This window comes from Streptomyces thermocarboxydovorans, assembly GCF_039524635.1.
In the GTDB taxonomy this organism is placed as follows: Bacteria; Actinomycetota; Actinomycetes; order Streptomycetales; family Streptomycetaceae; genus Streptomyces; species Streptomyces thermocarboxydovorans.
Window position 1 is genome coordinate 1 of record NZ_BAAAGU010000003.1, and the last position, 55,919, is coordinate 55,919.

At 68.1% G+C, this 55,919-nt stretch carries 61 protein-coding genes and 3 tRNA genes (1 of these 64 running past the window's edge); 56 read left to right on the forward strand and 8 right to left on the reverse strand.

Annotated elements, in window-relative coordinates; translation table 11 throughout:
• Positions 1 to 114 precede the first annotated feature (114 nt).
• Positions 115 to 453 (reverse strand): DUF6233 domain-containing protein, encoded by a 339-nt coding sequence (locus ABD198_RS01740; protein WP_343997499.1) that lies wholly within the window; start codon positions 451 to 453, stop codon positions 115 to 117.
• A gap of 45 nt (positions 454 to 498) precedes the next feature.
• Here ABD198_RS01740 and ABD198_RS01745 point away from each other — a divergent pair, with 45 nt between their 5' ends.
• Positions 499 to 720, forward strand: a complete 222-nt coding sequence (locus tag ABD198_RS01745; RefSeq protein WP_343997500.1) for a LexA family protein — start codon at positions 499 to 501, stop codon at positions 718 to 720.
• Positions 721 to 826: 106 nt separating this feature from the next.
• On the opposite strand, the gene ABD198_RS01750 is transcribed toward ABD198_RS01745, so the two are convergent.
• Entirely contained in the window at positions 827 to 6,214 is a 5,388-nt protein-coding gene (locus ABD198_RS01750; RefSeq protein ID WP_343997501.1) for a hypothetical protein, read from the reverse strand.
• A gap of 112 nt (positions 6,215 to 6,326) precedes the next feature.
• Positions 6,327 to 6,632, reverse strand: a complete 306-nt coding sequence (locus tag ABD198_RS01755) for a trypco2 family protein (protein WP_343997502.1) — start codon at positions 6,630 to 6,632, stop codon at positions 6,327 to 6,329.
• 241 nt (positions 6,633 to 6,873) lie between these two features.
• On the opposite strand from ABD198_RS01755, the gene ABD198_RS01760 reads away from it, so the two are divergent.
• Positions 6,874 to 7,089 (forward strand): hypothetical protein, encoded by a 216-nt coding sequence (locus ABD198_RS01760; RefSeq protein WP_343997503.1) that lies wholly within the window; start codon positions 6,874 to 6,876, stop codon positions 7,087 to 7,089.
• Between the two features lie 199 nt (positions 7,090 to 7,288).
• Here the strand turns inward: ABD198_RS01760 and ABD198_RS01765 are convergent, their stop codons facing one another.
• From ABD198_RS01765 to ABD198_RS01775, 3 genes are all read right to left on the reverse strand, one after another.
• Positions 7,289 to 7,963, reverse strand: a complete 675-nt coding sequence (locus ABD198_RS01765) for a DUF5701 family protein (protein WP_343997504.1) — start codon at positions 7,961 to 7,963, stop codon at positions 7,289 to 7,291.
• A gap of 378 nt (positions 7,964 to 8,341) precedes the next feature.
• The gene (locus ABD198_RS01770; protein WP_343997505.1) at positions 8,342 to 8,998 is read right to left on the reverse strand and encodes an SDR family oxidoreductase; all 657 of its coding nucleotides are present in this window, start codon (positions 8,996 to 8,998) and stop codon (positions 8,342 to 8,344) included.
• Positions 8,999 to 9,196: 198 nt separating this feature from the next.
• The gene (locus ABD198_RS01775) at positions 9,197 to 10,480 is read right to left on the reverse strand and encodes an amidohydrolase family protein (RefSeq protein WP_343997506.1); all 1,284 of its coding nucleotides are present in this window, start codon (positions 10,478 to 10,480) and stop codon (positions 9,197 to 9,199) included.
• A gap of 284 nt (positions 10,481 to 10,764) precedes the next feature.
• Here ABD198_RS01775 and ABD198_RS01780 point away from each other — a divergent pair.
• The 9 genes from ABD198_RS01780 to ABD198_RS01820 all read left to right on the forward strand — a co-directional run bounded on the left by ABD198_RS01780 (position 10,765) and on the right by ABD198_RS01820 (position 16,405).
• Positions 10,765 to 10,837 (forward strand) — tRNA-Thr (locus tag ABD198_RS01780).
• A gap of 34 nt (positions 10,838 to 10,871) precedes the next feature.
• A tRNA-Met gene (locus ABD198_RS01785) sits at positions 10,872 to 10,944 on the forward strand.
• 91 nt (positions 10,945 to 11,035) lie between these two features.
• Entirely contained in the window at positions 11,036 to 11,200 is a 165-nt protein-coding gene (gene rpmG, locus ABD198_RS01790) for a 50S ribosomal protein L33 (RefSeq protein WP_003948671.1), read from the forward strand.
• 212 nt (positions 11,201 to 11,412) lie between these two features.
• Positions 11,413 to 11,865 (forward strand): FAS1-like dehydratase domain-containing protein, encoded by a 453-nt coding sequence (locus ABD198_RS01795; protein ID WP_343997507.1) that lies wholly within the window; start codon positions 11,413 to 11,415, stop codon positions 11,863 to 11,865.
• A gap of 8 nt (positions 11,866 to 11,873) precedes the next feature.
• Positions 11,874 to 12,302, forward strand: coding sequence for a MaoC family dehydratase (locus ABD198_RS01800; protein WP_343997598.1), 429 nt, complete (start codon positions 11,874 to 11,876; stop codon positions 12,300 to 12,302).
• Positions 12,303 to 12,538: 236 nt separating this feature from the next.
• A complete protein-coding gene (locus tag ABD198_RS01805; RefSeq protein WP_343997508.1) occupies positions 12,539 to 13,009 on the forward strand; it encodes a hemerythrin domain-containing protein in 471 nt (156 codons plus the stop codon).
• A gap of 86 nt (positions 13,010 to 13,095) precedes the next feature.
• On the forward strand, positions 13,096 to 13,665 hold the full coding sequence (locus ABD198_RS01810) for a TetR/AcrR family transcriptional regulator (protein WP_343997509.1): 570 nt from the start codon (positions 13,096 to 13,098) through the stop codon (positions 13,663 to 13,665).
• A gap of 86 nt (positions 13,666 to 13,751) precedes the next feature.
• Positions 13,752 to 15,200: a DHA2 family efflux MFS transporter permease subunit gene (locus ABD198_RS01815; RefSeq protein WP_425580396.1), complete on the forward strand. Its 1,449-nt coding sequence runs from the start codon at positions 13,752 to 13,754 to the stop codon at positions 15,198 to 15,200.
• Between the two features lie 149 nt (positions 15,201 to 15,349).
• A complete protein-coding gene (locus ABD198_RS01820; RefSeq protein ID WP_343997510.1) occupies positions 15,350 to 16,405 on the forward strand; it encodes a UDP-N-acetylmuramate dehydrogenase in 1,056 nt (351 codons plus the stop codon).
• Positions 16,406 to 16,462: 57 nt separating this feature from the next.
• Here ABD198_RS01820 and ABD198_RS01825 read toward each other — a convergent pair whose 3' ends face one another.
• Entirely contained in the window at positions 16,463 to 17,503 is a 1,041-nt protein-coding gene (locus tag ABD198_RS01825; protein WP_343997511.1) for an adenosine deaminase, read from the reverse strand.
• Between the two features lie 188 nt (positions 17,504 to 17,691).
• Positions 17,692 to 18,918, reverse strand: a complete 1,227-nt coding sequence (locus ABD198_RS01830; RefSeq protein WP_343997512.1) for a pyridoxal phosphate-dependent aminotransferase — start codon at positions 18,916 to 18,918, stop codon at positions 17,692 to 17,694.
• 283 nt (positions 18,919 to 19,201) lie between these two features.
• Between ABD198_RS01830 and ABD198_RS01835 the strand changes: the two genes are divergently transcribed.
• The 45 genes from ABD198_RS01835 to rpsM all read left to right on the forward strand — a co-directional run.
• A tRNA-Trp gene (locus ABD198_RS01835) sits at positions 19,202 to 19,274 on the forward strand.
• A 108-nt stretch (positions 19,275 to 19,382) separates the two neighbouring features.
• Positions 19,383 to 19,670, forward strand: coding sequence for a preprotein translocase subunit SecE (secE, locus tag ABD198_RS01840; protein ID WP_167991094.1), 288 nt, complete (start codon positions 19,383 to 19,385; stop codon positions 19,668 to 19,670).
• An 80-nt stretch (positions 19,671 to 19,750) separates the two neighbouring features.
• Positions 19,751 to 20,611 (forward strand): transcription termination/antitermination protein NusG, encoded by an 861-nt coding sequence (gene nusG, locus ABD198_RS01845; RefSeq protein ID WP_343997513.1) that lies wholly within the window; start codon positions 19,751 to 19,753, stop codon positions 20,609 to 20,611.
• A gap of 181 nt (positions 20,612 to 20,792) precedes the next feature.
• Complete coding sequence (rplK, locus tag ABD198_RS01850) at positions 20,793 to 21,227, forward strand: 50S ribosomal protein L11 (protein WP_028420794.1); 435 nt, start codon at positions 20,793 to 20,795, stop codon at positions 21,225 to 21,227.
• An 85-nt stretch (positions 21,228 to 21,312) separates the two neighbouring features.
• Entirely contained in the window at positions 21,313 to 22,038 is a 726-nt protein-coding gene (rplA, locus tag ABD198_RS01855; protein WP_167991098.1) for a 50S ribosomal protein L1, read from the forward strand.
• Between the two features lie 274 nt (positions 22,039 to 22,312).
• On the forward strand, positions 22,313 to 23,284 hold the full coding sequence (locus tag ABD198_RS01860; RefSeq protein ID WP_343997514.1) for an SCO4651 family lipoprotein: 972 nt from the start codon (positions 22,313 to 22,315) through the stop codon (positions 23,282 to 23,284).
• A 303-nt stretch (positions 23,285 to 23,587) separates the two neighbouring features.
• On the forward strand, positions 23,588 to 24,118 hold the full coding sequence (gene rplJ / locus ABD198_RS01865) for a 50S ribosomal protein L10 (RefSeq protein WP_167991102.1): 531 nt from the start codon (positions 23,588 to 23,590) through the stop codon (positions 24,116 to 24,118).
• Positions 24,119 to 24,233: 115 nt separating this feature from the next.
• Positions 24,234 to 24,626 carry a 50S ribosomal protein L7/L12 gene (gene rplL, locus ABD198_RS01870; RefSeq protein WP_167991104.1) on the forward strand — a complete coding sequence of 131 codons (393 nt, stop codon included), beginning with the start codon at positions 24,234 to 24,236 and terminating at the stop codon, positions 24,624 to 24,626.
• Between the two features lie 561 nt (positions 24,627 to 25,187).
• Positions 25,188 to 28,673, forward strand: a complete 3,486-nt coding sequence (gene rpoB / locus ABD198_RS01875) for a DNA-directed RNA polymerase subunit beta (protein ID WP_343997515.1) — start codon at positions 25,188 to 25,190, stop codon at positions 28,671 to 28,673.
• 94 nt (positions 28,674 to 28,767) lie between these two features.
• Complete coding sequence (locus ABD198_RS01880; protein WP_343997516.1) at positions 28,768 to 32,667, forward strand: DNA-directed RNA polymerase subunit beta'; 3,900 nt, start codon at positions 28,768 to 28,770, stop codon at positions 32,665 to 32,667.
• Between the two features lie 145 nt (positions 32,668 to 32,812).
• On the forward strand, positions 32,813 to 33,370 hold the full coding sequence (locus ABD198_RS01885; protein ID WP_343997517.1) for a DUF1707 and DUF4190 domain-containing protein: 558 nt from the start codon (positions 32,813 to 32,815) through the stop codon (positions 33,368 to 33,370).
• Positions 33,371 to 33,773: 403 nt separating this feature from the next.
• Positions 33,774 to 34,145 (forward strand): 30S ribosomal protein S12, encoded by a 372-nt coding sequence (rpsL, locus tag ABD198_RS01890; protein ID WP_003948652.1) that lies wholly within the window; start codon positions 33,774 to 33,776, stop codon positions 34,143 to 34,145.
• A 2-nt stretch (positions 34,146 to 34,147) separates the two neighbouring features.
• Positions 34,148 to 34,618 (forward strand): 30S ribosomal protein S7, encoded by a 471-nt coding sequence (gene rpsG, locus ABD198_RS01895; protein ID WP_167991111.1) that lies wholly within the window; start codon positions 34,148 to 34,150, stop codon positions 34,616 to 34,618.
• 39 nt (positions 34,619 to 34,657) lie between these two features.
• The gene (gene fusA / locus ABD198_RS01900; RefSeq protein ID WP_343997518.1) at positions 34,658 to 36,784 is read left to right on the forward strand and encodes an elongation factor G; all 2,127 of its coding nucleotides are present in this window, start codon (positions 34,658 to 34,660) and stop codon (positions 36,782 to 36,784) included.
• Positions 36,785 to 36,938: 154 nt separating this feature from the next.
• Positions 36,939 to 38,132 carry an elongation factor Tu gene (gene tuf / locus ABD198_RS01905; protein WP_343997519.1) on the forward strand — a complete coding sequence of 398 codons (1,194 nt, stop codon included), beginning with the start codon at positions 36,939 to 36,941 and terminating at the stop codon, positions 38,130 to 38,132.
• A 187-nt stretch (positions 38,133 to 38,319) separates the two neighbouring features.
• Entirely contained in the window at positions 38,320 to 39,204 is an 885-nt protein-coding gene (locus ABD198_RS01910) for an RpnC/YadD family protein (protein WP_343997520.1), read from the forward strand.
• Positions 39,205 to 39,535: 331 nt separating this feature from the next.
• Positions 39,536 to 40,900 carry an NADP-specific glutamate dehydrogenase gene (gene gdhA / locus ABD198_RS01915; RefSeq protein WP_343997521.1) on the forward strand — a complete coding sequence of 455 codons (1,365 nt, stop codon included), beginning with the start codon at positions 39,536 to 39,538 and terminating at the stop codon, positions 40,898 to 40,900.
• A 213-nt stretch (positions 40,901 to 41,113) separates the two neighbouring features.
• Positions 41,114 to 41,443, forward strand: coding sequence for a cupin domain-containing protein (locus ABD198_RS01920; RefSeq protein WP_343997522.1), 330 nt, complete (start codon positions 41,114 to 41,116; stop codon positions 41,441 to 41,443).
• Positions 41,444 to 41,907: 464 nt separating this feature from the next.
• Positions 41,908 to 42,216 carry a 30S ribosomal protein S10 gene (gene rpsJ / locus ABD198_RS01925; protein ID WP_003948644.1) on the forward strand — a complete coding sequence of 103 codons (309 nt, stop codon included), beginning with the start codon at positions 41,908 to 41,910 and terminating at the stop codon, positions 42,214 to 42,216.
• 18 nt (positions 42,217 to 42,234) lie between these two features.
• Entirely contained in the window at positions 42,235 to 42,879 is a 645-nt protein-coding gene (gene rplC, locus ABD198_RS01930) for a 50S ribosomal protein L3 (protein ID WP_343997523.1), read from the forward strand.
• Positions 42,880 to 42,887: 8 nt separating this feature from the next.
• A complete protein-coding gene (gene rplD, locus ABD198_RS01935) occupies positions 42,888 to 43,547 on the forward strand; it encodes a 50S ribosomal protein L4 (protein WP_343997524.1) in 660 nt (219 codons plus the stop codon).
• Positions 43,547 to 43,966 (forward strand): 50S ribosomal protein L23, encoded by a 420-nt coding sequence (gene rplW / locus ABD198_RS01940; RefSeq protein WP_343997525.1) that lies wholly within the window; start codon positions 43,547 to 43,549, stop codon positions 43,964 to 43,966. The genes rplD and rplW overlap by 1 nt, the downstream gene beginning before the upstream one ends.
• 49 nt (positions 43,967 to 44,015) lie before the next feature.
• Entirely contained in the window at positions 44,016 to 44,852 is an 837-nt protein-coding gene (gene rplB, locus ABD198_RS01945) for a 50S ribosomal protein L2 (RefSeq protein WP_167991126.1), read from the forward strand.
• A 12-nt stretch (positions 44,853 to 44,864) separates the two neighbouring features.
• On the forward strand, positions 44,865 to 45,146 hold the full coding sequence (rpsS, locus tag ABD198_RS01950) for a 30S ribosomal protein S19 (protein ID WP_125496514.1): 282 nt from the start codon (positions 44,865 to 44,867) through the stop codon (positions 45,144 to 45,146).
• 42 nt (positions 45,147 to 45,188) lie between these two features.
• Positions 45,189 to 45,536 carry a 50S ribosomal protein L22 gene (rplV, locus tag ABD198_RS01955; protein WP_343997526.1) on the forward strand — a complete coding sequence of 116 codons (348 nt, stop codon included), beginning with the start codon at positions 45,189 to 45,191 and terminating at the stop codon, positions 45,534 to 45,536.
• On the forward strand, positions 45,536 to 46,357 hold the full coding sequence (gene rpsC / locus ABD198_RS01960; RefSeq protein ID WP_343997528.1) for a 30S ribosomal protein S3: 822 nt from the start codon (positions 45,536 to 45,538) through the stop codon (positions 46,355 to 46,357). Before rplV ends, rpsC begins: the two co-directional genes overlap by 1 nt.
• Positions 46,358 to 46,362: 5 nt before the next feature.
• Complete coding sequence (gene rplP / locus ABD198_RS01965) at positions 46,363 to 46,782, forward strand: 50S ribosomal protein L16 (RefSeq protein ID WP_125496511.1); 420 nt, start codon at positions 46,363 to 46,365, stop codon at positions 46,780 to 46,782.
• Positions 46,782 to 47,006: a 50S ribosomal protein L29 gene (gene rpmC, locus ABD198_RS01970; RefSeq protein ID WP_007494763.1), complete on the forward strand. Its 225-nt coding sequence runs from the start codon at positions 46,782 to 46,784 to the stop codon at positions 47,004 to 47,006. The genes rplP and rpmC overlap by 1 nt, the downstream gene beginning before the upstream one ends.
• A complete protein-coding gene (gene rpsQ / locus ABD198_RS01975; RefSeq protein WP_039656223.1) occupies positions 47,006 to 47,290 on the forward strand; it encodes a 30S ribosomal protein S17 in 285 nt (94 codons plus the stop codon). Before rpmC ends, rpsQ begins: the two co-directional genes overlap by 1 nt.
• Before the next feature lie 128 nt (positions 47,291 to 47,418).
• Positions 47,419 to 47,787 (forward strand): 50S ribosomal protein L14, encoded by a 369-nt coding sequence (gene rplN, locus ABD198_RS01980; RefSeq protein ID WP_003998823.1) that lies wholly within the window; start codon positions 47,419 to 47,421, stop codon positions 47,785 to 47,787.
• A 2-nt stretch (positions 47,788 to 47,789) separates the two neighbouring features.
• Positions 47,790 to 48,113, forward strand: coding sequence for a 50S ribosomal protein L24 (gene rplX, locus ABD198_RS01985; protein ID WP_167991129.1), 324 nt, complete (start codon positions 47,790 to 47,792; stop codon positions 48,111 to 48,113).
• Positions 48,113 to 48,670 carry a 50S ribosomal protein L5 gene (rplE, locus tag ABD198_RS01990; protein ID WP_343997529.1) on the forward strand — a complete coding sequence of 186 codons (558 nt, stop codon included), beginning with the start codon at positions 48,113 to 48,115 and terminating at the stop codon, positions 48,668 to 48,670. Before rplX ends, rplE begins: the two co-directional genes overlap by 1 nt.
• A gap of 5 nt (positions 48,671 to 48,675) precedes the next feature.
• Entirely contained in the window at positions 48,676 to 48,861 is a 186-nt protein-coding gene (locus ABD198_RS01995) for a type Z 30S ribosomal protein S14 (RefSeq protein WP_003956452.1), read from the forward strand.
• 211 nt (positions 48,862 to 49,072) lie between these two features.
• Positions 49,073 to 49,471 (forward strand): 30S ribosomal protein S8, encoded by a 399-nt coding sequence (gene rpsH, locus ABD198_RS02000; RefSeq protein ID WP_167991133.1) that lies wholly within the window; start codon positions 49,073 to 49,075, stop codon positions 49,469 to 49,471.
• A gap of 24 nt (positions 49,472 to 49,495) precedes the next feature.
• Entirely contained in the window at positions 49,496 to 50,035 is a 540-nt protein-coding gene (gene rplF / locus ABD198_RS02005; RefSeq protein ID WP_167991134.1) for a 50S ribosomal protein L6, read from the forward strand.
• Between the two features lie 3 nt (positions 50,036 to 50,038).
• On the forward strand, positions 50,039 to 50,422 hold the full coding sequence (rplR, locus tag ABD198_RS02010) for a 50S ribosomal protein L18 (RefSeq protein WP_343997531.1): 384 nt from the start codon (positions 50,039 to 50,041) through the stop codon (positions 50,420 to 50,422).
• Positions 50,423 to 50,458: 36 nt separating this feature from the next.
• A complete protein-coding gene (gene rpsE, locus ABD198_RS02015) occupies positions 50,459 to 51,064 on the forward strand; it encodes a 30S ribosomal protein S5 (protein WP_014674381.1) in 606 nt (201 codons plus the stop codon).
• Positions 51,065 to 51,066: 2 nt separating this feature from the next.
• Complete coding sequence (rpmD, locus tag ABD198_RS02020) at positions 51,067 to 51,249, forward strand: 50S ribosomal protein L30 (protein WP_004984515.1); 183 nt, start codon at positions 51,067 to 51,069, stop codon at positions 51,247 to 51,249.
• A gap of 2 nt (positions 51,250 to 51,251) precedes the next feature.
• Positions 51,252 to 51,707: a 50S ribosomal protein L15 gene (gene rplO / locus ABD198_RS02025; RefSeq protein ID WP_167991139.1), complete on the forward strand. Its 456-nt coding sequence runs from the start codon at positions 51,252 to 51,254 to the stop codon at positions 51,705 to 51,707.
• 243 nt (positions 51,708 to 51,950) lie between these two features.
• A complete protein-coding gene (secY, locus tag ABD198_RS02030; RefSeq protein ID WP_343997532.1) occupies positions 51,951 to 53,264 on the forward strand; it encodes a preprotein translocase subunit SecY in 1,314 nt (437 codons plus the stop codon).
• Entirely contained in the window at positions 53,264 to 53,926 is a 663-nt protein-coding gene (locus ABD198_RS02035) for an adenylate kinase (protein ID WP_343997533.1), read from the forward strand. Before secY ends, ABD198_RS02035 begins: the two co-directional genes overlap by 1 nt.
• A gap of 180 nt (positions 53,927 to 54,106) precedes the next feature.
• Complete coding sequence (gene map, locus ABD198_RS02040; RefSeq protein WP_167991145.1) at positions 54,107 to 54,943, forward strand: type I methionyl aminopeptidase; 837 nt, start codon at positions 54,107 to 54,109, stop codon at positions 54,941 to 54,943.
• 151 nt (positions 54,944 to 55,094) lie between these two features.
• Positions 55,095 to 55,316, forward strand: a complete 222-nt coding sequence (gene infA / locus ABD198_RS02045) for a translation initiation factor IF-1 (protein ID WP_003948620.1) — start codon at positions 55,095 to 55,097, stop codon at positions 55,314 to 55,316.
• A gap of 62 nt (positions 55,317 to 55,378) precedes the next feature.
• Positions 55,379 to 55,492 (forward strand): 50S ribosomal protein L36, encoded by a 114-nt coding sequence (gene rpmJ / locus ABD198_RS02050; protein ID WP_003974245.1) that lies wholly within the window; start codon positions 55,379 to 55,381, stop codon positions 55,490 to 55,492.
• Positions 55,493 to 55,679: 187 nt separating this feature from the next.
• Positions 55,680 to 55,919: the 5' portion of a 30S ribosomal protein S13 gene (gene rpsM / locus ABD198_RS02055; protein ID WP_167991146.1), read on the forward strand. Its footprint extends 141 nt past the window's final position; 240 of the gene's 381 nt are visible here — the first part of the coding sequence; it begins with the start codon at positions 55,680 to 55,682; its stop codon lies beyond the right edge, outside the window.

Consider the following 55,919-nt stretch of genomic DNA (forward strand, 5'->3'; position numbering starts at 1 on the left):
GCCGATGCTCCGCATCGGCGCCCTCCTCCGCCTTGCAGCTGCACGCACCAGACCCCGCTCACCGGTGCTGACAAGGCACCGGCGATTCCCGCGGGCTGATCCAAACGAAAGGCCCTAGCCGTCGATGAAGCCGAGTTCGTTGTCCGGCCGGCATGCCCCGCATGCCTTGACTCCGTCGGCGAGGGCGCGCAGTGCGGCGTCGCGGCTGATGCCCTTCGACCGCTTGCCGGCGTTCCAGCATCCGCCCACGTGGACCTGGACCGGTGGGGCACTGCGGTTGAGGCCGGGTTCCAGGAGCCAGTCCGGTGCCGGTGGGCGGGTCTGGATGCCGTGCTGCCGTTCGGCCTCCCGCTGCTCGGCGTGGGCGATGGCGCGCCGTACCTCGTCGAGGAGGAGCTGGAGGTAGGTCTCCAGAGTGCGGAGTCTGAGCAGGTCAGGCGGGAGGGTGGTCACGCCTCCAGCTTGCCTCAAAAATCGAACAAGGTTTCTACTGGGGGCATGGTCAGGCGCAAGGTTCAGCACCTCACCGAGACGCAGGAGCGGATCCTCCGCGAGATCCGCCTGGCCATCATCGACCGGGGCGACGCTCCCACGATCGCCGAGCTCGCGGACACGGTCGGTCTGCGCTGGTCCTCGGTGCACTATCAGCTGCGCGAGCTGGAGGCCAAGGGGGCGATCATCCGGGAGCCGGGCCGGCCTCGTGGGATACGGCTCGCGTGATCATGCTCGATCCCAGACCGGCAGACACCGGGCCACACCGGTTCCGTCGACCTGCTCAGGTATCTCATATGCCCCGGACAGGTCACCACGGAGGGGAATCGGCCGCTCACCGTGGTAGAGCCAGCGCAGCCGCTCGCTCTGCTTCCTGCGGTGTGAGGTCGGTACGGGAAAGCAAGGACTCCAGGACGAAGCGGCGACCGTAGACTGCGGCATGGAGTTCCACCCACTCCAGCGCCATGGACACGGCCCGCCGCACCACTTCGTTTCCGAGGTCGCGGCGAGCAAGCAAAGGCGCCATGACGAAGCTTGCGTCCGAGGCGGCGCCATGGCGTTCCAGCCAGGCCAACGCCACCGGAACCGTCCGCCGCACGTCTTCGTCGCCGAGATCGGGGCGGGCGAGCAACCGTCCCAGGACGAAACTGGCCTCGGCGGTTTCGGCATACCTCTCCAGCCAGCTCTGCGCCTGGTCCATCGCCTGCCGTGCTTCCCTGGCCTCCAGGTCGGAGCGAGAGAGCAACGCGCGCAGGACGAAGCAGGCATCGGCGGTCTCCGTGTACTTCTTCAGCCAGGTCTGCGCACCGTCTATCGCCGGCCGCGCTTCCTCGCCCGCGAGGTCGGAGCGAAGAAGCAGCGGCCACAGGACGAAGCGCGCCTCAGCGGATCCGGAGTCCGCCTTCAGCCAGGTCACTGCCCGGGACACGGCCCGCCGCACCTTCTCGACCTCGAGGCCACCCTGGGGGAGCAGTGCGCGCAGGACGACCCGCGCCTCGGTGGTTTCGGCGTACTTGTCCAGCCAGGTCACAGCCGCGGAGATCGCGCGCTGCTCATGCCCTGCCTGGAGGTCGGAGCGGGACAGCAGCGCCTGGAGGACGTAACGAGCCCTGACGGTTTCGATGTTCTGGTCCAGCCAGGCCAAGGTGAGGGAGACCGTCCGCCGCACGTCGTCGGTCCCGAGGCCGGAGCGGGCGAGCAACGGAGCCAGGACGAAGCTGGCTCCGGCGGTCGCAGCGTACTTCTCCAGCCAGTTCAGCGCACGGGCAACCGTCCGCCGCGCCGCCTCTGCCCCGAGGCCGGAACGAGAGAGTAGCCGGTCCAGCACGAAGCGAGCCTGAGCAGTTCCCGCGTTCTCGTCCAGCCAGTTCAGCGCCACGGCAACTGCCCGCTGCGCATTCCTCTCCTCGAGGTCGGAGCGAGTGATCAGTGCGCGCAGGACGAAGCTGGGGTCGGCGGTTTCACCATGGGTCTCCAGCCAGGTCAGGGCCGCGGCGACTGCCTGCTGCACCTCCTCGGCGCCGAGGTCGGAACGGCTGACGAGCCCTTCCAGGACCCAGCTGGCCTCCGGGGCTCTGGGGTGCGTCTCGAGCCAGGTGAGCGTTCTGGTGATCGCCTGCCGGAGTTCTGGGGCGTCCAGACGGCGGTGAGCAAGCAGCGCTCCGATGACGGGGCCGTCCTCCGCGGATGCGGTGTCCTCCTCGAGCCGGGTGAGTGCCACGGCAACCGCCCGCCGTGCGTCTTCGGCCGTGAGGTCGGAGCGAGGGAGCAGTGCGCGCAGGACGTAGCCGGCCTCTCGGGTTCTGGCGTATGTCTCGAGCCAGTTGAGTGCTGCGGAGATTGTCTGCTGGGCCTCTTGGGTCTCCAGATCGGAGCGGGATGACAATGCTGCCAGGACGAAGCTGGCCTCAGCAGTCTCCACGTTCTCGTTCAGCCAGGTCAGCGCCACGGCAACTGCCCGCCGTGCGTCTTCGGCCGCAAGGTCGGAGCGAGCGAGCAGTTCGCGCAGGACGAAGCTGGCCTCAGCAGTCTCCACGTTCTCGTTCAGCCAGGTCAGCGCCACGGCAACTGCCCGCCGTGCGTCTTCGGCCGCAAGGTCGGAGCGAGCGAGCAGTTCCCCGAGGACGAAGCTCGCCTGAGTGGTCCTGACGTATCTGTCGAGCCACGGCAGTGCCGCGGAGGCCGCCCGCTGCACTTCGTCGTCCCGTAGGTCGGAGCGGGAAAGCAACGGAGCCAGGACGAAACCGGCTTCGGCAATGTCGCTGTGACCCTCCAGCCAGGTGAGCGCCACGGCAACTGCCCGCCGTGCGTCTTCGGCCGTGAGGTCGGAGCGAGTGAGCAATTCCGCGAGGACGAAGCTCGCCTGAGTGGTCCTGACGTATCTGTCGAGCCACGGCAGTGCCGCGGAGGCCGCCCGCTGCACTTCGTCGTCCCGTAGGTCGGAGCGGGAAAGCAACGGAGCCAGGACGAAACCGGCTTCGGCAATGTCGCTGTGACCCTCCAGCCAGGTCAGTGCCCTGGACACCGTTCGCCGTGCTTCCTCGGCCGTGAGGTCGGAGCGGCCGAGCAGCCCGCGCAGGATGAAGTCGACCTCCGCGGTTTCGGCGTACATCTCCAGCCAGGTCAGTGCCCTGGACACCGTTCGCCGTGCTTCCTCGGCCGTGAGGTCGGAGCGGCCGAGCAGCCCGCGCAGGACGAAGTCGGCCTCCGCGGCGCTGGTGTGCCTCTCCAGCCAGCTCAGTGCGGCGGCAACTGCCCGCTGCGCGTCCTGGGCCTCGAGGTCGGGGCGCGCCAGGATGGCCCGCAGGGCGAAGCCGGCTTCGGCAACCTCGGTGTTGTCCTCCAGCCAGGTCAGTGCCGCGGCTACGGCTCTCCGCGCGTCGTGCGCCTCGAGGTCGGGGCGGGCCAGGAGGGCCCGCAGGGCGAAGCCGGACTCGGCCGGTTCGGTGTTGTCCTCCAGCCAGGTGAGTGCCGCCGTGACTGCTCGCTGCACGTCACCGGTCTCGAGGTCGGAGCGAGAGAGCAACGCGCGCAGGACAAAGCCGACCTGGACGCCGGCAGCACTCTCCTCCAGCCATGACAGCGCTGCGGCCACTGCTCGCTGCGCCCCCTCGGCTTCCAGTCCGGGGTGAGCGAGCAGCGGTCCCAGGATGAAGCGGGCGTCGGCGGTTTCGGTGTGGTCGTTCAGCCACCTCAATGCCGCGGCTACGGCTTTCCGTGCGTCCTGGCTCTGGAGGTCGGGGCGAGCAAGGAGCGCGCGCAGAACGAAGCCGGCCTCGGCGGTCTCGGCGTACGTGGCCAGCCAGGTCAACGCCCCGGACACCGCATCTCGCACCTCCTCGGCCGTCAGGTCGGGGCGCGAAAGCACCCGCTCCAGCACGAAGCGAGCCTCGGTGGTCCCGGTGTTGTCCTCCAGCCAGGTCAGTGCTGCGGCGACCGCTCGTCGTACGTCCTTGCCCTCGAGGCCGGGGCGCGCCAGGAGCGCGCGCAGGACGAAGTCGGACTCGGTCGAGCCGAGGTGGCGATCCAGCCAGCGAAGCGTCCACCGCACAGACCGCTCCAGAGTGTCAGGGGGGAGGTCGGTGCGGTGGAGCAGGGAACTGAGAACGTAGCTGGCCTCCCGCCGCCGGCCGTGGGTGCCGAGCCAGTCGAGGGCGACCGGTACCAGGAGCAGGGCACCCGCCGAAGGAAGGTGGCGCAAGCCCCGGTAGAGCAGATGGCGAGCGTTGACGCCCGTGCCGAACCGTGCCAGCCAGGGACCGACGATCTCTTCCCAGCAGAGGACGGAGGCGGTGTGCCAGGGAGGACCGGAGCAGACGGCGCCAAGGGCGTAGCTGCCCACATCGGCGTCGTAGCGCATGACGCGGCCGATGGCCGACGCGTTCTCGGCGAACCAGTCGTTCAAGGCAGTGGACAGCGCATCGGCACGGTCGACGAGCGACAGATCATTGATGAGCCGGCCGAGGTTCACGGCGTAGCGGCCGATGGTGCGCGGGTGGGTGAGACAGCCCGCCAGCAGGGCGCGGATTCCGGAGAGGTCCGGGGAGGCGTTGCGTTCGGGCAGGACAACAGACTCGATGAGCTGGTCGGACACCACGTCGTGCGCCACCGTCACGACATCGTCCTCGACTTCGAACCACTCGAGCGAGACAAGCGTCGCAACGATGTCCTCGGCCTCCGGCGCTTCACCAGGCGCTTCGGCAAGGGCGGCGCGAGCGGCCGCTGTCACCTCCGATCGCGGCTGGGGGCAGGCGGCCGCAGCCGCGGCCGCGGCCACCAGACCGTACGAGGCGCGGGCGGGTGTGAAGGTGTCGGTGCGGCCGCGGACCGTCAACCCGTCCTCGGCAAGCCTCCGTTCCAGCCATCCCGGCAGTTCTCCACTGGATCGCAGGCCCGCGGTGAGGGGTACGGAAAGACCGGCCTCGACCCGGCGTTCGATCTCGCGTGCGATCAGGAGAGCGATAATGGGCCGGTTCCCGCACATCTCCATCATGGGGTCCTCGCCCAGCTGGTGTACTGCTCTGGGCGCCAGCTTCGTCAGCGCAGTGAGGGCGACTTCGCGCCTGAACTCGTCGTCCTGCCGCAGCTCCACCTCGTCGAACAGTTCGTGCAGCGGCGCACGGTCCACCTTCTGCAACCACCCGGGCCGAACGGACGCGAGCAGCGCCATCGGAATGCCCTTGCGGTGGGCGGCGGGTATGAGACGGTGCCGCAGTGCCGGCAGATCGAGTTGTGACTCGTTGAGGTAGTCGATCACCACCAGGACGGGGCCGGGCTCGGCCAGGACATGCTCGGCCAGTTCGTCGGTGAGGCTGTGATTCTCACCGGGCAGGACGTGCAGCACGCGCCAGCCGGCCTGCAGCGCCAGCCGCCCCACTTCGAGGCCCGTGCGCGTCTTGCCGGTACCGGCTGCCCCCACCAGCAGGACGCCCCGGTCGGCGGACCCGACCAGCTTCTCGAACAGTTTTTGCGGATCGGCCCGGTGGTCCTTGCCGGGTGAGACAAAGCGCAGATGATCAGGGATGAGATTCTTCTTGAACTCCCCCAGCCCTTCGACAAGGTCCTCCTGTGACACCACGGCCGGCAGGGAGTGCCCCGGTTCGTTGCCGGGAGGTTCTACGGGCACTGGCTGCGGCCGTACGCCGTCGAGCGTGACAGTACGTACGAATTCGGGGTCGTCCAGTGCGGCGGCGATGGGCTCACCCTCGGCGCTCCCGGTACCCGCTGCGGGAAGCCGGTGCGCCTGCACGCCGATCAGCAGCGTGTTGTCCTGGGCGAAGAGCGCCGTACCCGAGATGCCCTTCCAGGGATCTTGCCCATCAGGTCCTCTGTCGACGGGCGGGGAGGTGGTGAAGATCAGGTCCAGGAGCCCGGACTTCATGTTGGAGCCCAACTGGACGTACCCCTTGACCTCCCTGCTGTCCCGCCGACGGAGCCCTCGTACCAGGTCGGACTCGGGCCGCGTCGCATACGCCGGAAACCCGATCCCGTTGAACAGCACGCTGCCCGGGCCTTCCGGCAGCCGGCCCAGGGCGATCGGCGGCACGACCTCGAGCGTCCGGTCAGCGGCCGTCTCCGCGTCCTCCGGGGAGGACAGCCGTAGCAGCGCCAGATCCCTGTCGGCGGCGCGCCACGCCGGTGAGGCGGGGTGCTCTGTGTCGTTGCCGCCGAGCCGGACGGTGCAGTCCAGGGTTTCCTCTGGGGGCCCGAGCAGATGCCTCACGGTCAGGACGAGGTGGGTGCTGATGCGGTAACCGGACCCGTACTCCGTGCGGTTCCCTCGTCTGACGACTACTTCGGCTACTCGTGCTTTGTCGAACGGCCGCATGGCGCGGTCAGCCCGCGGAGAGCAGATCCGAGACGTCGTCGCCGGTCAGCACGGGATCGCCATCGCGGGTTTCGGCGTCCAGACTGAGCCTGATCGTGTGCGTGTGTGCCGACTTGGCGCTCCCACCACTGCCGAGTGAGACCACCCAGAACCGCACCCCGGCCTGGGCCTCTGCCGACTTCTCCACCGCCACCTGAAGCTCCAGGTCGATGGAATTGATGCGGAAACGTACGTCCTTGCCGGCGGCGTCGAGCCGGGCCCTGTCGATCTCAGAACGCAGTGACGCGAGCAACTCGGCCAGCTCGATGTTCATGCAGTCCCCCCGGCGAAGCGGATGTTTCGGTTCAACACCTTTCCTGCAAACTACAACTGACAGGGCACCAGGCGCTATGACCTTGCCGCAGTCGGCCGGCTGTCGGCCTCGGCTCGTCGGCATCCGGCATGACGCCGCACCCGGCATTCACTCATATGGGGGTCGGCAGTGGTCCGGGGCGGCTGCGACGTGTGGCTACGTGATGTGGCGTCGTGATGCGCGGCACGCGCACACTGGCCGCATGTCGTCGTCCCGTCGCAGGATCTGCCCCGAGTGCCGTCGCGAGATCGCCGTCGTCGCGGGGCGGTTCGCGCGTCACGATCCGCCCGGCGCGCGGCAGAACGGGGAACTGACCTCGTGCCCCGGGTCCCGACGGCGGGCCCTGCCCGGCCCTGAGCAGCCGGGCCTCGACGGGTACCTCGTGCCGGAGTTCCCGGGGCAGCTGCCGTTGTTCTAACGGCCGGGACGGGCTGGGGCCTGTCGTTTGGATCAGCCCGCGGACGCGGGGTCTGGCACGCACATCTGCGGCGTTGTCACCGGTTGCCGATGCTCCGCATCGGCGCCCTCCTCCGCCTTGCAGCTGCACGCACCAGACCCCGCTCACCGGTGCTGACAAGGCACCGGCGATTCCCGCAGGCTGATCCAAACGAAAGGCCCTAGCCGGCCAGGCGGTCCGTCGCCGAGGCGAAGCCCAGCCAGGTGTGGCGGTTGCCCGCCCAGCACCAGCCGACCTTGGGGGCGTTGCGGCGCTCGCGGCCGTCCCGGCCCGTGCCGTTGCTGATCCATATCGCCGGGGTGCGGGAGTCCAGCGTGCCGTTGGCCTTGCGGAGGCGGGAGCCGATGGTCATGAAGCAGTGGTTGCGCTCCAGGGCCTCCGGCTGCTGGAGCACCCAGTGGATGCCCTCGGTGAGCACCAGCGGCGTACGGGACTCCTTGGTGAGCGCGGGCAGTGCCTCGTCCGGACTCCAGTTGGCCATGTGGTCGCCGCGGTCGATGCCGGTGACGAGGTAGAGCGGGCCCTCGGGGAGCGTCACCGAGCCGAGCGGGGTGAACTCGTCGACGTCGGGCATGTCGGCGACGACGAATCCCGGCTTGCCCTCGCGGCGCAGCAGCGGGGCCAGCGCCGAGGCGGGGGCCGCCTCCGGGTGCACGGCGAGGAGCGTGCCGGACGCGTCCGCGGGGGCTTCGGCCGCCTTGGCGAACGACCGGAGCTGGTCGGCGGGCAGCCCCGCGATCTCGTGCACCCCCAGCTCGATCAGCTTCTCGGCCTGCGCGGTCAGCGCCGGAAGCTCGGGGACGAAGGCGGAGGTGACGGGTGTGGTCTCGGGCACGACGCTCCTAGCCAGGTCGGGGAGCCGACGACGATCAGCGGTCGCCGGTCGGGGGGACAACGGGCCGCGTTCTACGGAACGTTCCCCTCCGCCGTGCCTGGCGCGGGCGCGAGTGCCGGGGCGTGCGCGAATGCCACGCGGCGCGTGAGTGCCACGCAGTGTGTGAGTGCTACGCCGTGCGCCGTGACGCGCCGTGCGTGAGCCACGCCGTGCGCCAGTGACGCACCGTGCTCCGGTCCCGCGCCGTGCGCGAATGCCGCGCCATGCACGGCTGCCCCGGCCTCTGCGAGCACCGCCGTCGGTAGGCACCCCGGCCTCTGCGAGCACCGCCGTCGGGTCGGTAGGCGCCCCGGCGTCCGCGAGTACCGCCGCGCCCCCTCACCCGCCCGCGACCGACTTCACCGCCACCGAAACGGGCACCTTCCCGCTGATCAGCTCCAGGGTCAGCCCGGCCGTCGCCGGTGTGTCCAGCAGCTCCGCCAGGACGGCGGCCACGTCGTCGCGCGGGATCGAACCGCGACCGGTGTGCGCCTCCAGGCGGACCAGGCCGGTTCCGGGGTCGTTCGTCAGCCGGCCCGGGCGCAGGATCGTCCAGTCCAGCCCGTCCAGGTTGCGGATGTACTCGTCGGCCTCGCCCTTGGCGCGCAGGTAGACGTCGAAGACCTCGTCACCCTGGTGCGAGGGGTCGGCGCCCATGGACGAGACGATCAGGAACCGCCGTACGCCCGCCCGCACCGCCGCGTCGGCGAACAGGATGGCCGCCGCCTTGTCCACCGTCTCCTTGCGGGCCGCACCGCTGCCCGGACCCGCCCCGGCCGCGAACACCGCGGCGTCCGCGCCGGCCAGCCGCTCCGCGACCTCCTCCACCGACGCCGACTCCAGGTCCAGTACGACCGGTTCGGCGCCCAGCTGCCGCAGGTCGTCCGCCTGTTCGGGCTTGCGGATCAAGCCCACCGCCTCGTCCCCGCGCGCCGCGAGCAGCCGCTCCAGCCGCAGCGCGATCTGACCATGACCACCAGCGATGACAATGCGCATGCTTCCGACGGTACGCCCGGCCACCGGGAATCGCCGCGCGACAGTGAGTCCGCAGCGTCCCGACACAGAGCCCACAGAGGGTCCCGACACAGAGCCCACAGAGGGTCCCGATACAGAGCCCACAGAGGCCACAGAGCCCACAGAGGCCACAGCGGCACCCGGCCCAGCCCCGGCGGGACCGACGCCCGCGGACACCCCCTAGGACTCTTCGCCCCGCCCCTGCCGCGGCAGCCCCGCATCCGCCGTTCCCGCCGTACCGCAGTACTCCCGTACCGCGCTGGTGCGGGCCACCACCCGCCCCCCGTGCACCACGATCCTGCTGTACGCCAGGGACAGCACCCCGGCCAGCCCGTCCCCGCGCACCGCCAGCAGCTCGGCCGGGAAGCCGGCCTCCACGCGCACCTCGGGCAGCTCCAGGACCGCACGGGCCGAGGTGCTCACCGCGTCGTAGGCGTCCTGGGGGGAGAGGCCGTGGCGGGAGGCGAGCAGGTACGCCGCCTCCAGGGGGTCGCCGCGGCCGACCGGGTTGGACACGTCCCGCAGGGCACCGCTCCCGGCGGCCACCCGCACCCCGGCCGCGCGCAGCAGCCGTACCGGGGCGGTGCCCCGGCGTTCCGCACCGCCGCAGCCGCCCTGCGGCAGGCAGACCACCGAGACCCCGGCCGCGGCCAGCTGGTCCGCCGCCCGCGCCGCGACCTCGGCGGGCAGCTTGGCCAGCCCGCCGCAGGGACCGAGGGTCACCCCGGGGCGCAGTCCGCCCGCCATCGCCGCGATCCGGGCGAGCCGGGCGGGGTCGGAGGCGTCGGTGTGCAGGTCGACGGGGCAGCCGTGCTCGGAGGCGAGCTCCAGCACCGCCTCGACATAGCCGGTGGGGTCGGGGTCGAGATCCGGACAGCCGCCGACCACCGAGGCGCCCATCTTCACCGCGTCCCGCAGCACCGCGAGCCCGTCCGCCCCGGCGACGCCGGTCAGCAGCCGGGGCACGGCCACCGTCGACAGTTCGGCCAGCCCGCACAGCGAGCGCCGGGCCTGCAGTACGGCGGTGAGCGCGCCGAGTCCGGCCAGGTCCCCCACCCGCACCTGGGCCCGCAGCGCGGTCGCCCCGTGCCCGAGCTGCAGCAGCGCCGCCTCCGTGGCCCGGCGCTGGACGTCCCCGGGGTCGTAGGACGGGGGGCCCGCGGTGTCGGCGGACAGCGCGGTGTCGGCGTGGGCGTGCGGCTCCGCGGGCGCCGGCAGCAGCAGGTAGCCGGTGAGGTCGATCCGGCTGCCGCAGACGCGTGCGGCGGGCGCCGCGAGGCTGCCCGCCGTGCCGACCGCCTCGATGCGCCCGCCGCCCAGCCGTACGTCCACGGTCCGCCCGTCGGTGAGCCGCGCCCCGCACAGCAGCAGCGGCGGCGCCGCCCCGGCGACGCCCCACGACGGCGAGGACCCCGAGAAGGGCGAGGACGAGTGGTGCGGCGGCTGCGGCTGGCTTTCGGGCATCGCACTCCCGGGCAGTGACGAGATCACACGCGAGACAAGATCACGCAGAGTGAGACGAGCCTAGGATGACGGCCCGCCCGGGGACGGGAGGAGCGCAATAGTCGTACCGGTGTGGTCGGCCGCGACGGGAACATACGGCGGGAGGCGAGTGTCACTCAACGGGAGGGCGAGTGGCACCCGACGGCCACCCAACGGTCACCCAAGGACCACCCAACGGGAAGTGCAACGGGACCGGAAACGGATTTGGGCGAACGGCGGAGGACCGTGTAATGTCTTCATCGCTCGCCCCAATAGCTCAGTCGGCAGAGCGTCTCCATGGTAAGGAGAAGGTCAACGGTTCGATTCCGTTTTGGGGCTCTGGTGCACGCGTCGCTCGCGGCGCAGGCACCGCAGCGGTGTAGCTCAGTCGGTAGAGCAAGCGGCTCATAATCGCTGTGTCACCGGTTCAAGTCCGGTCACCGCTACTCTCAGTAGCCGATTGCCGGGTCGGTCCGACGATCGGCTACTCTTTATGTGCGTCAATCTCTAGTCCACCGTTCGTCAAGGAGCACTCACGTGGCTGCCACCGACGTCCGCCCGAAGATCACGCTGGCCTGCGTGGAGTGCAAGGAGCGGAACTACATCACCAAGAAGAACCGGCGTAACAACCCGGACCGTCTTGAGATGAAGAAGCACTGCCCGCGTTGCAACGCGCACACCGCGCACCGCGAGACGCGATAAATCAGGCTCGTTCGCGAGGCCGTCCCCGAAGCACTGGGGGCGGCCTCGCGTCGTTTGGCACCCGTCCGGCACCCGTCACACGACACCCCCTCACGTGCCACATGGCACCCCCCTCACGTGCCACCCCATGTGCCACACGTGGCACGCTTCACGCGGGCCCCTCACGCATCGGCTACGACACCATCGACACCAGACACAGGAGGCACGCGCGCATGGCGCTCGACCAGTCCTTCGTGGGGCGGAGCTACCCGCCCACCGCCCCCTACGAGGTGGGCCGGGAGAAGATCCGTGAGTTCGCCGAGGCGGTGGGCGACACCAACCCGGTCTACACGGACGCGGAGGCCGCCAAGGCGCTCGGCTACCCGGATGTGATCGCCCCGCCGACCTTCGTCTTCGCGGTCACCTTCAAGGCCGCCGGACAGGTCATCGAGGACCCCCAGCTCGGCCTGGACTACAGCCGGGTGGTGCACGGCGACCAGAAGTTCGTCTACTCCCGCCCCGTGCGCGCCGGCGACCGGCTGACGGTCACCTCCACCATCGAGGGAATCAAGTCCCTGGCCGGCAACGACATACTGGACGTCCGCGGCGAGGTGCACGACGAGGCCGGCGAGCATGTCGTGACCGCCTGGATCAAGCTGGTGGCCCGCGCGGCCGAGGAGGCGTGAGCAACACCATGACCGCAAAGATCTCCTACGCCGATGTCGAGGTCGGCACCGAGCTGCCCGCGCAGTCCTTCCCGGTGACCCGCGCCACGCTGGTGCAGTACGCGGGCGCCTCCGGCGACTTCAACCCGATCCACTGGAACGAGAAGTTCGCCAAGGAGGTCGGGCTGCCCGACGTCATCGCGCATGGCATGTTCACCATGGCCGAGGCGATCCGGGTGGTGACCGACTGGACCGGCGACCCGGGCGCGGTCGTCGAGTACGGCGTCCGCTTCACCAAGCCGGTCGTCGTCCCCAACGACGACAAGGGCGCCGTCATCGAGGTCAGCGGCAAGGTCGGCGCCAAGCTCGAGGACAACAAGGTCCGCGTGGACCTCACCGTGACCAGCGCCGGCCAGAAGGTGCTGGGCATGTCGCGGGCGGTCGTGCGGCTGGCGTGAGCCGCAGCCGATCGACAGCCGATCACAAGCTCCAGGGGCGCCCGCGGCAGCGGGGCGCCCCTCGCCGTTCCCGACGGCCGGCCCCTTGATCCACAACTCCGGAAACGACTGACGCCCGTGCCGCGCCCGTCGTAGGCTTCCGGCAGCGTCGCGTGCCGGTGGCAGACCGTGTCAGGCATGGAGGCGCCGGTCCGAAGGAGAGCCGACGATGCACTCGTCGCACCCTTCGCTCACGCATGACTGAGCGCGAGACGACCAGGCTGGTCGCCTGGAGCCAGGAACTGAGCCGGGTGCACACCCGGCTGCGGGAGGCGCTGGACGTCACCCGCACCGCCCTCGCCGCCGGCACCCCCGGCGAGACGGCCACCCGTGATCTGCTGCTCTACTGCCACGGCTTCTGCATGGCCCTCGACGGCCACCACCAGGGCGAGGACCGCACCCTTTTCCCGGCCATCGCGGCCGCGCACCCGGAACTCCGCCCGGTGCTGCGCGCGCTGGAGCAGGACCATTCGATGATCGCCCACCTGCTCGGCGGCCTGCGCACCGCGGTGGACCGCGCGGCACCGCCCGAGGAGCTGGAACGCCACCTCGAAGGCATCGCCGCGATCATGGAGAGCCACTTCCGCTACGAGGAGCGGCAACTGCTCACGGTGCTCGAGACCCTGGAGCTGAAGGCCGCCCCCGAGGAGGTCCTCGGCCCCCTCTGATCCCCTGATTCCTCCGAACGCGGCCGCCCCGCCACCGACCCATAACCCCTTGACGCAGTTAGTGATTGAGTACTAACTTTCTATTCATGGTCAGGATGAGCGCGGATGAGCGGCGCGAGAGCGTGATCCGTGCGGCGACCGCCGAGTTCGCCCGTGGCGGCTACTACGGCACGTCGACCGAGGCGATCGCCAAGCGGGTCGGCGTCTCGCAGCCGTACCTCTTCCGGCTCTTCCCGGGCAAGAAGGCGATCTTCCTCGCCGCGGCCGAGCGCTGCATCGAGGACACCATCCGTACGTTCGGCGAGGCCGCCGAAGGGCTGGAGGGCGAGGAGGCCCTGCATGCCATGGCCGACGCCTATACGCGCGTCATCGCGGAGCAGCCCGAGCGGCTGATGATGCAGATGCAGACGTATCTGGCCGTGGCCGCCGCCGAGCAGGAGGGTGACCACGAGTTCGGTGAGGCGGTGCGGGCAGGCTGGATGCGGCTGTGGGACACCGTTCATCTGCCGCTGGGGGCCGACATCGGCGAGACGACGACCTTCATGGCGTACGGAATGCTCATCAACTGCCTGGTCGCCATGGGCTTCCCGCCCGAGCACCGGGTCTGGGAAGGCGTCTACGAGTCGGCTCGGACGAAGGGCCGCCTGGAACACTGACGCGCCCGCGGGAAGGCGGACTCCGCCTTTTCATGGGCGCGGAAGTTAGTAATCAATAACTAACAGCGACACTCCCTGGGGGAGAGATGTCAGCGATCTCACAGCAGAGCCCACGCCGAGTGGTCTGGGCGCTCGTCATCACCAGCGTCGCCGGATTCATGGCGGCCCTCGACAATCTCGTCGTCACCACCGCCCTGCCCTCCATCCGCGAGGACCTCGGCGGCGAACTGCACGACCTGGAATGGACCGTGAGCGCCTACACGCTCACCTTCGCCGTACTCCTGATGCTCGGTGCGGCCCTCGGCGACCGCTTCGGGCGCCGCCGGATGTTCATCGCCGGCCTCTCCGTCTTCACCCTGGCCTCGGCGGCCGCGGCCATGGCCCCCGGCATCGACACCCTGATCGCCGCCCGCGCGGTGCAGGGCGCCGGAGCCGCGGTCATGATGCCGCTCACCCTCACCCTGCTGACCGCCGCCGTGCCCGAGGCCCGGCGGGGCATGGCGTACGGCATCTGGGGCGCGGTCAACGGACTGGCCGTCGCTTCCGGGCCGCTGGTCGGCGGCAGCCTCACCGAGCACATCGCCTGGCAGTGGATCTTCTGGCTCAACGTCCCGCTGGGCCTCGCCCTGATCCCGCTCGCCCGGCTGCGCCTCACCGAGTCCCACGGCACCGGAGCACCGCTCGACATACCCGGCACCCTGCTGGCCAGCGGCGGCCTCTTCGGCATCGTCTACGGGCTGGTTCGCGGGCCGGTCGACGGGTGGACCGGCGGCACGGTGCTCACCGGCCTGGTCGCCGGAGGGGCGCTGCTAGTCGCCTTCGTCCTCTACAGCATCCGCGCCAGGAACCCCATGCTGCCGATGCGGCTGTTCCGCTCCCGGGCCTTCTCCGGCATCAACGCGGCGAGCCTGCTGATGTTCCTCGGCATGTTCGGCTCGATCTTCCTGCTCAGCCAGTACCTCCAAGGCGTGCTCGGCTACTCGCCCACCGAGGCGGGGCTGCGCATGCTGCCCTGGACGGGCATGCCCATGCTGGTCGCGCCCATCGCCGGGATCCTCTCCGACCGCATCGGCGGGCGGCCGGTCGTCGCCACCGGCCTGCTCCTCCAGGCGCTCGGGCTCGCGTACTTCGCGGTGATCGTCACCACCGACGTCTCCTACGCCACGCAGCTGCCCGCGCTGATCATCAGCGGGGTCGGGATGGCGCTGTTCTTCGCGCCGGCCTCGAACATCGTGATGTCCAGCGTGCTGCCGAAGGAGCAGGGCATCGCCTCCGGGGCCAACAACGCGCTGCGTGAGGTGGGCGGGGCGCTCGGCATCGCCGTGATGGCGTCGATCTTCTCCGCCCAGGGCGGCTACGAGACGCCGCAGGCCTTTGTCGACGGGCTGCGGCCGGCGCTGGTGGTGGGGGCGGCGGCGGTCGGCCTCGCGGCGGTGGCGGCGCTGGTCGTGCCGGGGCGCAAAACAGGGCGCCCGAGTGAACCCCCGGCCTCCGGCCGTCCGGCCGAGCAGGTTCTGGAATCCACGACCGCCTGAACGGGCGGAACCGAAAGGAGCATGGTCATGCCTAAGTTGCTCCGCAGGCATCCCCACGCGAACCCCCACCCGCAGGCACAGTCCACACGCACCCCCACCGGCCCGGCCCCGTAGTTCTCAGCGGCCAGCGCCCCCGTACGCTTGGCGGCGTGCAGGAACTCTTTGATGCCCCGCTCGCCCCGCTGACCACCTTCCGGCTGGGCGGGCCCGCCGCCCGCCTGGTCACCGCGACGACCGACGACGAGGTGATCTCCGTCGTCCGCGAGGCCGACGACACCGACACGCCGCTCCTCATCATCGGCGGCGGCTCCAACCTCGTCATCGGCGACAAGGGCTTCGACGGCACCGCCCTGGTCATCGCCACCAAGGGCTTCACCCTCGACGGCACCCGCCTCGAGCTCGCCGCCGGCGAGGTCTGGACCGACGCCGTCGCCCGCACCGTTGAGGCCGGCCTCGCCGGCATCGAGTGCCTGTCCGGCATCCCCGGCTCGGCCGGAGCCACCCCCATCCAGAACGTCGGCGCCTACGGCCAGGAGGTCTCCTCCACCATCACCGAGGTGATCGCCTACGACCGCCGCACCCGCGAGACGGTCACCCTCTCCAACGCCGACTGCGCCTTCTCCTACCGCCACAGCCGCTTCAAGGCCGACCCCACCCGCTACGTCGTCCTGCGCGTCCGCTTCGACCTCGAGGACGCCGGCGGCCTCTCCGGCCCGATCCGCTACGCCGAGACCGCCCGCGCCCTCGGCGTGGAACCCGGCGACCGCGTTCCCCTCGCCACGGCCCGCGAGACCGTGCTCAAGCTGCGCGCCGGCAAGGGCATGGTCCTCGACCCCGAGGACCACGACACCTGGTCGGCCGGCTCCTTCTTCACCAACCCGATCCTCACCGACGACGAGTTCCAGGCCTTCCGCACCCGAGTGAAGCAGCACCTCGGCCCCGACGCCGAACCCCCCGCCTACCCGGCCGGCCACGGGTACACCAAGACCTCCGCCGCCTGGCTCATCGACAAGGCCGGCTTCACCAAGGGCTACGGCGAGGGCCCCGCCCGCATCTCCACCAAGCACACCCTCGCCCTGACCAACCGCGGCAACGCCACCACCGAGGACCTGCTGGCCCTCGCCCGCGAGGTGGTCACCGGCGTCCGCGACACCTTCGGGATCACCCTGGTCAACGAGCCGGTGACCGTCGGCGTCAGCCTCTGAACCCTGGGCGTCAGCCTCTGGAAAGACCCCCCCCTCCTCTAGAAAGACCCCGCAAGCTCAGGCGACCGGCGTGTTGAGCCAGTCGTCGATCCCGGACAGCAGCTTCGCCTTCACGTCCTCCGGAGCCACCGACCCCCGCACCGACTGCCGCGCCAGCTCCGCCAGCTCCGCGTCCGAGAACCCGTGGTGCCGCCGCGCGATCTCGTACTGCGCCGCCAGCCGCGAACCGAACAGCAGCGGATCATCGGCGCCCAGCGCCAGCGGCACCCCCGCGTCGAACAGCGTCCGCAGCGGAACGTCCTGCGGCTTCTCGTACACCCCCAGCGCCACGTTCGACGCCGGGCACACCTCGCAGGTCACCTGCCGGTCCGCCAGCCGCTGCAGCAGCCGCGGGTCCTCCGCCGCCCGCACCCCGTGACCGATCCGGTCGGCCTCCAGGTCGTCCAGGCAGTCCCGCACCGACGCGGGCCCGGTCAGCTCGCCCCCGTGCGGCGCCGACAGCAGCCCGCCCTCCCGCGCGATGGCGAACGCCCGGTCGAAGTCGCGGGCCATGCCGCGCCGCTCGTCGTTGGAGAGCCCGAACCCGATCACTCCCCGGTCCGCGTACCGCACCGCCAGCCGGGCCAGGGTGCGCGCGTCCAGCGGGTGCTTCATCCGGTTGGCGGCCACCAGGACCCGGATCCCCAGGCCGGTGTCCCGCATCGCCGCCTCCACCGCGTCCAGGATGATCTCCAGCGCCGGGATCAGCCCGCCCAGCCGGGGCGCGTACGAGGTCGGGTCGACCTGGATCTCCAGCCAGCCCGAGCCGTCCTGCAGATCCTCCTCCGCGGCCTCCCGCACCAGCCGCCGGATGTCGTCCGGCTCGCGCAGGCAGGAGCGGGCGGCGTCGTACAGCCGCTGGAAGCGGAACCAGCCCCGCTCGTCGGTGGCCCGCAGCCGGGGCGGCTCCCCGCTGATCAGCGCGTCGGTCAGCGTCTCGGGCAGGCGCACACCGTACTTGTCGGCCAGTTCCAGCAGGGTGGTGGGCCGCATCGACCCGGTGAAGTGCAGGTGCAGATGGGCCTTCGGAAGCTCAGAGAGATCACGTACACGCTCCATCCCAGGATCCTGCCGCACGCCCCGCCCGCCCCGGTAGCGCTTTCCCCACACGTGGTCTTGCTCGCACAAACGACCCCGCCCCCGCACCTCACCCCACGACAAAGGGCGCCCGGAAACCCCGGGCGCCCCAAGCCGCACAGAACCGGAACCGGACCGGAACCTCAGTCCCGTCAGTCCCGCCGGTCCCGTCAGTCCCGCGCCTCCGCCAGCAGCTTCTGGATCCGCGAGACACCCTCGACGAGATCCTCGTCCCCCAGCGCGTACGACAGCCGCAGATACCCGGGCGTGCCGAACGCCTCACCCGGCACCACCGCGACCTCGGCCTCCTCCAGGATGAGCGCCGCCAGCTCCACCGTGTTCTGCGGACGCTTGCCCCGGATCTCCTTGCCGATCAGCGCCTTCACCGACGGGTAGGCGTAGAACGCCCCCTCCGGCTCCGGGCAGACCACGCCGTCGATCTCGTTGAGCATCCGCACGATGGTCTTGCGGCGCCGGTCGAACGCCTCCCGCATCTTCGCCACCGCCTCCAGGTCGCCGGAGACCGCGGCCAGCGCCGCCGCCTGCGCCACGTTGGAGACGTTGGAGGTGGCGTGCGACTGCAGGTTGGTGGCGGCCTTCACCACGTCCTTCGGGCCGATGATCCAGCCCACGCGCCAGCCGGTCATCGCGTACGTCTTGGCCACACCGTTGACCACGATGCACTTGTCGCGCAGCTCGGGCAGCAGCGCGGGCAGCGAGACGGAGACGGCGTCGCCGTAGACCAGGTGCTCGTAGATCTCGTCGGTCAGCACCCACAGCCCGTGCTCGACGGCCCAGCGGCCGATCGCCTCGGTCTCGGCCTCGCTGTAGACGGCGCCGGTCGGGTTGGAGGGGGAGACGAACAGGACGACCTTGGTCTTCTCGGTGCGGGCGGCCTCGAGCTGCTCCACGGTGACCCGGTAGCCGGTCGTCTCGTCGGCGACCACCTCGACCGGCACACCGCCGGCCAGCCGGATCGACTCGGGGTACGTCGTCCAGTACGGCGCGGGCACGATGACCTCGTCGCCCGGGTCGAGGATCGCGGCCAAGGCCTCGTAGATGGCCTGCTTGCCGCCGTTGGTGACCAGGATCTGGGAGGCGTCCACCTCGTAGCCGGAGTCGCGCAGCGTCTTCGCGGCGATCGCGTTCTTCAGCTCGGGCAGGCCGCCGGCCGGGGTGTAGCGGTGGTACTTCGGGTTCTTGCAGGCCTCGATCGCGGCCTCGACGATGTAGTCGGGGGTCGGGAAGTCGGGCTCACCGGCACCGAAGCCGATCACCGGCCGCCCGGCGGCCTTGAGGGCCTTGGCCTTGGCGTCCACGGCGAGAGTGGCGGACTCGGAGATCGCGCCGATGCGGGCGGAGACCCGGCGCTCGGTGGGAGGGGTTGCAGCGCTCATGGGCCCATCGTTTCAGACGGGAAACCGGCACGGCACCGGGGTTTCACAGACTGAACAGGACCGGGCAAACCCTGAACATCCGTCCGGATCGGCCGCCGGTGAGCGGCGTCGATGTATGTGATCCGTACGTGATCTTCGCCCCGCGCGGCCCTCCGCCGGAGGTATCTGTTCGACGCCCGGCCGCAGACCACGTACACTCTCACCTCGTTGGCCTCCAGCAGCCCGCGATCATCCGGTGCACACCCAGCATCCGGTTGGATGCGGTACGTTGGGGAACACACAAAGGGTCGTAGCTCAATTGGTAGAGCACTGGTCTCCAAAACCAGCGGTTGGGGGTTCAAGTCCCTCCGGCCCTGCTACACACACCTTCGCCAGGATGTGTGCGCATGTACGTACAGCTATGCACCGCCGTGCGGCTCAGACCGGGCGCGGCACGGCCACGACCCGGAATCAGGTGAGGACGAGTGACGGACGCCGTGGGCTCCATCGACATGCCTGATGCCCAGGACGAGGCGCCGGACTCCAGGAAGAAGCCCCGTAAGGGCGGCAAGCGAGCCAAGAAGGGCCCGCTGAAGCGGCTCGCGCTCTTCTACCGTCAGATCGTTGCTGAGCTCCGCAAGGTCGTCTGGCCCACCCGCAACCAGCTGACGTCGTACACGACCGCAGTGATCATCTTCGTCGTCATCATGATCGGCCTGATCACCCTGTTCGACTATGGCCTCAGCAACGCCGCCAAGTACGTCTTCGGCTGAGCCGAGAGCGAAGGGCGCCGAGGTACCCGGCGCCCCTTTCGCGTGTTCCACCCCTCTGTATCCAGGAAGAAGCAGCCACCGTGTCTGACCCGAACGTGAACGACGCCGTTGAGCCTCGCGGCGAGGGGGCCGAGTTCGTCGTCGAGGACGAGCTCGAGACTGCCAAGGGCGCGGACAGCGAGGACACCGCGGCCTCGGAGGAGGCCGGGGCTGCGGACGCCGCCGCGGACGAGGCCGGCACCGAGGAGACCGAGGCTGCCGAGGCCGAGGCCGCCGAGGGCGAGGCGGGCGAGGAAGCCGCCGAGGAAGAGGCCGAGGACGAGCGCGACCCGGTCGAGAAGCTCCGCGAGGAGCTGCGGGGCCTGCCCGGCGAGTGGTACGTCATCCACACCTACGCCGGTTACGAGAACCGGGTGAAGACGAACCTCGAGCAGCGCGCCGTCTCGCTGAACGTCGAGGACTACATCTTCCAGGCCGAGGTGCCGCAGGAAGAGGTCGTCCAGATCAAGAACGGCGAGCGCAAGACGATCAAGCAGAACAAGCTGCCGGGCTACGTCCTGGTCCGGATGGACCTGACGAACGAGTCCTGGGGCGTCGTGCGCAACACGCCGGGCGTCACCGGCTTCGTCGGCAACGCCTACGACCCGTACCCGCTGACCCTGGACGAGATCGTCAAGATGCTCGCGCCGGAGGCCGAGGAGAAGGCCGCCCGCGAGGCCGCCGAGGCCGAGGGCAAGCCGGCTCCGCAGCGCAAGGTCGAGGTCCAGGTGCTGGACTTCGAGGTGGGCGACTCGGTCACCGTCACCGACGGCCCGTTCGCCACGCTGCAGGCGACCATCAACGAGATCAACCCCGACTCGAAGAAGGTCAAGGGCCTGGTGGAGATCTTCGGCCGCGAGACGCCCGTCGAGCTGTCGTTCGACCAGATCCAGAAGAACTGAGCGCGCTCAGTACTTTCTGGACGTACTACTTCCGAACAGGTCAGACAGGCGCTCACGTCTCGTCTGACCTGCTCGGTTTTTGGCCGCGCATCTCTACCCGTTAAAGTTGCGCGGTATGCCTGCGTCCGGGTGGTCCCCGATGACGCGGGCAGGACCCGAATGCGAAAGGACCCGGAGAGCCATGCCTCCCAAGAAGAAGAAGGTCACGGGGCTCATCAAGCTCCAGATCCAGGCCGGTGCCGCCAACCCGGCCCCGCCGGTCGGCCCCGCGCTGGGTCAGCACGGCGTGAACATCATGGAGTTCTGCAAGGCCTACAACGCCGCGACCGAGTCGCAGCGCGGTTGGGTCATCCCGGTGGAGATCACGGTCTACGAGGACCGTTCCTTCACCTTCATCACCAAGACCCCGCCGGCCGCCAAGATGATCCTCAAGGCCGCGGGCGTGGAGAAGGGCTCCGGCGAGCCGCACAAGACCAAGGTCGCCAAGATCACCCGCGACCAGGTCCGTGAGATCGCCCAGACCAAGATGCCCGACCTCAACGCCAACGACCTGGACGCCGCCGAGAAGATCATCGCCGGCACCGCCCGTTCCATGGGCGTCACGGTCGAGGGCTGACCTCCACCTCCCCAAGCCACCACAGAAGTGTGGAAGGGCCTGCTCGGCCCGGACCACAACTCCTAAGAACCTCCAGGAGCTTTAAGTGAGCAAGCGCAGCAAGGCTCTCCGCGCTGCGGACGCCAAGGTCAACCGGGACAAGCTCTACGCCCCGCTTGAGGCCGTCCGTCTCGCCAAGGAGACCTCCACGACCAAGTTCGACGCCACCGTCGAGGTCGCCTTCCGTCTGGGTGTCGACCCGCGCAAGGCCGACCAGATGGTCCGTGGCACCGTGAACCTCCCGCACGGCACCGGTAAGACCGCCCGGGTCCTGGTCTTCGCGACCGGCGACCGTGCCGAGGCCGCGCGTGCCGCGGGCGCCGACATCGTCGGCGCCGACGAGCTGATCGACGAGGTGTCGAAGGGCCGTCTGGACTTCGACGCCGTCGTCGCCACCCCGGACCTCATGGGCAAGGTCGGCCGCCTCGGCCGCGTGCTCGGTCCCCGTGGTCTGATGCCGAACCCCAAGACCGGCACCGTGACCCCGGACGTCGCCAAGGCTGTCAACGACATCAAGGGCGGCAAGATCGAGTTCCGTGTCGACAAGCACGCGAACCTGCACTTCATCATCGGCAAGACGTCGTTCGACGACACCCAGCTGGTGGAGAACTACGCCGCCGCGCTGGAGGAGATCCTCCGTCTGAAGCCGTCGGCCGCCAAGGGTCGCTACATCAAGAAGGCCGCCATCACCACCACGATGGGCCCCGGCATCCCGGTCGACCCGAACCGCACCCGCAACCTCCTCGTCGAGGAGGACCCGGCCGCGGCCTGAGCCCGGCCGGCCCGGACCGGCCCGTCCGGTCCGCGCGCTGGGAAGCCCGCCCCCACGCCCGCCAGGGCGAGGGGGCGGGTTTTTTCCTGCGCCTGTGTCAGCGCGGTGCGTTAACGTTCCAGGCATTGATCCGAGGCGCGTGCACGGCGCAGGGAGACGCGCGCACTGCGCGGACACAGCAGATACAGCAGAGACAGCAGAGACAGCAGAGACAGCAGAGACAGCAGAGACAGCTGAGCAGAGACAGCTGGAAGAACACAGGGGTGGGATTTACATGGCCATGTCCGCATGGAAGCGCGCAGGTGTCTGTCTGACGGCAGCGGCTGTCGTGGCGGGGGTCGCGGGCTGCCAGGACGGTGACGGGGGCGGGAAGAAGGCGGCGGGCTCCCCGGACTCCGGGGCCAGGTCGCAGAGCAGCATGACCGAGGTGCTGCAGGCCGCCTACAAGAAGACCTCCGAGGTCAAGTCCGCCAAGGTGCGGATCACCATGGCCATGCCGGCCGCGGCGGGCGGCGGCACCACGGAGATCTCGGGTGTCCAGGGCTGGGACCCGGGCGTCATGGACGTCACCATGAAGGGCTCCGCGCTCGCCGCCGGCGACCCGGAGGCGCCCGAGCCGATGCGCATGATCATGCTCGACGACGTCATGTACATCAACATGGGCGCCAAGCAGGCCGCCGAGATGGACGGCAAGCAGTGGATGAAGATGGACTTCGGCGCGCTGGCCGAGAAGTCCGGTGACGCCGACGCGCAGCGGCAGATGACCCAGAGCCTGCAGAACATGAACCAGGACCCGGCCCAGCAGCTCGCCCTGCTGCTGGAGTCGCCGAACCTCAAGCACGTCGGCCCGGAGAAGGTCGACGGCGTCGAGACGGAGCACTACAAGGGCACGCTGAGCGTCCAGGAGATGCTGGAGGCCAACCAGGGCACCGAGGGCATGCTCTCGAAGAAGGAGCGCCAGGAGCTGGTCGACGGCCTGGAGAAGGCCGGCATGAAGGGCTACGACACCGAGGTCTGGGTCAACGAGGACGACCTGCCGGTGAAGATGGTCGTCGGGATGAAGTTCCCGCAGGGCACGATGAAGATGACGGCCCACTACTCCGACTACGGCACGAAGGCCGACGTCCAGGCCCCGCCGGCCGGCGACACCTTCGACTTCATGGAGATGCTGGAGGAGCTGGAGCGGCTCGGCGGTCAGTCCGGTGCGGGCCTCGGTGAGCAGTCCGGTGCGGACCTGGGGGCCTGAGCCTTTGCAGCCCCCGTCCGGCCGATTTGCCTGACGACGATCCGGTCACGTACTCTTCCACGGAAGCCAAAGACCGCTGGTCGTTGCCGTGCGCTCGTAAGAGGGCTCGGTGGCCGAAGGATCCGCTGAACTGCGGACGACCCGCGCAGGTGACAGAGGAAGAGTTCCCGTGACTCGCCGCCTCGTGCGTGTGAGGAACCGGTTGAGCTACGCCCCGTGTGCCTGCGCCCGGGGCGTTTCGTTTTCCCCAGTCCTCCTTCGGGTCCGCGCGGTCCGAATCACCCGGAAGGAGGCCGAGGCTCTATGGCGAGGCCCGACAAGGCTGCCGCGGTTGCCGAGCTGACGGACAAGTTCCGCAGCTCCAACGCCGCCGTGCTGACCGAGTACCGCGGTCTCACCGTGGCGCAGCTCAAGACGCTGCGTCGTTCGCTCGGTGAGAACGCCCAGTACGCCGTGGTGAAGAACACGCTGACCAAGATTGCGGCCAACGAGGCCGGGATCACGCTGGACGACCAGCTCTTCGCTGGTCCGACGGCCGTCGCCTTCGTCACCGGTGACCCGGTGGAGTCGGCGAAGGGTCTTCGTGACTTCGCCAAGGAGAACCCGAATCTCGTCATCAAGGGCGGTGTCCTTGACGGCAAGGCGCTGTCCGCCGACGAGATCAAGAAGCTTGCGGACCTCGAGTCCCGCGAGGTTCTGCTCAGCAAGCTGGCCGGTGCCTTCAAGGCGAAGCAGTCCCAGGCTGCCTCCGTCTTCCAGGCGCTGCCCTCGAAGCTCGTCCGCACCGTCGACGCGCTTCGTGCCAAGCAGGCCGAGCAGGGCGGTGCCGAGTAATTCGGCTCGCTTTCCGATCCTCGCTGCATGAGGCGAGGGTCGATGCGGGCCCGACGTACGCCCGCCTCACCCAGTACATCCGGCACCTGCCGATTTAGTGGAAGGACCCGCCACCATGGCGAAGCTCACCCAGGACGAGCTGCTGGCCCAGTTCGAGGAGATGACCCTCATCGAGCTCTCCGAGTTCGTGAAGGCCTTCGAGGAGAAGTTCGACGTCACCGCCGCCGCGGCCGCTCCGGTCGTCATGGCCGGTGGCGCTGCTCAGGGCGGCGGCGAGGCCGGCGCTGCTGAGGAGAAGGACGAGTTCGACGTCATCCTCACCGGTGCCGGCGACAAGAAGATCCAGGTCATCAAGGTCGTGCGCGAGCTGACCTCCCTGGGCCTGAAGGAGGCCAAGGACCTGGTCGACGGCACCCCGAAGCCGGTTCTCGAGAAGGTCAACAAGGAGGCCGCCGACAAGGCCAAGGAGGCCCTCGAGGGCGCCGGCGCTTCGGTCGAGGTCAAGTAAGACCTTGTCGCACAGGGTCTCGTAGGGGCCTTGTAACGCTGTAGCACCGAAGAGCGATCATCCAACCGGGTGGTCGCTCTTCGGCGTTCCGGCGGGCGTCCCCGTGGTTGCCTTGCACGCCCGGTGACGGGGGGTATGGTGATCATCGTCGTCTCTTCGGGCGTCTCGGTTCGGGCAGTTCGGGCAAGGGGGCCTTGACGAACCGCACGCAGCGCGCAATTCTCAGGACGCGTCGTCACAAGGATCCGAATCCGAGGCATGGATCGACGACGAAGAGGGCAGTATCAACGTGCATTGAGGGCAAGCATGCCGAGGGCGTTGAGAACAACGAGGGTCGTGAAAACCCGCACTGGACATCAGTGTGCCGAGTGGCTACACTGACCCTTTGCGCTGCCTGTTAGCTGCCCCCTGCCCGTCACCAGGGGTCTGCCCTCGCCTCAGCACCGATGTACAGAACGCCTCTGACCTGGCCTTTCGGTCCCGTCAGAAGGAGTCTGTCCCGGGGCACGGTGGGGGACCGGTACGCGCGTAGTGAGTCCGAGCCCTCGGAAGGACCCCCTCTTGGCCGCCTCGCGCAACGCCTCGACCGCGAATACGAACAACGGCGCCAGCACCGCCCCGCTGCGCATCTCCTTTGCAAAGATCAAGGAGCCCCTCGAGGTTCCGAACCTTCTCGCGCTCCAGACCGAGAGCTTCGACTGGCTGCTCGGCAACGACGCGTGGAAGGCTCGCGTCGAGGAGGCTCTCGAGAACGGTCAGGACGTCCCCACCAAGTCCGGTCTGGAGGAGATCTTCGAGGAGATCTCCCCGATCGAGGACTTCTCCGGGTCGATGTCGCTGACCTTCCGTGACCACCGCTTCGAGCCGCCGAAGAACAGCATCGACGAGTGCAAGGAGCGCGACTTCACCTACGCGGCTCCGCTCTTCGTCACCGCCGAGTTCACCAACAACGAGACCGGCGAGATCAAGTCCCAGACCGTCTTCATGGGCGACTTCCCGCTCATGACGAACAAGGGCACCTTCGTCATCAACGGCACCGAGCGTGTCGTGGTGTCGCAGCTGGTCCGTTCGCCTGGTGTCTACTTCGACTCCAGCATCGACAAGACCTCGGACAAGGACATCTTCTCCGCCAAGATCATCCCCTCCCGGGGTGCCTGGCTGGAGATGGAGATCGACAAGCGCGACATGGTCGGTGTGCGCATCGACCGCAAGCGCAAGCAGTCCGTCACCGTGCTGCTCAAGGCGCTCGGCTGGACCACCGAGCAGATCCTGGAGGAGTTCGGCGAGTACGAGTCGATGCGCGCCACCCTGGAGAAGGACCACACCCAGGGCCAGGACGACGCACTGCTCGACATCTACCGCAAGCTGCGTCCGGGCGAGCCCCCCACGCGTGAGGCCGCGCAGACGCTGCTGGAGAACCTCTACTTCAACCCCAAGCGCTACGACCTCGCCAAGGTCGGCCGCTACAAGGTCAACAAGAAGCTGGGTACGGACACCCCGCTGGACGCGGGCATCCTGACCGTCGAGGACATCATCGCGACGATCAAGTACCTGGTGAAGCTGCACGCCGGTGAGACCGAGACGGTCGGCGACAACGGTGAGACGGTCGTCGTCGAGACCGACGACATCGACCACTTCGGCAACCGCCGTCTGCGCAGCGTCGGCGAGCTCATCCAGAACCAGGTCCGCACGGGTCTGGCCCGGATGGAGCGCGTCGTGCGCGAGCGCATGACCACGCAGGACGTCGAGGCGATCACGCCGCAGACCCTGATCAACATCCGGCCGGTCGTCGCCTCCATCAAGGAGTTCTTCGGCACCAGCCAGCTGTCCCAGTTCATGGACCAGAACAACCCGCTGTCCGGGCTGACGCACAAGCGTCGTCTGTCCGCGCTCGGCCCGGGTGGTCTCTCCCGTGAGCGGGCCGGCTTCGAGGTCCGTGACGTGCACCCCTCGCACTACGGCCGCATGTGCCCGATCGAGACGCCGGAAGGCCCGAACATCGGTCTGATCGGCTCGCTCGCCACCTACGGCCGGGTCAACGCGTTCGGTTTCGTGGAGACCCCGTACCGCAAGGTGTTCGAGGGCCAGGTCACCGACCAGGTCGACTACCTCACCGCCGACGAGGAGGACCGCTTCGTCATCGCGCAGGCCAACGCGCCGCTCACCGATGACCTGCGGTTCGCCGAGAACCGCGTGCTGGTCCGCCGCAAGGGCGGCGAGGTCGACTACGTCGGCCCCGAGGACGTGGACTACATGGACGTCTCGCCGCGCCAGATGGTGTCGGTCGCGACCGCCATGATCCCCTTCCTGGAGCACGACGACGCCAACCGTGCCCTCATGGGCGCGAACATGATGCGCCAGGCCGTTCCGCTGATCCAGGCGGAGGCCCCGCTCGTCGGTACCGGCATGGAGTACCGCTCCGCCGTCGACGCCGGCGACGTCGTCAAGGCCGAGAAGTCCGGTGTGGTCCAGGAGGTCTCCGCGGACTACATCACCACCGCCAACGACGACGGCACGTACATCACGTACCGCCTGGCCAAGTTCGCCCGCTCCAACCAGGGCACCTCGGTCAACCAGAAGGTCATCGTCTCCGAGGGCGACCGCGTCGTCGAGGGCCAGGTCCTGGCCGACGGCCCGGCCACCCAGAACGGCGAGATGGCGCTCGGCAAGAACCTGCTGGTCGCGTTCATGCCGTGGGAGGGCCACAACTACGAGGACGCGATCATCCTGTCGCAGCGCCTCGTGCAGGACGACGTCCTCTCCTCGATCCACATCGAGGAGCACGAGGTCGACGCCCGTGACACCAAGCTCGGCCCCGAGGAGATCACCCGGGACATCCCGAACGTCTCCGAGGAGGTCCTCGCCGACCTCGACGAGCGCGGCATCATCCGCATCGGTGCCGAGGTCATCGCCGGCGACATCCTCGTCGGCAAGGTCACCCCGAAGGGTGAGACCGAGCTGACCCCCGAGGAGCGCCTGCTGCGCGCGATCTTCGGTGAGAAGGCCCGTGAGGTCCGTGACACCTCGCTGAAGGTGCCGCACGGCGAGACCGGCAAGGTCATCGGCGTGCGCGTCTTCGACCGCGAGGAGGGCGACGAGCTGCCGCCGGGCGTGAACCAGCTGGTCCGCGTCTACGTCGCGCAGAAGCGCAAGATCACCGACGGTGACAAGCTCGCCGGCCGCCACGGCAACAAGGGCGTCATCTCCAAGATCCTGCCGATCGAGGACATGCCGTTCCTGGAGGACGGCACCCCGGTCGACATCATCCTCAACCCGCTGGGCGTGCCGTCCCGGATGAACCCGGGACAGGTCCTGGAGATCCACCTCGGCTGGCTCGCCAGCCAGGGCTGGGACGTCTCCGGCCTCCAGGAGGAGTGGGCCAAGCGCCTCCAGGCGATCGGAGCCGACCGCGTCGAGCCGCGCACCAACGTGGCCACCCCGGTCTTCGACGGTGCCCGCGAGGACGAGCTCGCCGGTCTGCTGGAGCACACCATGCCCAACCGCGACGGCGACCGCCTGGTGCTGCCGTCCGGCAAGGCGCGGCTGTTCGACGGCCGCTCCGGTGAGCCGTTCCCGGACCCGATCTCCGTCGGGTACATGTACATCCTCAAGCTGCACCACCTGGTCGACGACAAGCTGCACGCCCGCTCGACCGGTCCGTACTCGATGATCACCCAGCAGCCGCTGGGCGGTAAGGCCCAGTTCGGTGGCCAGCGGTTCGGCGAGATGGAGGTGTGGGCACTCGAGGCGTACGGCGCCGCCTACGCCCTCCAGGAGCTGCTGACCATCAAGTCCGACGACGTCACCGGCCGCGTGAAGGTCTACGAGGCCATCGTCAAGGGCGAGAACATCCCCGAACCCGGCATCCCCGAGTCCTTCAAGGTGCTCATCAAGGAGATGCAGTCGCTCTGCCTGAACGTGGAGGTGCTGTCCAGCGACGGTATGTCCATCGAGATGCGTGACACCGACGAGGACGTCTTCCGCGCAGCGGAGGAGCTCGGTATCGACCTGTCCCGGCGCGAGCCGAGCAGCGTCGAAGAGGTCTGACGGGAGTCCGGCGGCCTTCCGTTCCGGAGGCCGCCGGCCCCAGGACCCCCGTTTCAGACCACAGACTTACGACCCTGAGAGGGATTGACGCATAGTGCTCGACGTCAACTTCTTCGACGAGCTCCGGATCGGCCTGGCCACCGCTGACGACATCCGTCAGTGGAGCCACGGCGAGGTCAAGAAGCCCGAGACCATCAACTACCGCACCCTCAAGCCCGAGAAGGACGGACTCTTCTGCGAGAAGATCTTCGGTCCGACCCGGGACTGGGAGTGCTACTGCGGCAAGTACAAGCGCGTCCGATTCAAGGGCATCATCTGCGAGCGCTGTGGCGTCGAGGTCACGCGCGCCAAGGTGCGCCGTGAGCGGATGGGCCACATCGAGCTGGCCGCCCCTGTCACGCACATCTGGTACTTCAAGGGCGTCCCGTCGCGCCTGGGCTACCTGCTGGACCTGGCGCCGAAGGACCTCGAGAAGGTCATCTACTTCGCCGCCTACATGATCACGTGGGTCGACGAGGAGCGCCGTGCCCGCGACCTGCCCTCGCTGGAGGCCCACGTCTCCGTCGAGCGCCAGCAGATCGAGCAGCGCCGCGACGCCGACCTGGAGGCCCGCGCCAAGAAGCTCGAGGCCGACCTCGCCGAGCTGGAGGCCGAGGGCGCCAAGGCCGATGTGCGCCGCAAGGTGCGCGAGGGTGCCGAGCGCGAGATGAAGCAGCTGCGCGACCGCGCGCAGCGCGAGATCGACCGCCTCGACGAGGTGTGGAACCGGTTCAAGAACCTCAAGGTCCAGGACCTCGAGGGCGACGAGCTGCTCTACCGCGAGCTGCGCGACCGCTTCGGCACGTACTTCGACGGCTCGATGGGTGCCGCGGCGCTGCAGAAGCGCCTGGAGTCCTTCGACCTCGAGGAGGAGGCCGAGAAGCTCCGCGAGATCATCCGCACCGGCAAGGGCCAGAAGAAGACCCGCGCCCTGAAGCGGCTGAAGGTCGTCTCCGCGTTCCTGCAGACCTCCAACAGCCCCAAGGGCATGGTCCTGGACTGCGTCCCGGTCATCCCGCCGGACCTGCGTCCGATGGTGCAGCTGGACGGTGGCCGCTTCGCGACCTCCGACCTGAACGACCTGTACCGCCGGGTCATCAACCGCAACAACCGTCTGAAGAGGCTGCTGGACCTCGGCGCGCCCGAGATCATCGTCAACAACGAGAAGCGCATGCTTCAGGAGGCCGTTGACGCCCTCTTCGACAACGGCCGCCGCGGCCGTCCGGTGACCGGTCCCGGCAACCGCCCGCTGAAGTCCCTCAGCGACATGCTGAAGGGCAAGCAGGGCCGCTTCCGTCAGAACCTGCTCGGTAAGCGTGTCGACTACTCGGCGCGTTCCGTGATCGTCGTCGGTCCGCAGCTGAAGCTGCACCAGTGCGGTCTGCCGAAGGCGATGGCGCTGGAGCTGTTCAAGCCGTTCGTGATGAAGCGCCTGGTCGACCTGAACCACGCGCAGAACATCAAGAGCGCCAAGCGGATGGTCGAGCGCGGCCGCACCGTGGTGTACGACGTCCTCGAAGAGGTCATCGCCGAGCACCCGGTGCTGCTGAACCGTGCGCCCACCCTGCACCGTCTGGGCATCCAGGCCTTCGAGCCGCAGCTGGTCGAGGGCAAGGCCATTCAGATCCACCCGCTCGTGTGCACCGCGTTCAACGCGGACTTCGACGGTGACCAGATGGCCGTGCACCTGCCGCTGTCCGCGGAGGCCCAGGCCGAGGCCCGCATCCTGATGCTGTCCTCGAACAACATCCTCAAGCCGGCCGACGGCCGTCCGGTGACGATGCCGACCCAGGACATGGTCCTCGGTCTGTTCTTCCTCACCACCGACGGCGAGATGCGCGACCTGAAGGGCGAGGGCCGTTCCTTCTCCTCGGTCGCCGAGGCGATCATGGCCTTCGACGCGGGCGAGCTGTCGCTCCAGTCGAAGATCGACGTCCGCTTCCCGGTCGGCACCATCCCGCCGCGCGGCTGGACCCCGCCGGCGCGCGAGGAGGGTGAGCCCGAGTGGCAGCCCGGTGACAGCTTCCGGCTGAACACCACCCTGGGCCGTGCGCTCTTCAACGAGCTGCTGCCCGAGGACTACCCGTTCGTCGACTACGAGGTCGGCAAGAAGCAGCTCTCCGAGATCGTCAACGACCTCGCCGAGCGCTACCCGAAGGTCATCGTGGCGGCGACGCTCGACAACCTGAAGGCGGCCGGCTTCTACTGGGCCACCCGTTCCGGCGTCACCGTCGCCATCTCCGACGTGGTCGTCCCCGAGGCGAAGAAGGAGATCGTCGCCAAGTGGGAGGCCGCTGACGAGAAGGTCCAGAAGCAGTACGAGCGCGGTCTGATCACCAAGGACGAGCGCACGCAGGAGCTCATCCAGATCTGGACCCAGGCGACCAACGAGGTCGCCGAGGCGATGAACGACAACTTCCCCAAGACCAACCCGATCTTCATGATGGTGAACTCGGGTGCGCGAGGCAACATGATGCAGATGCGTCAGATTGCCGGTATGCGCGGTCTGGTGTCGAACGCCAAGAACGAGACGATCCCGCGGCCCATCAAGGCCTCGTTCCGTGAGGGTCTGTCCGTGCTGGAGTACTTCATCTCCACGCACGGTGCCCGTAAGGGTCTGGCGGACACGGCTCTGCGTACCGCCGACTCGGGTTACCTCACCCGTCGTCTGGTCGACGTCTCCCAGGACGTCATCATCCGCGAGGAGGACTGCGGCACCGACCGCGGCCTGCGCCTGAAGATCGCCGACCGCGACGCCGACGGCGTGCTGCGCAAGGCGGAGAACGTCGAGACCTCGGTGTACGCCCGCTGCCTCGCGGAGGACATCGTGGTCGACGGCCAGGTGCTGGCCCCGGCCGGCACCGACCTGGGCGACGTGCTCATCGAGGAGCTGATCTCCCGCGGCGTCGAGGAGGTCAAGACCCGCTCGGTCCTGACCTGCGAGTCCGCCGTCGGCACCTGCGCGATGTGCTACGGCCGCTCGCTGGCCACCGGCAAGCTGGTGGACATCGGCGAGGCGGTCGGCATCATCGCCGCCCAGTCCATCGGTGAGCCCGGTACCCAGCTGACGATGCGTACCTTCCACACCGGTGGTGTGGCCGGTGACGACATCACCCAGGGTCTGCCGCGTGTCGTCGAGCTCTTCGAGGCCCGTACCCCGAAGGGTGTCGCCCCGATCTCCGAGGCCTCCGGCCGCGTGCGGATCGAGGAGACCGAGAAGACCAAGAAGATCGTCATCACGCCGGACGACGGCAGCGACGAGACGTCCTACCCGATCTCGAAGCGCGCCCGTCTCCTGGTCAGCGACGGCGACCACGTCGAGGTGGGCCAGAAGCTCACCGTGGGTGCCACCAACCCGCACGACGTGCTGCGCATCCTGGGCCAGCGTGCCGTCCAGGTCCACCTGGTCGGCGAGGTCCAGAAGGTCTACAACTCGCAGGGTGTGTCGATCCACGACAAGCACATCGAGATCATCATCCGGCAGATGCTGCGCCGGGTGACGATCATCGAGTCCGGCGACGCCGAGCTGCTGCCCGGTGAGCTGGTCGAGCGCTCGAAGTTCGAGCAGGAGAACCGTCGTGTGGTCCAGGAGGGCGGTCACCCGGCCTCCGGCCGTCCGCAGCTCATGGGCATCACCAAGGCCTCGCTGGCCACGGAGTCCTGGCTGTCGGCGGCGTCCTTCCAGGAGACGACGCGAGTCCTCACGGACGCGGCGATCAACGCCAAGTCCGACTCGCTGATCGGCCTCAAGGAGAACGTCATCATCGGTAAGCTCATCCCGGCCGGTACGGGCCTGTCCCGCTACCGCAACATCCGGGTCGAGCCGACCGAGGAGGCCAAGGCCGCGATGTACTCGGCCGTCGGCTACGACGACATCGACTACTCGCCGTTCGGCACCGGCTCCGGCCAGGCCGTCCCGCTGGAGGACTACGACTACGGTCCGTACAACCAGTAAGGCGCACGTCCACTGAAGGGCGGCCACTCCGCGAGGGGTGGCCGCCCTTCGGCGTTCCCCGGCGGGTCCGCCGGTGCGTTTCTCGGTGCCTGAACGGGCCGCTGGGCGCATCATGGAGACACGCCGGTCTTCCGGGAGGTGCCCCGTGTCGCAGCCGCCGTATCCCTCATGGCAGCCCTGGCAGCAGCAGCCCGGTGTCCCGCAGCCGTGGCAGCCGTGGGGCCTTCGGAACGCGCCGTCGATGCTCGCCTCGCACGCCGACCGGGAACGGGCCGTGGACGTGCTCAGAGCCGGGTACGGCGAGGGGCGCATGGAGCAGGAGGAGTTCGAGCGGCGCGTGGCACGGGCGTACGCGGCGCGCACGGTGGGGGAGCTGGCGCTGCTGGTGGCGGATCTGCCGCAGGGGCCCGCTCCGCACCCCGTGGCGCACCCCGTGCCCCCGGCGTTCCTGCCGGCGCCCAGGCCCCGGGTGAACGGCAAGGCGGTCGCCTCGGCCGTGTGCGGGGGGCTGTGTCTGCTGACGTTCGGGCTGACCGGCATCCCGGCCGTGGTGCTGGGGCATGCCGCGCGGGCGGAGATGGCGCGCACCGGTGAGGAGGGGGACGCGCTGGCGCTGACCGGGCTGGCGCTCGGGTGGCTGTCGAACGCGGCGTGGGCGGTGCTGCTGATCCTGTCGTTCGTGCTGGCGCTGGTGGCTGCCTGAGGGGGGTTCCCCCCGGGTCCGGAGCCCGGCCGCGGGGCTTCCGGCGGGACCCAGGGACCGGTGGGTCCTACGATGGACAAAGCACCCGAATCACCCGTGGGCCGGAGATTTGAAGATCGTCTTCGACGCGGGGTCTTGACATGCGTCCCGCACCCCTGTGGGCGGCGCCCATTTGTTTTGACCGCAGCGAATGCGATAGGTACGCTCAGACCTTGTGCCTGGGGTGTGCCCTGGCCTTCGTGCGTGCCATCACAACCGCACCGGAGGCCGATGAACGGCCACCGCAATCTGCGCTTCTTTTCGCCTTGTGGCGAAGGTCCGCACGATTCGACACACCCGACCGCGTGGGTCGGCGACGTTCCAGGTTAGCTGTACCCATCGGCACACAGAAACCGGAGAAGTAGTGCCTACGATCCAGCAGCTGGTCCGTAAGGGCCGGCAGGACAAGGTCGAAAAGAACAAGACGCCCGCACTCGAGGGCTCGCCCCAGCGTCGAGGCGTCTGCACGCGTGTGTTCACGACCACCCCGAAGAAGCCGAACTCGGCCCTCCGCAAGGTCGCGCGTGTGCGTCTGACCAGCGGCATCGAGGTCACCGCTTACATTCCGGGTGAGGGACACAACCTGCAGGAGCACTCCATCGTGCTCGTGCGAGGCGGCCGTGTGAAGGACCTGCCGGGTGTTCGTTACAAGATCATCCGTGGCTCCCTCGACACCCAGGGTGTCAAGAACCGCAAGCAGGCCCGCAGCCGTTACGGCGCCAAGAAGGAGAAGTAAGAATGCCTCGTAAGGGCCCCGCCCCGAAGCGCCCGGTCCACGTCGACCCGGTTTACGGCTCCCCCCTGGTGACCTCCCTGATCAACAAGGTGCTGCTGAACGGCAAGCGCTCCACCGCCGAGCGCATCGTTTACGGCGCCATGGAGGGCCTGCGTGAGAAGACCGGCAACGACCCGGTCATCACGCTCAAGCGCGCTCTCGACAACATCAAGCCGACCCTCGAGGTCAAGTCCCGCCGTGTCGGTGGTGCCACCTACCAGGTCCCGGTCGAGGTCAAGCCCGGCCGTGCCAACACGCTGGCACTGCGCTGGCTGGTCGGTTACTCCCGCGCCCGTCGCGAGAAGACCATGACCGAGCGTCTGCTCAACGAGCTCCTCGACGCCAGCAACGGCCTCGGTGCCGCTGTGAAGAAGCGCGAGGACACGCACAAGATGGCCGAGTCCAACAAGGCCTTCGCGCACTACCGCTGGTAGTCGCAGACCCCATCGAGACCGAGAGAAGAATGAAGCCTTATGGCTACCACTTCGCTTGACCTGGCCAGGGTCCGCAACATCGGGATCATGGCCCACATCGACGCGGGCAAGACGACGACCACCGAGCGGATCCTGTTCTACACCGGCGTTTCCTACAAGATCGGTGAGGTCCACGACGGCGCTGCCACCATGGACTGGATGGAGCAGGAGCAGGAGCGTGGCATCACGATCACCTCTGCTGCCACCACCTGCCACTGGCAGCTGGACGACGTCGACCACACCATCAACATCATCGACACGCCTGGCCACGTCGACTTCACCGTCGAGGTGGAGCGTTCCCTGCGCGTGCTCGACGGTGCCGTGACGGTGTTCGACGGCGTCGCCGGCGTCGAGCCTCAGTCCGAGACCGTGTGGCGTCAGGCGGACCGCTACGGCGTTCCGCGCATCTGCTTCGTCAACAAGCTCGACCGCACCGGTGCCGAGTTCCACCGCTGCGTCGACATGATCAAGGACCGCCTGGGCGCGCAGCCGCTGGTCATGCAGCTGCCCATCGGTGCCGAGGCCGACTTCAAGGGCGTCGTGGACCTGGTCCGCATGAAGGCGCTCGTGTGGTCCGCCGAGGCCGCCAAGGGCGAGATGTACGACGTCACCGACATCCCGGCCACGCACACCGAGGCCGCCGAGGAGTGGCGCGGCAAGCTGCTCGAGGCCGTCGCGGAGAACGACGAGGAGCTGATGGAGCTGTACCTCGAGGGCCAGGAGCCCACCGAGGAGCAGCTGTACGCGGCGATCCGCCGTATCACCATCGCCTCCGGCAAGGGCGGCGGCACCACCGTCACCCCCGTGTTCTGCGGTACCGCGTTCAAGAACAAGGGCGTGCAGCCCCTGCTCGACGCGGTCGTGCGCTACCTGCCCTCGCCGCTCGACGTCGAGGCCATCGAGGGTCACGACCCGAAGGACCCGGAGACGATCGTCCGGCGCAAGCCGTCCGACGAGGAGCCGCTGTCGGCGCTGGCGTTCAAGATCATGAGCGACCCGCACCTCGGCAAGCTCACCTTCGTCCGCGTGTACTCCGGCCGCCTGGAGTCCGGCACCCAGGTGCTGAACTCCGTGAAGGGCAAGAAGGAGCGCATCGGCAAGATCTACCGCATGCACGCCAACAAGCGTGAGGAGATCGAGTCGGTGGGCGCCGGCGACATCGTCGCCGTCATGGGTCTGAAGCAGACCACCACCGGTGAGACGCTCTCCGACGACAAGAGCCCGGTGATCCTGGAGTCCATGGACTTCCCGGCGCCGGTCATCCAGGTCGCCATCGAGCCCAAGTCGAAGGGCGACCAGGAGAAGCTCGGCGTCGCGATCCAGCGCCTGGCCGAGGAGGACCCGTCCTTCCAGGTCCACTCGGACGAGGAGACCGGCCAGACCATCATCGGCGGCATGGGCGAGCTGCACCTCGAGGTGCTGGTCGACCGCATGCGCCGTGAGTTCAAGGTCGAGGCCAACGTCGGCAAGCCGCAGGTGGCGTACCGTGAGACCATCCGCAAGGCGGTCGAGAAGGTCGAGTACACCCACAAGAAGCAGACGGGTGGTACCGGCCAGTTCGGTCGCGTCGTCATCTCGATCGAGCCGATCGAGGGCGGCGACGCCTCGTACGAGTTCGTCAACAAGGTCACCGGTGGCCGCGTGCCGAAGGAGTACATCCCCTCGGTCGACGCCGGCTGCCAGGAGGCCATGCAGTTCGGCATCCTCGCCGGCTACGAGATGACCGGCGTCCGCGTGACGCTGCTCGACGGTGCCTACCACGAGGTGGACTCCTCCGAGCTCGCGTTCAAGATCGCCGGTTCGCAGGCCTTCAAGGAGGCCGCGCGCAAGGCTTCGCCCGTGCTCCTGGAGCCGATGATGGCCGTCGAGGTCACCACGCCCGAGGACTACATGGGTGAGGTCATCGGCGACATCAACTCCCGCCGTGGCCAGATCCAGGCCATGGAGGAGCGGGCCGGTGCCCGCGTCGTGAAGGGCCTCGTGCCCCTGTCGGAGATGTTCGGCTACGTCGGAGACCTCCGCAGCAAGACGTCGGGTCGCGCAAGCTACTCGATGCAGTTCGACTCCTACGCCGAGGTTCCGCGGAACGTCGCCGAGGAGATCATCGCGAAGGCCAAGGGCGAGTAACGGACTCCGTTCATACGCCGTAGGCTTGACCCCGGAGCCTGCAAGGGGCATTCCGCCATCAACCCGTCGGAATGCCCCGGGCCCGGGTTTCCCAGCAAAGATCACCTGGCGCCGATGAGTAAGGCGTACAGAACCACTCCACAGGAGGACCCCAGTGGCGAAGGCGAAGTTCGAGCGGACTAAGCCGCACGTCAACATCGGCACCATCGGTCACATCGACCACGGTAAGACGACCCTCACGGCCGCCATTACCAAGGTGCTGCACGACAAGTACCCGGACCTGAACGAGGCTTCGGCCTTCGACCAGATCGACAAGGCTCCCGAGGAGCGCCAGCGCGGTATCACCATCTCCATCGCGCACGTCGAGTACCAGACGGAGGCGCGTCACTACGCCCACGTCGACTGCCCGGGTCACGCGGACTACATCAAGAACATGATCACCGGTGCTGCCCAGATGGACGGCGCCATCCTCGTGGTCGCCGCCACCGACGGCCCGATGCCGCAGACCAAGGAGCACGTGCTCCTGGCCCGCCAGGTCGGCGTGCCGTACATCGTGGTCGCCCTGAACAAGGCCGACATGGTGGACGACGAGGAGATCCTGGAGCTCGTCGAACTCGAGGTGCGTGAGCTCCTCTCCGAGTACGAGTTCCCCGGCGACGAGGTTCCGGTCGTCAAGGTCTCGGCGCTGAAGGCGCTCGAGGGCGACCCGAAGTGGGCCGAGTCCGTCATGGAGCTCATGAACGCTGTCGACACCTCGATCCCGGAGCCGGAGCGCGACGTCGACAAGCCGTTCCTGATGCCGATCGAGGACGTCTTCACCATCACCGGTCGCGGTACGGTCGTCACCGGCCGTATCGAGCGTGGTGTCCTCAAGGTCAACGAGGAAGTCGAGATCATCGGCATCAAGCCGGAGAAGACCAAGACCACGGTCACCGGCATCGAGATGTTCCGCAAGCTGCTCGACGAGGGCCAGGCCGGTGAGAACGTCGGTCTGCTGCTCCGCGGCATCAAGCGCGAGGACGTCGAGCGCGGCCAGGTCATCATCAAGCCGGGCTCGGTCACCCCGCACACCGAGTTCGAGGCCCAGGCCTACATCCTGTCGAAGGACGAGGGTGGCCGCCACACCCCGTTCTTCAACAACTACCGCCCGCAGTTCTACTTCCGTACCACGGACGTGACCGGTGTGGTGCACCTCCCCGAGGGCACCGAGATGGTCATGCCGGGCGACAACACCGAGATGCGCGTCGAGCTGATCCAGCCCGTCGCCATGGAGGAGGGCCTGAAGTTCGCCATCCGCGAGGGTGGCCGGACCGTCGGCGCCGGCCAGGTCACCAAGATCATCAAGTAAGACTTGCTGGTCTGACCTGGTAGCTCCACTGCGAGCAACCGCGGGGGCCCGCACGACTTCGGTCGTGCGGGCCCTTTCGCATGTGCGTCCGACCGTCGCGTCAACCCTCCTTCCCGCGGTTCATTCGGTCGCGTGAAGGACGGGCATGTGCCCCCGGCGTATGCCGATCCGTCCGTAGCTTGGCCCCGTGGTCAGTTCATCCCATGAGGCCCTGCACCGGATCTTCCAGGAGGACCCGGGCCTCTTCGCCCGCGTCGCCAGAAACCTCGGCGCCGCCTTTCCCCCGCCCATCGCCACGGTCGAGCTCTCCACCGACCTGACGGAGACCCGGCCGCTGGAACGCCGGGTGGACACCCTGCTGCAGATGGACACCGAGGACGGCAGTTTTCTCCTCGCGGTCGAGTCACAGGGCGAGCCGGACCCGCGCAAGCCCGCGAGCTGGGCGTACTACCTCTCGTACGCGTACGCCAAGTACCGCATTCCTCCAGTTCTCCTGGTCGTCTGCGCAGACCGGGGGACGGCCGCGTGGGCTGCCCGGCAGATCGACATCGGTCCCCGGCAGTGGCCCTCGCTCACCTTGCGCCCCCTCGTTCTGGGTCCGGACGACGTCCCGGTGATCGACAGTCCCGACGAAGCCGCCCGTGACATTCCGCTCACGGTTCTGTCAGCCGCGCTGCACAGCCGTGACCAGGGGGCCGATGCCATACTGAATGCGCTGGCAAAGGCACTCAAAGGCTTATCGGCCGAGGACGAGAACAGCGCAGTCTTCTTCATCGAGCTCACTGAACAAGGCCTCGGCAGGACGCCGGCCGCTGATCTCTGGAGGCATCTCATGGCCGTGGACCTCTCGTTCTTCCAGTCGCAGACCGCTCAGCAGCTCAGGGCCGAAGGCCGGGCCGAGGGCCGGGCGAAGGACATCCTGGTGCTGCTGGCCCATCGGGGTGTCGAGGTGCCGGAGGAGTCACGGGAGCGGATCCTCGGGTGTTCGGATCTCGACATGCTGAGTGTCTGGTTCACGCGGGCGATCACGGCGGCGTCGGTGGCGGAGGTCTTCGAGGGCGCCGCTGATTGAGCCGCAGCCGGACCTTGCCGAAGGTGTCGGCCGCTATGTCTATGTCACTGCGCCCCGTGGATCGCCGCGGGGCGCAGTGACATGCGTGGCTCACATGATCGCCGCGAGGCGTCGAGCGTCGAAGAGAATGAGTCCGTTGAGCCGGCCCCCGCCACCCCCTTTGGCCTCAGGATCTGTGCAAGTGCAAAAATGAGAGTTGGTCGCTTCTGCGGAGACCTTCCGGAGGCGGCCGTGTGTCTGCGCGCGGCAACGAAGCCGAGCGTCCACCGGTGCGCATGCGTATCTCAGGGCATGCCTCACCGGGAACAGCCGTGCCAGAAGGGAATCTGCAGTGACACGAACCGCCTCACACAGCGTTTCCACCTCGCTCGACCGGCTGCGCGCCGAGATCGAGCGCCGCAACCCGGCGGAGCCCGAGTTCCACCAGGCCGCACGCGAGGTGCTGCAGACGCTCGCCCCCGTGCTCGAGGCCCGGCCCGAGTACGCGGAGCCCGGGCTGGTGGAGCGGCTCGTCGAGCCCGAGCGGCAGATCATCTTCCGGGTGCCCTGGCAGGACGACAAGGGCAGGGTCCACGTCAACCGGGGCTTCCGGGTCGAGTTCAACAGCGCCCTCGGCCCGTACAAGGGCGGACTGCGCTTCCACCGCTCGGTGAACCTCGGGATCATCAAGTTCCTCGGCTTCGAGCAGATCTTCAAGAACGCGCTCACCGGGCTCGGCATCGGTGGCGGCAAGGGCGGCAGCGACTTCGACCCGCAGGGGCGCAGCGACGCCGAGGTGATGCGGTTCTGCCAGTCCTTCATGACGGAGCTGTACCGGCACATCGGCGAGTACACCGACATCCCGGCCGGTGACATCGGCGTCGGCGCCCGCGAGATCGGCTACCTCTTCGGCCAGTACCGGCGGATCACCAACCGCTGGGAGGGCGGCGTGCTCACCGGCAAGGCCGCCGGCTGGGGCGGCTCGCTGATCCGGCCCGAGGCCACCGGGTACGGCAATGTGTTGTTCGCCGAGGCCATGCTGCGGGCCCGCGGGGAGGACCTGGAGGGGCAGACCGCGGTGGTCTCCGGCTCCGGCAATGTCGCGATCCACACCATCGAGAAGCTGGCCGCGCTCGGTGCCAATCCCGTCACCTGCTCCGACTCCAGTGGCTATGTCGTCGACGAGAAGGGCATAGACGTCCAGCTGCTGCGGCAGGTCAAGGAGGTGGAGCGCGGGCGGGTGAGCGCCTACGCCGAGCGCCGGGGCGGCTCGGCGCGGTTCGTGCCGGGCGGGCGTGTCTGGGAGGTGCCGGCGGACGTGGCGCTTCCCTCGGCCACGCAGAACGAGCTGAACGCGGCCGATGCCACTGCGCTGATCCGCAACGGGGTGAAGGCGGTTTCCGAGGGGGCCAACATGCCGGCCACGCCCGAGGCGGTCGATCTGTTCCGGGAGGCCGGTGTCGCGTTCGGGCCCGGCAAGGCGGCGAACGCGGGTGGGGTCGCGGTGAGTGCGCTGGAGATGACGCAGAACGCGTCGCGGACGTCGTGGAAGGCGGAGCGGGTCGAGGCGGAGCTGGCGCGCATCATGACGGACATCTACACGACCTGCGCGGAGACCGCGGATCGCTATGGCGCGCCCGGCGATTACGTCACCGGGGCCAACATCGCCGGGTTCGAGCGGGTCGCGGACGCGATGCTCGCGCAGGGTGTCATTTGAGGGCTGCGTGCACCCGGCTCGGGTGCTGGGCGGGGGCGGGTTTGCGCTAGCCCCGCTGCAGGGGTGCCGCTGCGCCCACCCTCCCCCACTCTCGACTGCGCTCGAGCGAGGGGCGGGGGCCGGGCACCGTCCGTCGGAGTGAATCGTGGCGGAGGACACGATGTGCCCCGGATGGCCCTGGTGGGCGCCCCGTGCGCGGCGGAGGCTTGAGGCATGCGGAAGTTCTCACTCGACGCCCTGGCCCGTGAACATCTGGAGCGCGCCGCCGCGGCGGACACCGGCCGCAGCGCCACCACCGTCTACGGCGGCCATGAGCACGCCCTGCGCCAGACCCTGCTCGCGCTGACCGCCGGCACCGGGCTCTCCGAGCACGACAGCCCCGGCGAGGCCACCCTGCTGGTGCTGCGCGGCCGGGTCCGTCTGACCAGCGGCGACACCGCCTGGGAGGGCCGCACCGGCGATCTCATCGCGATCCCCCCGGCCCGCCACGCGCTGGAGGCACTGGAGGACGCGGTGGTCGTCCTCACGGTCGTGAAAAAGTGATCCGGGGTGCCGCGGCGGTTGCGAAACGGCGCTGACCGACGCCACCCTGTTTGATCCGAGGCCCCCGCGGGGTACTCTCTTCCGCTCGATTGGCCAGGCCCCTGCCCCGTATGGCAGACTGTCCGAGTTGCTCGGTCGAGTGTTGATGCTGCGCGCCTCCCGCCGGGAGGACCGGAAGCGAGTCCCACAGTACTCGTCGTCCCTGATCAGGGGCGGACGTACGGGAATCTTCCGGGAAGCGTGTGCGCGGCGCCGGCCAGGCACCCGGCGGGTCCGCGTCAGCACATGACGCTGTCGCCCCCGGTCCGCGGTTCCGGTAGGGCCGTGTGCATTCCCGCAGGAATGTTCGATCAAGGGACATCCATGTCAGCGGGAGCGCGACACGCCCGACCGCGTGGGTCGGAGGAGAAGGGCTGGAACGCCGGGTTCCAGAGCGTGAAGAGAGACAGGACTACGAAGTAGCCATGGCGGGACAGAAGATCCGCATCCGGCTCAAGGCCTACGACCACGAGGTCATCGACTCCTCGGCGAAGAAGATCGTCGAGACGGTGACCCGCACTGGTGCGTCGGTCGCGGGCCCGGTGCCGCTGCCCACTGAGAAGAACGTGTACTGCGTCATCAAGTCGCCGCACAAGTACAAGGACTCGCGCGAGCACTTCGAGATGCGCACGCACAAGCGCCTGATCGACATCCTCGACCCGACCCCCAAGACCGTTGACTCTCTGATGCGACTCGACCTCCCGGCCGGTGTCGACATCGAGATCAAGCTCTGAGGCCTGGTGATCTGAGAGATGGCTAAGCAGATCAAGGGCATCCTGGGCGAGAAGCTCGGCATGACGCAGGTGTGGGACGAGAACAACCGCGTTGTTCCCGTCACCGTCGTCAAGGCCGGGCCCAACGTCGTCACCCAGATCCGTACGAACGACACCGACGGCTACGAGTCCGTCCAGATCGCCTTCGGCGAGATCGACCCGCGCAAGGTGAACAAGCCCCTCAAGGGCCACTTCGCCAAGGCCGACGTCACCCCCCGTCGTCACCTCGTCGAGATCCGCACGTCGGACGCCTCCGAGTACACGCTGGGCCAGGAGATCACCGCCGAGGTGTTCGAGGCCGGCACCAAGGTCGACGTGACCGGCAAGAGCAAGGGCAAGGGCTTCGCCGGTGTCATGAAGCGTCACAACTTCGGTGGCCTCGGTGCCGGGCACGGCACCCAGCGCAAGCACCGCTCGCCCGGTTCCATCGGTGGCTGCGCCACCCCGGGCCGTGTGTTCAAGGGCCTCCGCATGGCGGGTCGCATGGGCAACGAGCGGGTCACCACCCAGAACCTGACCGTCCACGCCGTTGACGCGGAGAAGGGTCTGCTGCTCATCAAGGGCGCGGTTCCCGGTCCGAACGGCGGCCTCGTCCTGGTCCGCACCGCGGCCAAGGGGGCCTGAGGTAACCGATGAGCACTGTTGACATCCTTTCGCCGGCGGGCGACAAGGCCGGTACCGTCGAGCTCCCCGCGGAGATCTTCGGCGTTGAGAAGGTCAGCGTTCCGCTGATCCACCAGGTCGTCGTCGCGCAGCTGGCCGCTGCCCGCCAGGGCACCCACAAGACGAAGACGCGCGGCGAGGTCCGCGGCGGTGGCAAGAAGCCGTACCGCCAGAAGGGCACCGGCCGCGCCCGCCAGGGTTCGACGCGTGCGCCGCAGTTCGCCGGCGGTGGCGTGGTCCACGGCCCCGTGCCGCGCGACTACTCGCAGCGCACCCCGAAGAAGATGAAGGCTGCCGCTCTGCGTCACGCCCTCACCGACCGGGCGCGTCACAACCGCATCCACGTCGTCACCGGCGTGATCGAGGGCGACAAGCCGTCCACGAAGGCCGCGAAGAGCCTGTTCGGCAAGATCAGCGAGCGCAAGAACCTGCTCCTGGTCGCCGACCGCTCCGACGAGCTCGCGTGGCTGTCCGCCCGCAACCTGCCCCAGGTGCACATCCTGGAGCCGGGCCAGCTGAACACGTACGACGTTCTCGTCTCGGACGACGTGGTCTTCACCAAGGCCGCTTTCGAGTCCTTCGTCGCCGGCCCGAACAAGGCCAACGACAACGAAGGGAGCGAGGTCTGATGGCTGCCCGTCACCCCTCGATCGCCTCGAAGGCCGCCAAGGCGGCCAAGGCTGCGCGCGTCGCCAAGGCCCGCCGTCACGCCACCGAGGGCAAGAACACCGTCGTCACCCCGGCCAGCAAGGCGTACACGGACCCCCGTGACGTGCTGCTGAAGCCGGTGGTGTCCGAGAAGAGCTACGCGCTCATCGACGAGAACAAGTACACGTTCCTCGTCGACCCGCGTGCCAACAAGACCCAGATCAAGGAGGCCGTGCAGTCGGTCTTCTCGGTCAAGGTCACCGGGGTCAACACGATCAACCGCGTCGGCAAGCGCAAGCGGACCCGCGCGGGCTTCGGCCAGCGTGCCGCCACCAAGCGCGCGATCGTGACCCTCGCCGAGGGCGACCGTATCGACATCTTCGGCGGTCCGACCGCGTAAGCGGGCGGGATCGTCCAGATTTCGGAATTCTTCCGAGGACTGAGAGACAATGGGTATCCGCAAGTACAAGCCGACGACTCCGGGCCGTCGTGGCTCCAGCGTCGCCGACTTCGTCGAGGTCACGCGGTCCACGCCGGAGAAGTCGCTGGTCCGTCCCCTGCACAGCAAGGGCGGCCGTAACAATTCCGGTCGTGTGACCGTCCGCCACCAGGGCGGTGGCCACAAGCGCGCCTACCGCGTGATCGACTTCCGTCGTCACGACAAGGACGGCGTGCCGGCGAAGGTCGCGCACATCGAGTACGACCCCAACCGCACCGCGCGCATCGCGCTCCTGCACTACGCGGACGGCGAGAAGCGCTACATCCTCGCGCCGCGTGGCCTGAACCAGGGCGACCGCGTGGAGAACGGCCCCGGGGCCGACATCAAGCCGGGCAACAACCTCGCCCTGCGCAACATCCCGGTCGGTACGACGCTGCACGCCATCGAGCTGCGTCCCGGCGGCGGCGCCAAGTTCGCCCGCTCCGCCGGCGCCTCGGTGCAGCTGCTCGCGAAGGAGGGCTCCATGGCCCACCTGCGCATGCCGTCCGGCGAGATCCGCCTGGTCGACGTCCGCTGCCGCGCCACTGTCGGCGAGGTCGGCAACGCCGAGCAGAGCAACATCAACTGGGGCAAGGCCGGCCGCAAGCGGTGGCTGGGCGTCCGCCCGACCGTCCGCGGTGTCGTCATGAACCCGGTCGACCACCCGCACGGTGGTGGTGAGGGCCGCACCTCCGGTGGCCGCCACCCCGTGTCCCCGTGGGGCAAGAAGGAAGGCCGTACTCGTTCGCCCAAGAAGGCGTCGAACAAGTACATCGTCCGCCGCCGCAAGACGAACAAGAAGCGCTAAGGACGGGTTGAGATGCCTCGTAGCTTGAAGAAGGGACCCTTCGTCGACGACCACCTGATGAAGAAGGTGGACGCCCAGAACGAAGCCGGTACCAAGAACGTCATCAAGACCTGGTCCCGCCGCTCCATGATCGTCCCGGCGATGCTCGGCCACACGATCGCGGTGCACAACGGCAAGACCCACATCCCGGTGTTCATCACCGAGTCGATGGTCGGCCACAAGCTCGGCGAGTTCTCGCCGACCCGCACCTTCCGGGGCCACGTCAAGGAAGACCGGAAGTCGAAGCGCCGCTAGGCGCGGATCGCAACAGACACGTAAGTAACTGGAAGGACAACCATGGAAGCCAGGGCCCAGGCGCGGTACATCCGCGTCACGCCCATGAAGGCCCGCCGTGTGGTGGACCTCATCCGTGGCATGGACGCCACGGAGGCCCAGGCCGTCCTGCGATTCGCTCCGCAGGCAGCCTCGGTTCCGGTGGGCAAGGTGCTCGACAGCGCCATTGCCAACGCCGCGCACAACTACGACCACACGGACATCGACAGCCTCTACGTCTCCGAGGCCTACGTCGACGAGGGCCCGACCCTGAAGCGGTTCCGTCCGCGCGCCCAGGGCCGCGCCTACCGGATCCGCAAGCGGACCAGCCACATCACCGTGGTCGTCAGCAGCAAGGAAGGAACCCGGTAATGGGCCAGAAGGTAAACCCGCACGGGTTCCGGCTCGGTGTCACGACCGACTTCAAGTCGCGTTGGTACGCCGACAAGCTGTACAAGGACTACGTCAAGGAAGACGTCGCCATCCGCCGGATGATGACGTCCGGCATGGAGCGCGCCGGCATCTCCAAGGTCGAGATCGAGCGCACCCGTGACCGTGTGCGTGTGGACATCCACACCGCTCGTCCGGGCATCGTCATCGGCCGCCGTGGTGCCGAGGCCGACCGCATCCGCGGCGACCTCGAGAAGCTCACCGGCAAGCAGGTCCAGCTGAACATCCTCGAGGTCAAGAACCCCGAGACCGACGCTCAGCTCGTGGCCCAGGCCGTCGCCGAGCAGCTCTCCTCCCGCGTCTCCTTCCGCCGGGCCATGCGCAAGAGCATGCAGTCCGCGATGAAGGCCGGCGCCAAGGGCATCAAGATCCAGTGCGGTGGCCGCCTCGGCGGCGCCGAGATGTCCCGCTCGGAGTTCTACCGCGAGGGCCGCGTGCCCCTGCACACGCTCCGCGCGAACGTGGACTACGGCTTCTTCGAGGCCAAGACGACCTTCGGCCGCATCGGTGTGAAGGTCTGGATCTACAAGGGCGACGTCAAGAACATCGCCGAGGTCCGCGCCGAGAACGCTGCCGCCCGTGCGGGCAACCGCCCGGCCCGCGGCGGCTCCGACCGCCCGGCCCGTGGCCGCGGTGGCGAGCGGCGCGGTCGCAAGCCGCAGCAGCAGGCTCCGGCCGCCGAGGCTCCCAAGGCCGAGGCGCCCGCCGCCGCTCCGGCTGAGAGCACCGGAACGGAGGCCTGACCGACATGCTGATCCCCCGTAGGGTCAAGCACCGCAAGCAGCACCACCCCAAGCGCACCGGCCTGTCCAAGGGTGGCACGCAGGTTGCGTTCGGCGAGTACGGCATCCAGGCGCTGACCCCGGCCTATGTCACGAACCGCCAGATCGAGGCGGCTCGTATCGCCATGACCCGTCACATCAAGCGTGGCGGCAAGGTCTGGATCAACATCTACCCGGACCGCCCGCTCACCAAGAAGCCGGCCGAGACCCGCATGGGTTCCGGTAAGGGTTCTCCGGAGTGGTGGGTGGCCAACGTCAAGCCCGGACGCGTCATGTTCGAGCTGTCGTACCCCAACGAGAAGATCGCCCGTGAGGCGCTGACTCGTGCGGCCCACAAGCTGCCGATGAAGTGCCGGATCGTCAAGCGCGAGGCAGGTGAAGCGTGATGTCGGCCGGTACCAAGGCGTCCGAGCTGCGCGAGCTGGGCAACGAGGAGCTTCTCGCGAAGCTCCGCGAGGCCAAGGAAGAGCTGTTCAACCTCCGCTTCCAGGCGGCCACGGGTCAGCTCGAGAACCACGGCCGTCTCAAGGCGGTCCGCAAGGACATCGCCCGGATCTACACCCTCATGCGTGAGCGTGAGCTCGGCATCGAGACGGTGGAGAACGCCTGATGAGCGAGAGCAACGTGACTGAGAACAAGGAAGCACGCGGATTCCGCAAGACCCGTGAGGGTCTGGTCGTCAGCGACAAGATGGACAAGACCGTCGTCGTCGCCGTCGAGGACCGCGTGAAGCACGCGCTGTACGGCAAGGTCATCCGCCGTACCAACAAGCTCAAGGCGCACGACGAGCAGAACGCCGCGGGTGTCGGCGACCGCGTCCTCCTGATGGAGACCCGGCCGCTGTCCGCGACCAAGCGCTGGCGCGTCGTCGAGATCCTCGAGAAGGCCAAGTAGGTATTTCGCGCAAGCGAAATCCAGCAAATACGCCTGCGGGGCAAACCCCGCAGGACAGTTCCGCCAGGCTCCGGGAGCCGCTCGCGTGAGCGGCTCCCGGGGAACCGGCAGACATTCAGGAGATAGACGTGATCCAGCAGGAGTCGCGACTGCGTGTCGCCGACAACACGGGTGCGAAGGAGATCCTCTGCATCCGTGTGCTCGGTGGCTCCGGTCGCCGCTACGCGGGTATCGGTGACGTCATCGTCGCCACCGTCAAGGACGCGATCCCCGGTGGCAACGTGAAGAAGGGTGACGTCGTCAAGGCGGTCATCGTTCGCACCGTCAAGGAGCGCCGCCGTCCGGACGGCTCGTACATCCGCTTCGACGAGAACGCCGCCGTCATCCTCAAGAACGACGGCGACCCTCGTGGCACCCGTATCTTCGGCCCCGTCGGCCGTGAGCTGCGCGAGAAGAAGTTCATGAAGATCATCTCCCTCGCGCCGGAGGTGCTGTGAGCATGAAGATCAAGAAGGGCGACCTGGTCCAGGTCATCACCGGCAAGGACAAGGGCAAGCAGGGCAAGGTCATTGCCGCTTACCCGCGCGAGCAGCGTGTCCTGGTCGAGGGTGTCAACCGGGTCAAGAAGCACACCAAGGCCGGTCCGACGGCTCGCGGTTCGCAGGCCGGTGGCATCGTGACCACCGAGGCGCCGATCCACGTGTCCAACGTCCAGCTTGTCGTCGAGAAGGACGGCAAGAAGGTCGTGACCCGCGTCGGCTACCGCTTCGACGAAGAGGGCAACAAGATCCGCGTTGCCAAGCGGACGGGTGAGGACATCTGATGACGACCACCACCACTCCGCGCCTGAAGACGAAGTACCGCGAGGAGATCGTCGGCAAGCTGCGTGACGAGTTCAAGTACGAGAACGTCATGCAGGTGCCGAACCTCGTCAAGATCGTGGTCAACATGGGTGTGGGCGACGCCGCCCGCGACTCCAAGCTGATCGAGGGCGCCATCCGCGACCTCGCCACGATCACCGGTCAGAAGCCGGCCGTCACCAAGGCCCGCAAGTCCATCGCGCAGTTCAAGCTGCGTGAGGGGCAGCCGATCGGTGCCCATGTCACGCTCCGTGGCGACCGCATGTGGGAGTTCCTGGACCGCACCCTGTCGCTCGCGCTGCCGCGCATCCGCGACTTCCGCGGCCTGTCCCCCAAGCAGTTCGACGGCCGTGGCAACTACACCTTCGGTCTCACGGAGCAGGTCATGTTCCACGAGATCGACCAGGACAAGATCGACCGCGTCCGGGGTATGGACATCACCGTGGTGACCACGGCGACCAACGACGAAGAGGGCCGTGCCCTTCTCCGTCACCTCGGCTTCCCGTTCAAGGAGGCGTGAGCGAGATGGCGAAGAAGGCTCTGATCGCAAAGGCTGCTCGCAAGCCCAAGTTCGGTGTGCGTGCGTACACCCGCTGCCAGCGCTGCGGCCGCCCGCACTCCGTGTACCGCAAGTTCGGCCTCTGCCGCGTGTGCCTTCGTGAGATGGCTCACCGCGGCGAGCTGCCGGGCGTGACCAAGAGCTCCTGGTAATCCCGGTAATCAGGGATTTCAGGGCTCTCGGTAAGCAGAGGGTTCGGTCAGGGGCCCACCCCTCCATGGCTTAGGCTAGGAGGGTTGGGTGCCCTGACGCCCGTACGACTTACTACGCCGTAGGTCCACCGCGCCGCACCCGTCCCGTCTCGGATCGGGGAGAGGGATGGCGCACCAGGAAACCCCGGCGAGAGAGGCCGAAGGCCAATTCATGACCATGACTGATCCGATCGCAGACATGCTGACGCGTCTGCGGAACGCGAACGCGGCGTACCACGACTCGGTGTCGATGCCGCACTCCAAGATCAAGTCGCACATCGCGGAGATCCTCCAGCAGGAGGGCTTCATCACGGGCTGGCGCGTCGAGGACGCCGAGGTCGGCAAGAACCTCGTCATCGACCTGAAGTTCGGCCCGAACCGTGAGCGCTCCATCGCGGGCATCAAGCGGATCTCCAAGCCCGGTCTCCGGGTGTACGCGAAGTCCACCAACCTGCCGAAGGTGCTGGGTGGCCTCGGCGTGGCGATCATCTCCACGTCGCACGGGCTCCTCACCGACAAGCAGGCCGGCAAGAAGGGCGTGGGTGGGGAAGTCCTCGCCTACGTCTGGTAGCAGAAGGGAACGGAGGAAACAGCTGTGTCGCGTATCGGCAAGCTCCCCATCGCGGTTCCCGCCGGCGTGGACGTCACCATCGACGGCCAGACGGTCACGGTCAAGGGCCCCAAGGGCACGCTGACCCACACCGTCGCGGCGCCGATCGAGATCGCCAAGGGCGAGGACGGCGTGATCAACGTCACCCGCCCCAACGACGAGCGTCAGAGCAAGGCCCTTCACGGCCTGTCCCGCACGCTGGTGGCGAACATGATCACCGGCGTGACCCAGGGTTACGTGAAGAAGCTCGAGATCAGCGGTGTCGGTTACCGCGTTGTCGCCAAGGGTTCGAACCTGGAGTTCTCCCTCGGCTACAGCCACCCGATCACGGTCGAGGCCCCCGAGGGCATCACCTTCAAGGTGGAGTCCCCGACCCGGTTCTCGGTCGAGGGCATCGACAAGCAGAAGGTCGGCGAGGTTGCGGCCAACATCCGCAAGCTGCGCAAGCCCGACCCGTACAAGGCCAAGGGCGTCAAGTACGAGGGCGAAGTCATCCGCCGCAAGGTCGGAAAGGCGGGTAAGTAAGCCATGGCATACGGGCAGAAGATCCTCAAGGGCGACGCCTACAAGCGTGCTGCTGTCAAGCGTCGTCACATCCGGATCCGCAAGAAGGTCGCCGGCACCCCCGAGCGTCCTCGCCTGGTCGTGACTCGTTCCAACCGCCACATCGTGGCGCAGGTGATCGACGACCTGAAGGGGCACACCCTGGCGTCGGCGTCCTCCCTGGACGCGTCGATCCGCGGTGGCGAGGGCGACAAGTCCGCGCAGGCCAAGCAGGTCGGCGCCCTGGTCGCCGAGCGTGCCAAGGCCGCCGGTGTCGAGGCCGTCGTGTTCGACCGTGGTGGCAACCAGTACGCCGGGCGCATCGCCGCCCTGGCCGACGCCGCCCGCGAAGCCGGGCTCAAGTTCTGAGCCGCTTGTAGCTAGCGGAAAGAGAGAGGTAATCCAATGGCTGGACCCCAGCGCCGCGGAAGCGGTGCCGGTGGCGGCGAGCGGCGGGACCGGAAGGGCCGTGACGGCGGCGCTGCTGCCGCCGAGAAGACCGCGTACGTCGAGCGCGTCGTCGCGATCAACCGCGTCGCCAAGGTTGTGAAGGGTGGTCGTCGCTTCAGCTTCACCGCGCTGGTCGTGGTGGGCGACGGTGACGGCACCGTGGGTGTCGGATACGGCAAGGCCAAGGAGGTGCCGGCCGCCATCGCCAAGGGCGTTGAGGAGGCCAAGAAGCACTTCTTCAAGGTCCCCCGGATCCAGGGCACCATTCCGCACCCGATCCAGGGTGAGAAGGCTGCCGGCGTCGTGCTGCTCAAGCCCGCCTCGCCCGGTACCGGTGTGATCGCCGGTGGCCCGGTGCGTGCCGTGCTCGAGTGCGCCGGTATCCACGACGTGCTGTCGAAGTCGCTCGGCTCCGACAACGCCATCAACATCGTGCACGCGACCGTGGAGGCCCTGAAGGGCCTGCAGCGTCCCGAGGAGATCGCGGCCCGCCGCGGTCTGCCGCTCGAGGACGTCGCCCCCGCGGCTCTGCTGCGTGCGCGTGCCGGGGTGGGTGCGTAATCATGGCGCAGCTGAAGATCACGCAGGTCAAGTCCTACATCGGCAGCAAGCAGAACCACCGTGACACCCTGCGTTCGCTTGGCCTGAAGAAGGTCAACGACGTGGTCGTCAAGGAGGACCGCCCCGAGTTCCGCGGCATGGTGCACACCGTCCGCCACCTCGTGACGGTCGAGGAGGTCGACTGATCATGGCGGAGCAGAACCCGCTGAAGATCCACAACCTCCGTCCCGCCCCGGGCGCCAAGACCGCCAAGACCCGTGTCGGTCGTGGTGAGGCGTCGAAGGGTAAGACGGCCGGTCGTGGTACGAAGGGTACGAAGGCCCGCTACCAGGTTCCGGAGCGCTTCGAGGGCGGCCAGATGCCGCTGCACATGCGCCTCCCGAAGCTGAAGGGCTTCAAGAACCCGTTCAAGACCGAGTACCAGGTCGTGAACCTCGACAAGCTGGCCGCCCTCTACCCCGAGGGTGGCGAGGTCACCGTCGAGGACCTGGTGGCCAAGGGTGCCGTTCGCAAGAACGCGCTCGTCAAGGTGCTCGGCCAGGGCGAGATCTCTGTGGCGCTGCAGGTGACGGTCGACGCCGTCTCCGGCTCCGCCAAGGAGAAGATCACCGCCGCCGGCGGTACCGTCACCGAGCTCGTCTGAACCCATCAGGCGTCTTGATGACCTGAGCGATCCCGACCGGGGATGCCCCACAAATGGGGCATCCCCGGTCGGTCGTTCCTAGGGCGGCAGTCTCGCCGGTAAGGTGACCTGCACTGCCCTCTTTTCCCGGGCGCCTCTTGCGGGGCACTCGGGGCGGCAGTTGACCGTTACGTATTCGTCCTTAGTCGGAATCTCAAGACCGTCACCCTTGACGCAGTTGCGCGGGGGGTCGCAGGAGGCACCGTGCTCACCGCGTTCGCCCGGGCGTTCAAGACGCCCGACCTGCGCAAGAAGCTGCTCTTCACGCTCGGCATCATCGTGGTGTACCGGGTCGGTACGCACATCCCGATCCCAGGTGTCGACTACCGCAACGTCCAGACCTGTATCGACGCGGCCGAGGCCAACCAGGGCCTGTTCGGTCTGGTCAACATGTTCAGCGGTGGCGCGCTGCTCCAGATCACGATCTTCGCGCTGGGCATCATGCCGTACATCACGGCGAGCATCATCCTGCAGCTGCTGACCGTGGTGATCCCGCGCCTGGAAGCCCTGAAGAAGGAGGGCCAGGCCGGTACGGCGAAGATCACGCAGTACACGCGCTACCTGACGGTGGCGCTCGCGATTCTCCAGGGAACGGGTCTGGTGGCCACCGCCCGCAGCGGCGCGCTCTTCTCGGGCTGCCCGGTCGCGAGCCAGATCGTCCCGGACCAGTCGATCTTCGTCACCATCACCATGGTTATCACCATGACCGCCGGTACCGCCCTGGTGATGTGGCTCGGTGAGCTCATCACCGACCGCGGCATCGGCAACGGCATGTCGATCCTGATGTTCATCTCGATCGCCGCGACCTTCCCCTCCTCCCTGTGGGCCATCAAGGAGCAGGGCAGCCTGGCCGACGGCTGGATCGAGTTCGGCACGGTCATGCTGGTGGGCTTCGTCATGGTCGGCCTGGTGGTCTTCGTGGAGCAGGCCCAGCGCCGCATCCCGGTCCAGTACGCCAAGCGCATGATCGGCCGCCGTTCCTACGGTGGTACGTCCACCTACATCCCGCTGAAGGTGAACCAGGCCGGTGTGATTCCGGTCATCTTCGCGTCGTCCCTGCTCTACATCCCGGCGCTGATCGCCCAGTTCTCCAGCGGGAACGCGGGCTGGAAGACCTGGATCGAGAAGAACCTGGTCGCGACGGATGCGCCCATCCACGTGACGCTGTACTTCCTCCTGATCGTCTTCTTCGCCTTCTTCTACGTGGCCATCTCCTTCAACCCCGAAGAAGTCGCCGACAACATGAAGAAGTATGGTGGCTTCATCCCGGGCATCCGGGCTGGCCGACCGACCGCTGAGTACCTCAGCTATGTACTCAACCGGATCACCTGGCCGGGTTCGCTGTACCTGGGCCTGATCGCTCTCGTGCCGACAATGGCGTTGGCTGGTTTTGGGGCAAACCAGAACTTCGTGTTCGGAGGGACCAGCATCCTGATCATCGTGGGTGTGGGTCTCGAGACCGTGAAGCAGATCGAGAGCCAGCTCCAGCAGCGCAATTACGAAGGGTTCCTCCGCTGATGCGAATCGTCCTCGTCGGGCCGCCGGGTGCTGGAAAGGGTACGCAGGCCACCCGCCTTGCCGAGAAGCTGCGCATCCCGCACATTTCCACCGGTGACCTGTTCCGGGCCAACATCAGCCGGCAGACCGAGCTGGGCAAGCTCGCGAAGTCCTATATGGACGCCGGCAACCTCGTTCCGGACGAGGTCACCATCGCCATGGCCAAGGACCGCATGGAACAGCCCGACGCAGAGTGCGGCTTCCTGCTGGACGGCTTCCCCCGCAATGTGTCGCAGGCCGAAGCACTGGACGAACTGCTGAAGACCGAGAGCATCCAGCTGGACGCGGTCCTCGACCTGGAAGCCCCCGAGGACGAGGTCGTCAAGCGGATCGCCGGACGGCGGATCTGCCGCAAGGACTCCAGCCATGTGTTCCACGTGTCGTACAGCCCGCCCAAGAAGGAGGGCGTGTGCGACGTCTGCGGCGGTGGGCTGTACCAGCGCGACGACGACACCGAGGAGACGGTGCGCACGCGCCTGGAGGTCTACCACACGCAGACCGAGCCGATCATCGACTACTACAAGGCACAGGGCCTCGTGGTGACGATCTCGGCGCTCGGCGCGGTGGACGAGGTCACCGAGCGCGCGCTGGAGGCGCTGGAGGCGCTCAAGCGCGACAAGTAGAAACGCTCCGCGCTCGTTGCAGCCGCGGTCCGCTCACGGCGGGCCGCGGCTGCGGCGTGGCGGGGGCAGGGGGCGCCGCGGGGCGCCCCAAGGGGCCGTGGACGCGGGCTTCGCCCGTGCGGGTGCCCGTATCGTTGGTGACGACAGACTCTCTTCCGGTCCAGAAAGGCCGTAGCCCCCATGGTGCAGATCAAGAGCCCTGAGCAGATCGCCAAGATGCGCGAGGCGGGGCTGGTCGTCGCTGCTATCCACGCGGCCACCCGGGAGGCGGCCGTCCCCGGGGCGACCACCAAGGATCTGGACCAGGTCGCCCGGAAGGTGCTCGCGGAGCACAACGCCAAGCCGAACTTCCTCGGCTACGGCGGTTTCCCGGCCACCATCTGCACCTCGGTGAACGAGGTCGTGGTGCACGGCATCCCCTCCGACGACGTCGTCCTCAAGGACGGGGACATCATCTCCATCGACTGCGGCGCGATCGTCGACGGCTGGCACGGCGACGCCGCGTACACGGCGTTCGTCGGCTCCGGTCACGCTCCGGAGCTGATCGAGCTGTCCCGCGTCACCGAGGAGTCGATGTGGGCCGGCATCGCGGCGATGAAGCAGGGCAACCGCCTGGTCGACATCTCCCGCGCCATCGAGACCTACATCCGCCGCCAGCCCAAGCCCGGCGGCGGCCGCTACGGGATCATCGAGGACTACGGCGGCCACGGCATCGGCACCGAGATGCACATGGACCCGCACCTGCTGAACTACGTCGACCGGCGCCGGGGCAAGGGCCCCAAACTGGTCCCCGGCTTCTGCCTGGCCATCGAGCCGATGGTGAGCCTGGGCACACCGAAGACGGTCGTCCTGGAGGACGAGTGGACCGTGGTGACCACGGACGGCACCTGGTCCTCGCACTGGGAGCACTCCGTCGCCCTCACCGAGCAGGGCCCGCTGGTCCTGACCGCGCCCGACGGCGGCAAGGCCAAGCTCGCCGAGTACGGCATCACGGCCGCCCCCGATCCGCTCGGTTAAGGATCAGCCGGGTGGGGCAGACTTCCCCGATTCGTCTTTCCGGGTGCGCTGACGTAGACTGACTCGTCGGCTCTGGTGCACCCGCATGTCCGCATGCACTCAAGCGGTGCTCGCAGGAGTCGATCAAGGTAGTCGATTCGAAGGGCGAAGCGTGGCCAAGAAGCAAGGTGCCATCGAGATCGAGGGCACTGTCGTCGAGTCTCTGCCGAACGCCATGTTCAAGGTCGAGCTCCAGAACGGCCACCAGGTCCTGGCACACATCAGCGGCAAGATGCGTATGCACTACATCCGCATCCTCCCTGACGACCGGGTCGTGGTGGAGCTGTCTCCGTACGACCTGACGCGTGGCCGGATCGTCTACCGCTACAAGTAGATCTTGCCCACGTCCCGCGTCAGCGGGGCCGCCGGCAACTGACCCGGAGAACCTCACATCCCATGAAGGTCAAGCCGAGCGTCAAGAAGATCTGCGACAAGTGCAGGGTGATCCGCCGTCACGGCCGGGTCATGGTCATCTGCGACAACCCGCGCCACAAGCAGCGCCAGGGCTGACGCACGACCTGCCCTCTGCCTTCCGCAGAGATTCGCGCGACGCGAGCTGAATATGTACATACGCAGGGCCCGAGCCGCACGCGGCTCGACACCCCCGGTTCGGAGGCCGGGGACCCAGTTCGTACCTGGTACGGCGGCTGGGAGCCGGTCCTGTGGAAGACCTCCGACAACCAACTGGAGCCATTGAATGGCACGCGTTTCCGGTGTTGACATCCCGCGCGACAAGCGCGTGGAGATCGCCCTCACCTACGTGTTCGGCATCGGCCGGACCCTTTCGAAGCAGACGCTGGCGGCGACCGGCGTCGACCCCAACACCCGCGTCCGCGACCTGACCGAAGAGCAGCTGGTCGCCATCCGCGAGTACGTCGACAACAACATCAAGACCGAGGGTGACCTCCGTCGCGAGATCCAGGCCGACATCCGCCGC

Coding starts and splice junctions, on each gene's coding strand:
- ABD198_RS01825 (WP_343997511.1), bottom strand. CDS start 17,503: ATGGAGCGTGTACGTGATCTCTCTGAGCTTCCGAAGGCCCATCTGCAC.
- rplK (WP_028420794.1), top strand. CDS start 20,793: ATGCCTCCCAAGAAGAAGAAGGTCACGGGGCTCATCAAGCTCCAGATC.
- rplO (WP_167991139.1), top strand. CDS start 51,252: ATGGCGGAGCAGAACCCGCTGAAGATCCACAACCTCCGTCCCGCCCCG.
- ABD198_RS01770 (WP_343997505.1), bottom strand. CDS start 8,998: ATGCGCATTGTCATCGCTGGTGGTCATGGTCAGATCGCGCTGCGGCTG.
- fusA (WP_343997518.1), top strand. CDS start 34,658: ATGGCTACCACTTCGCTTGACCTGGCCAGGGTCCGCAACATCGGGATC.
- ABD198_RS01920 (WP_343997522.1), top strand. CDS start 41,114: ATGCGGAAGTTCTCACTCGACGCCCTGGCCCGTGAACATCTGGAGCGC.
- rpsS (WP_125496514.1), top strand. CDS start 44,865: ATGCCTCGTAGCTTGAAGAAGGGACCCTTCGTCGACGACCACCTGATG.
- ABD198_RS01815 (WP_425580396.1), top strand. CDS start 13,752: ATGTCAGCGATCTCACAGCAGAGCCCACGCCGAGTGGTCTGGGCGCTC.
- rpsC (WP_343997528.1), top strand. CDS start 45,536: ATGGGCCAGAAGGTAAACCCGCACGGGTTCCGGCTCGGTGTCACGACC.
- ABD198_RS01760 (WP_343997503.1), top strand. CDS start 6,874: ATGTCGTCGTCCCGTCGCAGGATCTGCCCCGAGTGCCGTCGCGAGATC.
- rplP (WP_125496511.1), top strand. CDS start 46,363: ATGCTGATCCCCCGTAGGGTCAAGCACCGCAAGCAGCACCACCCCAAG.
- ABD198_RS01860 (WP_343997514.1), top strand. CDS start 22,313: ATGGCCATGTCCGCATGGAAGCGCGCAGGTGTCTGTCTGACGGCAGCG.
- ABD198_RS01800 (WP_343997598.1), top strand. CDS start 11,874: ATGACCGCAAAGATCTCCTACGCCGATGTCGAGGTCGGCACCGAGCTG.
- rplX (WP_167991129.1), top strand. CDS start 47,790: ATGAAGATCAAGAAGGGCGACCTGGTCCAGGTCATCACCGGCAAGGAC.
- rplD (WP_343997524.1), top strand. CDS start 42,888: ATGAGCACTGTTGACATCCTTTCGCCGGCGGGCGACAAGGCCGGTACC.
- map (WP_167991145.1), top strand. CDS start 54,107: ATGGTGCAGATCAAGAGCCCTGAGCAGATCGCCAAGATGCGCGAGGCG.
- rpmC (WP_007494763.1), top strand. CDS start 46,782: ATGTCGGCCGGTACCAAGGCGTCCGAGCTGCGCGAGCTGGGCAACGAG.
- ABD198_RS01775 (WP_343997506.1), bottom strand. CDS start 10,480: ATGCCCGAAAGCCAGCCGCAGCCGCCGCACCACTCGTCCTCGCCCTTC.
- rpsE (WP_014674381.1), top strand. CDS start 50,459: ATGGCTGGACCCCAGCGCCGCGGAAGCGGTGCCGGTGGCGGCGAGCGG.
- ABD198_RS01745 (WP_343997500.1), top strand. CDS start 499: ATGGTCAGGCGCAAGGTTCAGCACCTCACCGAGACGCAGGAGCGGATC.
- ABD198_RS01830 (WP_343997512.1), bottom strand. CDS start 18,918: ATGAGCGCTGCAACCCCTCCCACCGAGCGCCGGGTCTCCGCCCGCATC.
- rplJ (WP_167991102.1), top strand. CDS start 23,588: ATGGCGAGGCCCGACAAGGCTGCCGCGGTTGCCGAGCTGACGGACAAG.
- ABD198_RS01805 (WP_343997508.1), top strand. CDS start 12,539: ATGACTGAGCGCGAGACGACCAGGCTGGTCGCCTGGAGCCAGGAACTG.
- rplW (WP_343997525.1), top strand. CDS start 43,547: ATGGCTGCCCGTCACCCCTCGATCGCCTCGAAGGCCGCCAAGGCGGCC.
- rplR (WP_343997531.1), top strand. CDS start 50,039: ATGGCATACGGGCAGAAGATCCTCAAGGGCGACGCCTACAAGCGTGCT.
- rplV (WP_343997526.1), top strand. CDS start 45,189: ATGGAAGCCAGGGCCCAGGCGCGGTACATCCGCGTCACGCCCATGAAG.
- rplB (WP_167991126.1), top strand. CDS start 44,016: ATGGGTATCCGCAAGTACAAGCCGACGACTCCGGGCCGTCGTGGCTCC.
- rplL (WP_167991104.1), top strand. CDS start 24,234: ATGGCGAAGCTCACCCAGGACGAGCTGCTGGCCCAGTTCGAGGAGATG.
- rpmJ (WP_003974245.1), top strand. CDS start 55,379: ATGAAGGTCAAGCCGAGCGTCAAGAAGATCTGCGACAAGTGCAGGGTG.
- rplE (WP_343997529.1), top strand. CDS start 48,113: ATGACGACCACCACCACTCCGCGCCTGAAGACGAAGTACCGCGAGGAG.
- rpsQ (WP_039656223.1), top strand. CDS start 47,006: ATGAGCGAGAGCAACGTGACTGAGAACAAGGAAGCACGCGGATTCCGC.
- ABD198_RS01995 (WP_003956452.1), top strand. CDS start 48,676: ATGGCGAAGAAGGCTCTGATCGCAAAGGCTGCTCGCAAGCCCAAGTTC.
- ABD198_RS01795 (WP_343997507.1), top strand. CDS start 11,413: ATGGCGCTCGACCAGTCCTTCGTGGGGCGGAGCTACCCGCCCACCGCC.
- ABD198_RS02035 (WP_343997533.1), top strand. CDS start 53,264: ATGCGAATCGTCCTCGTCGGGCCGCCGGGTGCTGGAAAGGGTACGCAG.
- rpsJ (WP_003948644.1), top strand. CDS start 41,908: ATGGCGGGACAGAAGATCCGCATCCGGCTCAAGGCCTACGACCACGAG.
- rpsG (WP_167991111.1), top strand. CDS start 34,148: ATGCCTCGTAAGGGCCCCGCCCCGAAGCGCCCGGTCCACGTCGACCCG.
- ABD198_RS01810 (WP_343997509.1), top strand. CDS start 13,096: ATGGTCAGGATGAGCGCGGATGAGCGGCGCGAGAGCGTGATCCGTGCG.
- ABD198_RS01755 (WP_343997502.1), bottom strand. CDS start 6,632: ATGAACATCGAGCTGGCCGAGTTGCTCGCGTCACTGCGTTCTGAGATC.
- rpsH (WP_167991133.1), top strand. CDS start 49,073: ATGACCATGACTGATCCGATCGCAGACATGCTGACGCGTCTGCGGAAC.
- rplC (WP_343997523.1), top strand. CDS start 42,235: ATGGCTAAGCAGATCAAGGGCATCCTGGGCGAGAAGCTCGGCATGACG.
- rpmD (WP_004984515.1), top strand. CDS start 51,067: ATGGCGCAGCTGAAGATCACGCAGGTCAAGTCCTACATCGGCAGCAAG.